General features: G+C 66.3%; 47 protein-coding genes (2 of these 47 only partly in view). 27 read left to right on the top strand and 20 right to left on the bottom strand.

The window, feature by feature from the left end:
* On the top strand, positions 1–1,149 hold the 3' portion of the coding sequence (locus MHZ91_RS13935; RefSeq protein WP_239214144.1) for a glycine betaine/L-proline ABC transporter ATP-binding protein. The gene continues 135 nt to the left of window position 1, outside the view; the window shows 1,149 of its 1,284 coding nt (coding positions 136–1,284); its start codon lies off the left edge, out of view; it ends in the stop codon at positions 1,147–1,149.
* A 125-nt stretch (positions 1,150–1,274) separates the two neighbouring features.
* Positions 1,275–1,649: a tautomerase family protein gene (locus MHZ91_RS13940; RefSeq protein WP_239214147.1), complete on the top strand. Its 375-nt coding sequence runs from the start codon at positions 1,275–1,277 to the stop codon at positions 1,647–1,649.
* An 86-nt stretch (positions 1,650–1,735) separates the two neighbouring features.
* Here MHZ91_RS13940 and MHZ91_RS13945 read toward each other — a convergent pair whose 3' ends face one another.
* The 3 genes from MHZ91_RS13945 to MHZ91_RS13955 all read right to left on the bottom strand — a co-directional run bounded on the left by MHZ91_RS13945 (position 1,736) and on the right by MHZ91_RS13955 (position 4,512).
* Positions 1,736–2,701, bottom strand: a complete 966-nt coding sequence (locus MHZ91_RS13945) for a tripartite tricarboxylate transporter substrate binding protein (RefSeq protein WP_175185795.1) — start codon at positions 2,699–2,701, stop codon at positions 1,736–1,738.
* An 87-nt stretch (positions 2,702–2,788) separates the two neighbouring features.
* Positions 2,789–3,268, bottom strand: a complete 480-nt coding sequence (locus tag MHZ91_RS13950; RefSeq protein ID WP_239214149.1) for a MaoC family dehydratase — start codon at positions 3,266–3,268, stop codon at positions 2,789–2,791.
* Positions 3,265–4,512, bottom strand: a complete 1,248-nt coding sequence (locus MHZ91_RS13955) for a CaiB/BaiF CoA-transferase family protein (protein ID WP_239214151.1) — start codon at positions 4,510–4,512, stop codon at positions 3,265–3,267. The genes MHZ91_RS13950 and MHZ91_RS13955 overlap by 4 nt, the downstream gene beginning before the upstream one ends.
* Positions 4,513–4,583: 71 nt before the next feature.
* On the opposite strand from MHZ91_RS13955, the gene MHZ91_RS13960 reads away from it, so the two are divergent.
* Positions 4,584–5,489: a LysR family transcriptional regulator gene (locus tag MHZ91_RS13960; RefSeq protein ID WP_239214154.1), complete on the top strand. Its 906-nt coding sequence runs from the start codon at positions 4,584–4,586 to the stop codon at positions 5,487–5,489.
* Positions 5,490–5,505: 16 nt separating this feature from the next.
* On the opposite strand, the gene MHZ91_RS13965 is transcribed toward MHZ91_RS13960, so the two are convergent.
* The 3 genes from MHZ91_RS13965 to MHZ91_RS13975 form a co-directional block, all read right to left on the bottom strand.
* A complete protein-coding gene (locus MHZ91_RS13965) occupies positions 5,506–6,642 on the bottom strand; it encodes an AAA family ATPase (RefSeq protein ID WP_239214157.1) in 1,137 nt (378 codons plus the stop codon).
* Positions 6,639–7,514 (bottom strand): RNA ligase family protein, encoded by an 876-nt coding sequence (locus tag MHZ91_RS13970; protein WP_239214160.1) that lies wholly within the window; start codon positions 7,512–7,514, stop codon positions 6,639–6,641. The genes MHZ91_RS13965 and MHZ91_RS13970 overlap by 4 nt, the downstream gene beginning before the upstream one ends.
* Before the next feature lie 309 nt (positions 7,515–7,823).
* Positions 7,824–8,957, bottom strand: a complete 1,134-nt coding sequence (locus tag MHZ91_RS13975) for a metallophosphoesterase (RefSeq protein WP_239214162.1) — start codon at positions 8,955–8,957, stop codon at positions 7,824–7,826.
* A 180-nt stretch (positions 8,958–9,137) separates the two neighbouring features.
* Between MHZ91_RS13975 and MHZ91_RS13980 the strand changes: the two genes are divergently transcribed.
* The 3 genes from MHZ91_RS13980 (at position 9,138) to MHZ91_RS13990 (ending at position 12,583) form a co-directional block, all read left to right on the top strand.
* Positions 9,138–9,659 (top strand): GNAT family N-acetyltransferase, encoded by a 522-nt coding sequence (locus tag MHZ91_RS13980; RefSeq protein WP_239214164.1) that lies wholly within the window; start codon positions 9,138–9,140, stop codon positions 9,657–9,659.
* Between the two features lie 189 nt (positions 9,660–9,848).
* The gene (locus MHZ91_RS13985) at positions 9,849–11,528 is read left to right on the top strand and encodes a diguanylate cyclase (protein ID WP_239214165.1); all 1,680 of its coding nucleotides are present in this window, start codon (positions 9,849–9,851) and stop codon (positions 11,526–11,528) included.
* 110 nt (positions 11,529–11,638) lie between these two features.
* A complete protein-coding gene (locus MHZ91_RS13990) occupies positions 11,639–12,583 on the top strand; it encodes a hypothetical protein (protein WP_313371503.1) in 945 nt (314 codons plus the stop codon).
* A 23-nt stretch (positions 12,584–12,606) separates the two neighbouring features.
* On the opposite strand, the gene MHZ91_RS13995 is transcribed toward MHZ91_RS13990, so the two are convergent.
* The 4 genes from MHZ91_RS13995 to MHZ91_RS14010 form a co-directional block, all read right to left on the bottom strand.
* On the bottom strand, positions 12,607–13,626 hold the full coding sequence (locus MHZ91_RS13995; RefSeq protein ID WP_239214166.1) for a histone deacetylase family protein: 1,020 nt from the start codon (positions 13,624–13,626) through the stop codon (positions 12,607–12,609).
* A gap of 145 nt (positions 13,627–13,771) precedes the next feature.
* Positions 13,772–14,767, bottom strand: a complete 996-nt coding sequence (locus MHZ91_RS14000; RefSeq protein WP_239214167.1) for a tripartite tricarboxylate transporter substrate binding protein — start codon at positions 14,765–14,767, stop codon at positions 13,772–13,774.
* A complete protein-coding gene (locus MHZ91_RS14005; RefSeq protein WP_239214169.1) occupies positions 14,707–15,780 on the bottom strand; it encodes an NADPH:quinone oxidoreductase family protein in 1,074 nt (357 codons plus the stop codon). Before MHZ91_RS14005 ends, MHZ91_RS14000 begins: the two co-directional genes overlap by 61 nt.
* On the bottom strand, positions 15,780–16,991 hold the full coding sequence (locus MHZ91_RS14010; protein ID WP_239214170.1) for a CaiB/BaiF CoA-transferase family protein: 1,212 nt from the start codon (positions 16,989–16,991) through the stop codon (positions 15,780–15,782). Before MHZ91_RS14010 ends, MHZ91_RS14005 begins: the two co-directional genes overlap by 1 nt.
* Before the next feature lie 104 nt (positions 16,992–17,095).
* On the opposite strand from MHZ91_RS14010, the gene MHZ91_RS14015 reads away from it, so the two are divergent.
* Positions 17,096–18,061 (top strand): LysR family transcriptional regulator, encoded by a 966-nt coding sequence (locus MHZ91_RS14015; RefSeq protein WP_239214171.1) that lies wholly within the window; start codon positions 17,096–17,098, stop codon positions 18,059–18,061.
* Here MHZ91_RS14015 and MHZ91_RS14020 read toward each other — a convergent pair.
* Positions 18,040–19,443 carry a 3-deoxy-D-arabino-heptulosonate 7-phosphate synthase gene (locus MHZ91_RS14020; RefSeq protein ID WP_239214172.1) on the bottom strand — a complete coding sequence of 468 codons (1,404 nt, stop codon included), beginning with the start codon at positions 19,441–19,443 and terminating at the stop codon, positions 18,040–18,042. The two genes, MHZ91_RS14015 and MHZ91_RS14020, sit on opposite strands and share 22 nt — an antisense overlap.
* A 299-nt stretch (positions 19,444–19,742) precedes the next feature.
* Between MHZ91_RS14020 and MHZ91_RS14025 the strand changes: the two genes are divergently transcribed.
* From MHZ91_RS14025 to MHZ91_RS14055, 7 genes are read left to right on the top strand one after another with little or no spacing between them, the layout of a single operon-like run.
* On the top strand, positions 19,743–20,747 hold the full coding sequence (locus tag MHZ91_RS14025) for a ligase-associated DNA damage response exonuclease (RefSeq protein ID WP_239214174.1): 1,005 nt from the start codon (positions 19,743–19,745) through the stop codon (positions 20,745–20,747).
* Between the two features lie 42 nt (positions 20,748–20,789).
* Positions 20,790–22,394, top strand: coding sequence for an ATP-dependent DNA ligase (locus MHZ91_RS14030; protein WP_239214176.1), 1,605 nt, complete (start codon positions 20,790–20,792; stop codon positions 22,392–22,394).
* Entirely contained in the window at positions 22,391–24,853 is a 2,463-nt protein-coding gene (locus tag MHZ91_RS14035) for a ligase-associated DNA damage response DEXH box helicase (protein WP_239214178.1), read from the top strand. The genes MHZ91_RS14030 and MHZ91_RS14035 overlap by 4 nt, the downstream gene beginning before the upstream one ends.
* Positions 24,837–25,508 carry a ligase-associated DNA damage response endonuclease PdeM gene (pdeM, locus tag MHZ91_RS14040; protein ID WP_239214181.1) on the top strand — a complete coding sequence of 224 codons (672 nt, stop codon included), beginning with the start codon at positions 24,837–24,839 and terminating at the stop codon, positions 25,506–25,508. The genes MHZ91_RS14035 and pdeM overlap by 17 nt, the downstream gene beginning before the upstream one ends.
* 57 nt (positions 25,509–25,565) lie before the next feature.
* The gene (locus MHZ91_RS14045; RefSeq protein ID WP_239214184.1) at positions 25,566–26,606 is read left to right on the top strand and encodes an acyl-CoA dehydrogenase; all 1,041 of its coding nucleotides are present in this window, start codon (positions 25,566–25,568) and stop codon (positions 26,604–26,606) included.
* A complete protein-coding gene (locus tag MHZ91_RS14050; RefSeq protein ID WP_239214186.1) occupies positions 26,594–27,199 on the top strand; it encodes a bifunctional 2-polyprenyl-6-hydroxyphenol methylase/3-demethylubiquinol 3-O-methyltransferase UbiG in 606 nt (201 codons plus the stop codon). The genes MHZ91_RS14045 and MHZ91_RS14050 overlap by 13 nt, the downstream gene beginning before the upstream one ends.
* Entirely contained in the window at positions 27,196–27,927 is a 732-nt protein-coding gene (locus MHZ91_RS14055) for a glycosyltransferase family 2 protein (RefSeq protein ID WP_239214189.1), read from the top strand. The genes MHZ91_RS14050 and MHZ91_RS14055 overlap by 4 nt, the downstream gene beginning before the upstream one ends.
* Here the strand turns inward: MHZ91_RS14055 and MHZ91_RS14060 are convergent.
* Entirely contained in the window at positions 27,876–28,400 is a 525-nt protein-coding gene (locus tag MHZ91_RS14060) for a CinA family protein (RefSeq protein ID WP_218344376.1), read from the bottom strand. The two genes, MHZ91_RS14055 and MHZ91_RS14060, sit on opposite strands and share 52 nt — an antisense overlap.
* A gap of 553 nt (positions 28,401–28,953) precedes the next feature.
* Between MHZ91_RS14060 and MHZ91_RS14065 the strand changes: the two genes are divergently transcribed.
* From MHZ91_RS14065 to MHZ91_RS14080, 4 genes are all read left to right on the top strand, one after another.
* Positions 28,954–29,775 carry a BON domain-containing protein gene (locus MHZ91_RS14065; RefSeq protein ID WP_239214192.1) on the top strand — a complete coding sequence of 274 codons (822 nt, stop codon included), beginning with the start codon at positions 28,954–28,956 and terminating at the stop codon, positions 29,773–29,775.
* Between the two features lie 48 nt (positions 29,776–29,823).
* A complete protein-coding gene (locus MHZ91_RS14070) occupies positions 29,824–30,021 on the top strand; it encodes a hypothetical protein (RefSeq protein WP_175125320.1) in 198 nt (65 codons plus the stop codon).
* 34 nt (positions 30,022–30,055) lie between these two features.
* Positions 30,056–30,295 carry a hypothetical protein gene (locus tag MHZ91_RS14075; protein WP_175125271.1) on the top strand — a complete coding sequence of 80 codons (240 nt, stop codon included), beginning with the start codon at positions 30,056–30,058 and terminating at the stop codon, positions 30,293–30,295.
* A gap of 227 nt (positions 30,296–30,522) precedes the next feature.
* Complete coding sequence (locus MHZ91_RS14080) at positions 30,523–31,914, top strand: FAD-binding oxidoreductase (protein WP_239214194.1); 1,392 nt, start codon at positions 30,523–30,525, stop codon at positions 31,912–31,914.
* 17 nt (positions 31,915–31,931) lie between these two features.
* Here MHZ91_RS14080 and MHZ91_RS14085 read toward each other — a convergent pair whose 3' ends face one another.
* The 4 genes from MHZ91_RS14085 to MHZ91_RS14100 form a co-directional block, all read right to left on the bottom strand.
* Positions 31,932–33,155, bottom strand: coding sequence for a PepSY domain-containing protein (locus MHZ91_RS14085; RefSeq protein ID WP_239214196.1), 1,224 nt, complete (start codon positions 33,153–33,155; stop codon positions 31,932–31,934).
* Between the two features lie 7 nt (positions 33,156–33,162).
* Positions 33,163–35,553: a TonB-dependent receptor gene (locus MHZ91_RS14090; RefSeq protein WP_239214198.1), complete on the bottom strand. Its 2,391-nt coding sequence runs from the start codon at positions 35,551–35,553 to the stop codon at positions 33,163–33,165.
* Between the two features lie 99 nt (positions 35,554–35,652).
* Positions 35,653–36,576, bottom strand: coding sequence for a DUF4880 domain-containing protein (locus tag MHZ91_RS14095; RefSeq protein WP_239214200.1), 924 nt, complete (start codon positions 36,574–36,576; stop codon positions 35,653–35,655).
* Positions 36,569–37,081, bottom strand: coding sequence for a sigma-70 family RNA polymerase sigma factor (locus MHZ91_RS14100; protein WP_239214202.1), 513 nt, complete (start codon positions 37,079–37,081; stop codon positions 36,569–36,571). The genes MHZ91_RS14095 and MHZ91_RS14100 overlap by 8 nt, the downstream gene beginning before the upstream one ends.
* Before the next feature lie 449 nt (positions 37,082–37,530).
* Here MHZ91_RS14100 and MHZ91_RS14105 point away from each other — a divergent pair, with 449 nt between their 5' ends.
* Complete coding sequence (locus MHZ91_RS14105; protein ID WP_239214206.1) at positions 37,531–45,045, top strand: autotransporter-associated beta strand repeat-containing protein; 7,515 nt, start codon at positions 37,531–37,533, stop codon at positions 45,043–45,045.
* A 94-nt stretch (positions 45,046–45,139) separates the two neighbouring features.
* Here MHZ91_RS14105 and MHZ91_RS14110 read toward each other — a convergent pair whose 3' ends face one another.
* Positions 45,140–45,583 (bottom strand): DUF695 domain-containing protein, encoded by a 444-nt coding sequence (locus MHZ91_RS14110; protein WP_239214208.1) that lies wholly within the window; start codon positions 45,581–45,583, stop codon positions 45,140–45,142.
* Between the two features lie 191 nt (positions 45,584–45,774).
* On the opposite strand from MHZ91_RS14110, the gene MHZ91_RS14115 reads away from it, so the two are divergent.
* A complete protein-coding gene (locus MHZ91_RS14115) occupies positions 45,775–47,262 on the top strand; it encodes a tetratricopeptide repeat protein (protein ID WP_239214209.1) in 1,488 nt (495 codons plus the stop codon).
* Positions 47,263–47,284: 22 nt separating this feature from the next.
* On the opposite strand, the gene MHZ91_RS28370 is transcribed toward MHZ91_RS14115, so the two are convergent.
* On the bottom strand, positions 47,285–50,596 hold the full coding sequence (locus tag MHZ91_RS28370; RefSeq protein WP_239214210.1) for an autotransporter outer membrane beta-barrel domain-containing protein: 3,312 nt from the start codon (positions 50,594–50,596) through the stop codon (positions 47,285–47,287).
* 408 nt (positions 50,597–51,004) lie between these two features.
* Complete coding sequence (locus MHZ91_RS28270) at positions 51,005–51,133, bottom strand: hypothetical protein (RefSeq protein ID WP_255595966.1); 129 nt, start codon at positions 51,131–51,133, stop codon at positions 51,005–51,007.
* A gap of 432 nt (positions 51,134–51,565) precedes the next feature.
* Between MHZ91_RS28270 and MHZ91_RS14125 the strand changes: the two genes are divergently transcribed.
* From MHZ91_RS14125 to MHZ91_RS14135, 3 genes are all read left to right on the top strand, one after another.
* Positions 51,566–52,036 carry a YMGG-like glycine zipper-containing protein gene (locus MHZ91_RS14125; RefSeq protein ID WP_239214211.1) on the top strand — a complete coding sequence of 157 codons (471 nt, stop codon included), beginning with the start codon at positions 51,566–51,568 and terminating at the stop codon, positions 52,034–52,036.
* Positions 52,037–52,104: 68 nt separating this feature from the next.
* On the top strand, positions 52,105–52,704 hold the full coding sequence (locus MHZ91_RS14130) for a YSC84-related protein (protein ID WP_175125286.1): 600 nt from the start codon (positions 52,105–52,107) through the stop codon (positions 52,702–52,704).
* A 174-nt stretch (positions 52,705–52,878) separates the two neighbouring features.
* Positions 52,879–53,616, top strand: coding sequence for a hypothetical protein (locus MHZ91_RS14135; protein ID WP_191578782.1), 738 nt, complete (start codon positions 52,879–52,881; stop codon positions 53,614–53,616).
* A gap of 42 nt (positions 53,617–53,658) precedes the next feature.
* Here the strand turns inward: MHZ91_RS14135 and ftrA are convergent, their stop codons facing one another.
* A complete protein-coding gene (ftrA, locus tag MHZ91_RS14140) occupies positions 53,659–54,618 on the bottom strand; it encodes a transcriptional regulator FtrA (protein WP_239214212.1) in 960 nt (319 codons plus the stop codon).
* A 124-nt stretch (positions 54,619–54,742) separates the two neighbouring features.
* Between ftrA and MHZ91_RS14145 the strand changes: the two genes are divergently transcribed.
* From MHZ91_RS14145 to MHZ91_RS14160, 4 genes are all read left to right on the top strand, one after another.
* Positions 54,743–55,180, top strand: coding sequence for a rhodanese-like domain-containing protein (locus tag MHZ91_RS14145; RefSeq protein ID WP_239214213.1), 438 nt, complete (start codon positions 54,743–54,745; stop codon positions 55,178–55,180).
* Positions 55,181–55,292: 112 nt separating this feature from the next.
* Complete coding sequence (locus MHZ91_RS14150) at positions 55,293–55,982, top strand: lysozyme inhibitor LprI family protein (protein WP_218344385.1); 690 nt, start codon at positions 55,293–55,295, stop codon at positions 55,980–55,982.
* 280 nt (positions 55,983–56,262) lie between these two features.
* A complete protein-coding gene (locus MHZ91_RS14155; RefSeq protein WP_175139312.1) occupies positions 56,263–56,784 on the top strand; it encodes a sigma-70 family RNA polymerase sigma factor in 522 nt (173 codons plus the stop codon).
* Positions 56,772–56,832, top strand: partial view of a FecR domain-containing protein gene (locus MHZ91_RS14160; RefSeq protein ID WP_239214215.1) — the 5' end (the start) only. It continues 932 nt past the right edge of the window; the window shows 61 of its 993 coding nt (coding positions 1–61); the start codon lies at positions 56,772–56,774; its stop codon lies off the right edge, out of view. Before MHZ91_RS14155 ends, MHZ91_RS14160 begins: the two co-directional genes overlap by 13 nt.

A 56,832-nucleotide genomic window follows, 5' to 3' on the forward strand; every position in this document is an offset into this window, starting at 1 on the left:
ATCAGCCTGTCCATCGAAGAAGGCAGCATCTACGTCATCATGGGCCTGTCCGGTTCGGGCAAGTCGACGCTGATCCGTCACTTCAACCGCCTGATCGAGCCCAGCGCGGGCCACATCCTGGTCGATGGCGTGGACGTGGTCAGCCTGAACAAGCGCGATCTGGAAGTCTTCCGCCAAAAGAAGATGAGCATGGTCTTCCAGCGCTTTGGCCTGTTTCCGCACCGCACGGTGCTGGACAACGCCGCGTACGGCCTGACCGTGCAAGGCGTGGGCAAGGCCGAGCGTGAGCAGCGCGCCCGCGAATGGCTGGAACAGGTGGGCCTGTCGGGCTTCGAGAATCAGTACCCGCATCAGCTTTCCGGCGGCATGCAGCAGCGTGTCGGCCTGGCGCGCGCGCTGGCTACCGACGCCGAAATCCTGCTGATGGACGAGGCGTTCTCCGCGCTGGATCCGCTGATCCGCCGCGAAATGCAGGATCAGCTGCTGCAACTGCAGGCCAAGCTCAACAAGACCATCGTCTTCATCACGCACGATCTGGACGAAGCGCTGCGCCTGGGCAACCGCATTGCCATCCTGAAGGACGGCGAACTGGTGCAGGAAGGCACGCCGGAAGACATTTTGCTGAACCCGGCCAACGATTACGTGCAGTCGTTCCTGCAGGACGTGAACCGCACCAAGGTGCTCAACGCCACGCACGCCGTGAATCCGGCGCGCCTGACGCTGACCATGCGCTCGCGCCCCGCGCATGCGGTGGACCGCATGAGTGCGCTGAACTACGAGTACGCGCCGGTGCTGGACGGCAAGCGCCTCGCCGGCGTGCTGACCGCCGAGGCAGCCGCGAAGGCCATGCAGGAAGGCGCGCGCGATGTGTCCCGCTTTGTCGAGGACCTGGCGTCGGTGCCTGCCACGGCGGGCCTGGGCGAAGTGCTCGCGCAACTGGTGCACAGCGATCAGCCGGTCGCCGTGACGGGCGAGGACGACGAGTTCCTGGGCATGCTGTCCCGCAAAAAGGTCGTGGAGCTGGTGACGCCGGCCCTGACCGAGACGCCGGTGTCGGCTGAAACCCTGACGGATACCCCGGCTACGGCGGATGCAGACGCGTCGAACGTCCAACCGGAACTGGAACGCGAAGGCAAGGCCGCCGCCTGATTCCGGCGTTCCCCGCATGACCCCTTGCGCCCGCGTGCAGTTGCTTGCACGCGGGCGCAGTCACGATATGATGGCTTGCCGGTCGGCTTGACCGGTTTTCCTTTTATCGGAACATCGGAATCGTCATGCCCCTCTTGAACGTCCAGATCATGCAAGGCCACACGGCCGCCCAGAAAGCCGACCTGCTCAAAGGCGCGTCCAACGCGGTGGTCGAAAGCATCGCGGCGCCGCTGTCCAGCGTGCGCGCCGTGCTGCACGAAGTCCCGGCAGAACACGTGATCGTCGCGGGGGAAATCGGCAAGCGCATGGCGCGCGTGGACGTGGATCTGATCGAAGGCCGCGACGAAGCCAAGAAGGCCGCCCTGATCGCGGCGCTGAACCAGGCCGTGTGCGCCAGTCTCGACATCTCTGGCGAAGACGTCCGCGTGATCCTGCGCGACGTGCCCAAGACCGATATGGGCGTGGCAAATGGCCTGAGCGCCAAGGCCGCGGGACGTTAAGTCGCCCGGCTTACCAAAGCAGTATTGAAAACGCCCGCTTCACGCGGGCGTTTGTCTTGGCGAGTGACGCGTATGCGCAATTGCGTTCAATCCAGCTTCACGTTCGCCGCCTTCACCACCTCGCCCCATCGCGCGATCTCGCTCTTGATGTAGGCGGCATATTCTTGCGGCGTCGACCCCAGCGCCTGCGCGCCTTGCACCTTCAGCTGCTTTTGCATCTCCGGAGATTTCAGCGCGCGCAGGATCTCGGCATTGAGCTTGTCGATCACAGGCGCGGGCGTGCCGGCCGGCACCACCACGCCTTGCCAAGCCCCCATCCCAAAACCCGGCGCCACGGTTTCCGCCACCGTCGGCACGTTGGGCAGTTGGTCGCTGCGCGTCTCGCTGGTCACCGCGAGCGCACGCAGCTTGCCTTCGCGGATGAAGCCCAGCGAATCGTTCAGCGTATTGGTCATCACCTGGACCTGTCCGCCGACGAGATCCGTCATGGCCGGGGCGCTGCCGCGATAGGGCACGTGGACCGCATCGATATCCAGCGACCGCAAAAGCAGGAGCGCGCCCAGATGCGTGACGTTGCCGGCGCCGGCAGAGCCGTACGACAGCTTGCCGGGATGCTTGCGCGCATAATCCACGAAGGCGGGCGCAGTGTCGGCGGGCACCGACGGATGCACAAGCAGGACGAGCGGAATGACGGCCGTGGTGGACACCGGCGCAAAGTCCTTGACCGGGTCGAAGGCCAGCGAGCGATACAGGTTGGGGCTGAGCGCGATGGACGAGGTGTTGTACAGCACCGTGTAGCCGTCGGGCTTGGCCGCGGCCGCGTACTGCATGCCGATGTTGCCGTTGGCGCCGCCCTTGTTTTCGACGACGACGGTCTGGCCCAGCTGGTCCGTCAACTGCTTGGCCAGCACGCGCGCCACCAGATCAGTCGGACCGCCGGGCGGGAAGGGCACCACCATCGTGATCGGGCGGTCGGGCCACGCGGCCTGGGCGCTGGCGGCGCCACCCAGCGCCAGAAGGGCCAGCGTGGTCGCCAGCAGTGCTTTTTTCATGGGTTGTCTCCTTGGGCTGTTATGGGTACTGCGGATGGGCGGCGGCGTCCTCTGCGGGATGCCTGCCGCTGATAGCGGTCAGCCTGGTCAGCGCGGCCTGCCGGCCAGCATGCGCACTGCCGTGTAGGCCATCACCGGCTTGCCGTGCTGGTTGCGCACGTCGATGGCGGACGTGACGACCGCGCGGTTGTGCTGCGAGGTCGGGCGCACGCCGGTCACTTCGATCTCGGCCCAGATGGTGTCGCCGGCCACCACCGGCGCAATCATCTTCTTGTGAATCTCCAGCAGCGCCAGGCCCGTTCCCTGCACCATGCCCTGCATGATCAGGCCTTCGATCAGGCCATAGGTCAGCGCGCCCGGCGCGGGCCGGCCCTGGATGGCGCCGTGGGTGTAGGTGGCGTCGATGAAGATGGTCTCCAGCATGCCGGTGACGCTGATGAAGTTGACGATGTCGGTCTCGGTCACCGTGCGGCGAAATGTCTGGAAGCGCTGGCCCACCGTCAGGTCCTGCCAGTAAAAACCTTGGCCGAGTTGGATGGCGGGAGAGGTGTCGCGGTCTTGGGTCATGCGGGGTCCTTGGCGTTTTCAGAAAGGAGGGTGTTGGCTTGGCAGGCGGCGCCGGTGGCCAGCAGCGCGTCAACGGCGGCCGGCGCGATGCCCGCTTCGGCCAGCACGTTGCGCGTGTGCTCGCCCAGGTGCGGCGGCATGGCGGGCGGCACGTGGGAATGCTGCAAACGCACGGGGTTACGCGGAAAGCGGTAGTGACTGCCGGACGCGCTTTCCAGCGGCACGAAGAAGTCCACGCTGGCCAGATGCGGATCGGTCTCCAGATCTTCCAGCCGGTTCACGGGTGCGGCCGGGATCTGCAGCCGCTCGCACAGCGCCAGCCAGTACGCCGTGTCATGGGCCGCGACGAGGCCGGCCTGCAATTCGTACAGGGTCTCGATGTGGCGCGTGCGCGCCGAGATGTCGGCAAAGCGCGGATCCTGCGCCAGATCGGGGCGGCCGGCCGCGTTGAAGAAGTCGCGCCAATGCGCGTCGGTATAGGGCATCAGGCAGACGTGCCCGTCTGCGGTCTGGCAGGGCCGGCGCCAGGGCGTGAGCACGCGCGGATAACCGGCGTCGCCGGGCTCGTCCGCCAGATGCCGGCCGTAGTAGTGCTCGACCAGCGCAAAGGACGCCATGCTTTCGAACATGGGCACTTCCAGCTGCTGGCCCTGTCCGGTACGCGCGCGCTGGAACAGCGCCGCAAGAATGGCGTGCGCGGCGACCAGACCGCACGTCTTGTCGGCGGCGACGGTGGGCAGGTAGCGCGGCGCGCCGGTCTGGCGGCCGACAAGATCCGCGAACCCCGACAGGCCTTGAATGATGTCGTCGTAGGCTGGGCGGCCGTCGTACGCGCCGCCTTCACCGAAGCCATACAGGCCGGCGTAGACCAGCCGCGTGTTGCGCGCGCACAGCGTGGCGGGGTCCAGCCCCAGCGCCGCCATCTTGGCCGGCCGCATGCTGTGCATCAGCACGTCGGCCTGGTCCACCAGCGTCAGCAGCGCCTCGCGCGCCGCGGGCTGCTTCAGGTCCAGCACGATGCTGCGCTTGTTGCGGTTCAGACCCAGGAAGATCGCGGAAAGGCCGGGCTCCTGCGCGGGGCCGGTTTGCCGGGTGGAGTCGCCGCCGGGCGCTTCGACCTTGATGACGTCCGCGCCGTAGTCGGCCAGGATCTGCGAGGCGTAAGGGCCGAATACGACGGAAGTCAGGTCCAGGACGCGGATGCCGTCCAGCGCCGGGCCGTTTGAGAGGGGAGTTGTCGTCATGGCGGAAATCCTATCGGCGCCGCACATACGCGTCTAATATGGCTTCGGTATTGCTTGATACGGAATCTGTTATGGCTATAGATTTGCGCCAGCTTCGGCAGTTCGTCACGATCGCCGAGCTGGGGAGTTACCGTCGCGCCGCCGATGCGCTGCACATCGCCCAACCCGCGCTGTCGGTGTCGATCCAGAAGTTGGAGCACGCGGTGGGCGTGCCGCTGCTGGTGCGGGGCGCCAAGGGCGTCACCACGACACCCGCGGGCGACGCCCTGATGGCCGATGCGCGCCGCGCGCTGTTCCATACCGATCAGGCGCGCCAGGCGGCACGCCGGGTGGCGTTGGGGGAATGGGGGACGCTGCGCCTGGGCTTTGTGGGCTCGGCCACGTACATGCTGCTGCCGCGCTGCCTGCCGGCCTTCCGCGCGCAGTACCCGGATGTGCAACTGGACCTGCGCGAAGACAGCACGGTCGGATTGGTGGCGATGCTGCGCGCTAACGAGATCGACGCGGGTTTGGTGCGCGGTCCGTTGGCCGAAGACAGCGAACTGGATTCTTGGGTGGTCGAGCGCGACGACCTGATCCTGGCAGTGCCTGCCCGCCATCCTCTGGCCGACATTGGCCCGATTGCGCTCGAGCGCATGCGGTCCGAAAACTTCGTGCTGTATTCGCCGGCCAAGGTGCCGGGGCTGAACGGCGTGACGCTGGCGCTGTGTCACAAGGCGGGGTTTTCGCCCCGCATCAGCCAGGAAGCCATTCAGGTGCAGACGCTGGTCAGCCTGGTCGCCAGCGGCCTGGGTGTGGCGCTGGTGCCTGGCGTGACCCGCGCGTATTCGACGCCGCACGTGGCGTTTGTGCCGCTGACCGACCCGGATGCGCAGGGCGCGCTGTCGCTGTCGCTGGTGACGCATCGCGACACCTCATGCGCATCCGTGCTGCGCTTGCGCGACAGCATGCTGACGCCGGCGCTTGTGCCTGCCTGACCCGCGCTACACCGCGCTACACCGCATAAACCACCCGGTGTGCCTCCGTGGGCAGCGGCAGGTCCCAGCGGTGCAGCATGCCGGTCAGCGTCTTGTTGGACAGCGACGTATCGCGCCGCGCATTGCGGCGCAGCAGCTCGGCACGCGGCTTTTCCAGATACACCAGCTCCACGTCCGCGTGATAGGCAAAGAGCAGATCCAGTGTCTTCTTGCGCATCAGCTCGCTGAGGTTGGTGGCGTTCCACACAAACGGCGCGCGGGCGCGCAGCAGTGCCTTTGCACGGTCAATGGCCAGGTGCGCGACCATGCCCTCGTTCTTGCCGTGGCGCAGGCCCAGTTCTTCGCGCGCGTCGTCGAACGACACCACCGGCAGGTCCGGATGATGCGCCGCCACCCACGTGTTCTTGCCGGACGCCGGCAACCCCGACATGACGATGACCCGCGAGCCCGGCTCCTGGAACAACGCATAGTCGGGATGCACGTCGGCGCCGCGGAAATAGCTGACGGCGGTGTGCGCATCGGCAAAGGCACGGGGCTGGCCGAAGCACTGCTCGTCGCGCGCCAGCTCGCAGAAGAGGGCGATGTTGTCCAGCACGCGTGCAGAGTCAGCGCATATCCGGCCGCGCATGTCGGCTTCGGCCAGCATGGCGAGCAATGGAAGGGACACGTGCCAGGACAACTCGCGCACGATGAACTCCGGCGAGCGGCCGCGGCGCGAGCCTTCCAGCGCGAAGAACGGCACCTGATGCGTGGCGATCAGCCGGCATATCGCTTCGCGCACCGCGAACGGCACGCCCGCGTCCCACAATGCGATGCGCGCGTCGATGGCGCCCTTGCGCGAGTGGCCAGGCTGGCCGATGGCGCCGGTGACCGGGTCGATCACCGTGGTGCTGTGCTTGGCCACGTCGTGCAGCAGCGCGGCCAGGAACACGATCTCCTGGTCGGCGCGGGACGCGGCCTGGTACTGCGGCAGCGCGAGCAGCGCGTCCACCACCATCTGCGTATGCGTCCATACATCGCCCTCGCCGTGATAACGGGGGTCCTGCGGCGTGGTCTTGGCCAGCTCCAGCGCGGGGAAGGCGGCCAGGCAGGCCGTATAGTCCGCGCCGCGCCCCGGCTGGGGCACGAGGGCCCGGATCTGTTCGTGATTCATGATGTCTCTCCCGTGCGGGCGTCGCGCAACGTGTCCCAGTCGACTGCAAGGCGCGGCGCGTACAGGTCGACGCCGTCGGCGAGCTGGTTGGGGATGAAAGGCTGCTCCGAATGGTGCATGTCCGAATCTAGAATGGCCTGTACGAAGTCGCGGCGCACCCACTTGTAGCGGGCGATGGTCTTGCCGTCCGCTTCGGCCTTGATATACAGGCCTTCCGACAGATCCGACTTGTCGCACTGCTTCCACGCGCGAGCCAGGTCCAGGCCTTCGCGCAGCACGGTGGCCTCGAAGGCATCGCGCCAGCCAGCCGTCTTGGCGAGCGACGGCTTGAGCATGGCCTTCAGTTCGGCCAGCCGCGCGGGCGCCGGCCCTTCGTACAACACGGGCACGGACAGCACCGGACCATCGGCCAGCAACGCGCGGCGCGCGCCGGTCGACAGGAACTCGCCGGTGCGCCGGTCCAGCACGTCGAATTCAAAGAAGTGATGCGGCAGGGCGTCGTAGAACACGGAGTGCTTCTTCGACAGCGTTTCGCCGTACATCACATAGCGATCTTCCAGCCGCTCCAGCAGCCAGTCCGCGTGCGCGGCGGCCCAGGCCTTGACGAAGCTGAACTGCCGCTCGCGGCCGCCGCCCACCAGGTAGTGGCCGCGGGATTGCAGCAGCAGTTCGCCCGACGGGCTGAAGCTGATGCCGGTGTTGGCGCCGTCCAGCTTTTCTTCGACGACGAGCGTCTGGCCGGCCAGCGTGCGATAGGGCACGTGGTCATGGCCTTCGTCCCCGTCCTGCAGGCGCGAGCCTTCAAGGTGGGGCGTTCGGGGATATCGGAACAGGTCTAGCGATTGCGCGTAGGCGCAGAAATCCAGCGTCATGGGTCTTCTCCAGCAAATGGGAAAAGCCGACGACACAGTCTTTACGGGAGGGGAAGCGGGGATGGGAGGTGTTGCGCTTCCTGGATCCGCGCCTGCCGGGCGGGGGTGTGCTCATTACATGGCGTCGAGCAGCGAATGCGGGCAGGCTGACCGCGGTACCAGGACGGTACTCGTCGGCGTTCAGGCGAATTGACGAATGGCAGACACGGTTGCACCCAAGAAGCGAAAGGCGTTGAAAAAGCAGGGCCGAATGCTAAGTCAGCGCGGCGGCGCTTGTCAATGCGCCGCCGCGTGTGTGGCAGGACCGCGTCAGGCGGGCGGCGCGGCGCGCAGCACGATCTGCGTGATCTCCGACGGCCGGCCAAGCCGGATCGGAAAGCCCGGCCACAGGCCCGCGCCGTTGCTCACGTAGAGCTGCATGTTGCCGACCTGGTACATGCCCGACACGTAGCCTTCGTTGGCCAGTTGGGTGATGAAATGCGGACCCAGAATCTGGCCGCCGTGCGTGTGGCCCGACAGCTGCAGGCCGGCGCCGGCTTGCGCGTGGCGCTTGGCGCCCACCGGCCGATGGCTCAAGAGGATCACCGCCGACGACGGCGGCACGCCCTTCATGGCCGCGTCGATGTCAGGCAGCGGCTGGTTCACGCGCGCCGCCACGCTGTCGGTGATGCCCGCCAGGACCAGCGGCTGGCCGTCGCGTTCAATTGTCATGTGTTCATTGAGCAGCATGCGCAGGCCGAGTTTCCTGAAGGCCTCGATCCAGCCCAGGTACTCGGCGTAATACTCGTGGTTGCCCGGAATCGCCACCACGCCATATTGCGCGCGCAGATCGGCCAGCGGTTGCACGTCGGCGGCGCGCGCCGCAGGCGTGCCGTCGACCAGATCGCCGGTGATGAGCGTCAGGTCCGGCTTGAGCGCATTGGTGCGCGCCACGACGGCCTGCATCCAGTCGCCCTGCAGCAGGCGGCTGGCGTGCAGGTCGGTCAGGTGCACGATGCGAAAGCCGTCATACGCTTGCGGCAGGTTGGGCAAGGCGACCTCGATCGTCTTGACCTCCGGCACGCGCACGGCCTGCCAGACGCCAACGGCGGACAGCGCAAGCGCGGCCACGGCGGACCCAGCGCGCAGACGCGTGCAGCCCAGCAGCGCGCGTCCGCGTCCGCGCGAGAACAGCGACACGATGATCCCGGCCACATCCGTAATGAAGAGAAAACTGGCCAGCAGAATGAGCGCGCCAAATGCCCAGCCCAGCGTCATCAGCACGGCGGCGGGCACCTCGGGCGACGCCATGGTGCCGAAGAAGTTGCGGGTGATGAGATGGTGCTCGGCGGCCAGCACGACCAATATCGACAGCAGCACTCGGCTGGAAGCGGGCCACTTCAATTGCCAGACGAAGCGCCAGATGACGTAGAGCGCGATAAGCCCTGTGATGACATGAAACACGTGCGAAATCCTGAATCTTGTTGTTGGAATCGCCCGGCCCGGCGTCTCGCTGCCGCCCGGACGAAATTTCCCGCGAGGGAGCGCCGATTAAAACACTGGATTCTGCGCGGCGGCTGAAACATGGCGCGCGTTGATGGCGGGTCGTAGAATCGCATGCGCCTGCCGCAATCTGGAGTTGCCTTGTCCACGCTTATCCGCCCCGCCCGTCCCGAGGATGCTGCGCTGCTGCCCGCGATCGAACGATCTGCGGGCGTGTTGTTTCGCGCCGCGTCCGGTTTGGAATGGATCGCGGACGACGCGGTGATGTCTGAGGCCGACCATCTGCGCCTGATCGCGCAGGGCACGTCATGGGTGGCGCAAGCGTCGGATCAACTGTGCGGATTCCTTTGCGCCGAGCGCTTCGAAGACGCGTTGCACCTGCGGGAGCTTGCGGTCGATGCCGGTCATCAGCGCATGGGAATTGGCCGCGCTCTCGTGCAGGCCGCATGCGGCCATGCCTGGGCAGCGGGCCTGGCTGTGGTCACCCTGACGACCTTTCGCGACCTGGCATGGAATGCGCCCTGGTATGCGCGGCTCGGATTTCGCGAAGTGCAGGCAATGCCCGGCTCACGGCTGCATGCGGTGCTGGCGGCCGAGGCCAGCCACGGGCTGCCGGTTGAGCGGCGCGTGGCGATGCGCCTGCAGCAGGCACCGGACGCATAGCCCAAGCGCCGCGTTGGGCGTGCCGAACTGCGGTTGACGACCGCTGGATTACCCAAAAATAGTTCGGTATTCTGCGTTATCCCGGTGCGCCAGCCCGCGCCGGTGACTGCGCTGTCGTCCTCCGTGGCGCGCGCATCCGGCAGCTACGCCGATCCGGGCGATTCGCGGTGCTCTCCCCTCAGGAGCGACATGGCAAGAGAACGCAGGGTGCGCTTGTTGACCGTGCTTATTGCGCTGGCGGTGCTCAGCGTGGCGGTCGGCTTTTTCAATGCCATGTACGCGGGCTACCAGGCGCAGAAGACGCAGGTCGTGAAGAACACGCTCGACGCCAATCTGGCCTACGCGCAGAAGCTGGCGGACATCATCAACCTGTATATCCAGACGGGCGACCGGCAGCTTTCCGCCGGCGCGAACCGCATTCCGCGGCTGGCCGACGCGCCCGCCGCGCTGCAAGGTGAACTGTCGGATCTGGCCGGCACGATCGAGGGCGTGACGGCGGTGCTGCTGGCCGACCCCGGCGGCCGGATCATCAACCGGTCCAAGGATAGTCCGACGCCGCTGGCCGCCATCAAGACACTTGACGAACTGGGTGTGCGGGAGCTGCGCGCGGGGCAATGGGCGCGGCCATGCTGCCTGCCGGGCGCGCGCTTTGCGACGTTGACACTGGTGGAACCTGTGCCGGGTCCGCAGAACGCGGTTTCAGGCTATCTCGCCGCCATCGTTGTGCTGGAGCATGGCGGCGGCCTGGACCGGCTCGTCGGCCAGCATGCGTATGCGGACGGCACCTCCGTGTATCTGGTCAACGGCGAGGGTCAGATGCTGTACCGGCATGGCGCGGACGCGGACATTGCGAGCGCGGTCCAGGCGCGCCTGTCGCCCGCCACGGGGCCGGGCGTCGAGCAAGTCATGGACGCTTCCGGCGCGGCGGTGATCGCGGGATACGCGCCGCTGGTCAAGGGCAACTGGGCGGTCGTGGTGCAGCGTCCGCTCGACAGCGCGCTGTCGCCCCTCAAGGACCTGTTGGGCGCGTCGCTGCAGTTCGCCGTGCCGGCTGTGGTGCTGACCTTGTTGCTCGTCAGCGCATGCGCCTACGCGATCGCGCGGCCGCTCGCACGCCTGGCTGACGCCTTCGCCAGCGACGAGCCGGTTGGTCCGACGGCCTTGCGCGCCACCACGCTGAAGACCTGGTATTTCGAGGCCGAAAAGCTGCGGCAGGCGTTGGCCGCCGCGCAAGCGCGCCATCGGGACGAAGTCGGCCGCTTGAACACGGAATCGCTGACCGATCCCATGACCGGGCTGATGAATCGCCGCGCCCTGCGCGCGCGGATCGACGAGCTGGTCGCCGCCGCGTCGCCGTTTGCGGTCATCGCGTTTGATCTCGACCACTTCAAGCAGATCAATGATGTGTATGGCCATCCGACGGGCGATAAGGTCCTGGTGGCGCTGGCGCGGACCCTGCAGGAGAACGTGCGCGCCGGCGATCAGGCCTTTCGCATCGGCGGCGAGGAATTCGTGATGATCCTGCCTCAGCGGGGCGGGAAGGACGAAGCGCAGGACGACACGCAGGACACGGCGCACGAAACGACGCAGAACACGACGCAGAACACGACGCAGGACACGGCGCAGGACGCCATGCGGTCCGCGGCACGGACTGCAGCCCAGGCGGCCGAACGGATCCGGGCGGCCGTGGCGGCGCGCCCGATGCCCGACGGCGTGCGTCCGGTGACCGTGTCCGTAGGCGTGGCGCTGTGGCCGCGGGACGGCGCATCGCCGCAGGCCGTCATCAAATGCGCCGATCAGGCGCTGTACCAATCAAAGCAGTCGGGGCGGGATCGGGTGACGATTTGGGAAGCGGCGGCGCAGGCTTGAACACGGCCAGCCGCCCTGGGAATCACGCTTGCGCATGACGCGGGAAACGCGTCGGAAACGTGGGGAATGGCATGTCGAATCGAATGCAGACGGCCAGGCGGCTGGCCGGTATGACGTCGGCAAGGCTGATCGCGGCGTGCGCGTGCGCAGCGGCGTCGGGCGCGGCGGCGCAGCCAACCGTGCGCTTATCGCAAGACGATCTGCAAAAGCGCGCGAACGGCGTGCTGGCGTTGATGTCTTTTTCCATCGTGCCCGACATCACGACAAGCTCCCTGTCCATCAGCGGCGGCGGGGGATCCACGTCGGGATCCACCGGCTTCTACATGACCCAGCTCGGCGGCGGCGACACGGTGTCCAAGTCGGTGCCCATCTATCTGGAGGGCGTCATTGCGGGCAGCCGCTACGACCCGACCTTCGTCGCCACGCAGGGCGCGGAGACGCGCAGCATCCCGACCAAGTGGAACAGCGTGTCGGCCACGGGCGGCATCGGGTGGGACTTCAAGCTGACCGACGAACTGAAGCTGCGGCCCATCTTCAACTTCGCGCTGGGCAACGTCACCAGCGACCTGCGTGCCGCAAGCTGGTATGTCGGGCAGCGCACGGGCAGGGAGGTGGACTTCCTGGACCGAGGCTCATTGAACGCCTACGGATTGGGCGGATCGCTGATGCTGGATTACGAGCATTACCGGCCGGGCTACGAAGTGGACGTGGAGCTGCGCTATTCCGACATCCGGCTCAAGAGCTTCGACAGCTCGTCCGCCGTGCAGGGCAATGCGGTGGCGCAGTCCGCCAACCTGTGGGCGCGCTACCGGGCGCCCACCGGGTTCATGCTGTTGCAGCGCCCGTTGCGGTATGTGCTTGAGCTGACGCACTCGGAATTCCTGGGCGACCAGCGCGGGGCGCTCGGCTTCGACCGTTTGACCGCGTTGGGGGCGGGGCTGGAACTGGACTCCAGCGCGTACGACGTGATCATCACGCGCACGCGGCTGGTGGGACGCTATGTCTTCGGCAACAACGTGTCGGGCTTTTCGGTGGGACTGGCGGTCAGCTTCTGACGGCCAGCTTGCCCGCCGTCGGATCAGGCGCCGGCCAGACCCGCGAAGAACCGCTTCGCGTTCGATTCCAGGCCTTCGATGTAGTAGCCACCTTCCTGCACGATCAGCGTGGGCAGATTCAGTCCGCCCACCTCGCGGCCCAATCGCTCGAAGCCGTCTTCGGTCACGCTGACCATGGCCTGCGGATCCTTTTCGAAGATGTCGAATCCCAGCGACAGCACCAGCGCATCGGGCTGAAACAACGTGATCGCGCGGCGCGCCTGCGCCAACCGGTCGAAGAACACGGATTCGGGCGAGCCGTGCGGCATGGGCAGGTTGATGTTGTAGCCGTATCCTTCGCCCGCCCCGCGCTCGTCTTCAAAGCCCGCCACCACCGGATAGAAGTTCTCGGGGTCGCCGTGAATGGACACGTACAGCACGTCGCTGCGTTCGTAGAAGATCTCCTGGATGCCTTGGCCGTGGTGCATGTCCGTGTCCAGGATGGCCACGCGGGGAAATCCCGACGTCAGCCGCTCTGCGGCGATAGCGGCGTTGTTCAGGTAACAGAAGCCGCCCGCGGCATCGCGCCGCGCGTGGTGACCGGGCGGGCGGCAGATCGCGTAGGCGCTGCGGTCTCCGGCCAGCAGGGCATCGGCGCCCGCGATGGCGCATTGCGCCGACCAATACGCCGACTGCCACGTCTTCGGGCCGACCGGACAACTGCCGTCGGCCAGGTAACGTCCGGCCTTGGCCAGCACGCCGCGCAGCGCGTTGCGTTCTCGCACGAAGACGTTCGACACCACTTCGCCGCCCCAGTCGCCGGGCAGCTTCATCCAGTCCTCATGCGCGTCCTGCAGGAAGCGCAGGTAATCCAGGCTATGGACCGCCGCGATCGCACCCGCCCCGTCGTCGGCGGGCGCCTGGACGTCGAATCCCAGCTTGCGCGCCGCCTGCACCAGGCCGTCCAGCCGCGACGGCACCTCCTGCGGCGTGCGCATCTTGCCGCGCGAAAAATAGGTCTGCGGATGGTGAAGCTTTTGATCGTCGTGGAAGAACGCCTTCATGCCTGGGACCTCGGGGTTGGTTGGCGCGCGATGCGCGCGGCGGCCGCGGATAGGAAACCATGAATTCTTATCCAGCGGCGTGGCGCTGCTTATGGGGGATTACCCGCGCCGCCCGGGTCGAGGTCAGTCTGAGCCGCCTTTTCCACTATTGCGGCGTGATCTGCGCCGCCTTGACGATGTCCCGCCACTTTTCGCCCTCGGACACATTGAAATGGGCAAACGTGGCGGGATCAGATCCCACCGGCTTGGCGCCCAGGCCGGCGTACTGCGTCACGACATTGGGCTGCTTGAGCGCCCGCGCCGCGTGCTCGGACAGCTTGGCCACAATGGCCGACGGCGTGCCCTTGGGCGCCCACAGACCGTACCACGTGCTGATGTCAAAGCCCGGGAAACCGGATTCGGCCATGGTGGGCACGTCGGGCAGTTCATCGACGCGGCGGCTGGTTGTCACCGCCACCGCCCGCAGCTTGCCCGACTTGATGAACGGCATCGCCGACGGCATGGAATCGAACATCAACTGAATCTGTCCGCCCACCAGATCCGTCAGCGCGGGCGCGCTGCCCTTGTAAGGCACGTGTTGCATCGGCAGGCCGGAACGCACCTTGAACGATTCGCCCGCAAGCTGTTGCGCGGAGGCCGAGCCCGCCGACCCGAAGTTCAACGGCTGGGCCTTGCCCTGCGCCACAAGGTCCTGCACCGTGCGCACCTTCGACGTTTCAGGCACGACCAGCACGAGCGGCACGTCCGCAAGCTGCGTGATGGGCGCGAAGTCCTTGAAGGCGTCGTAACGCATCGACGCGTAGATGTACGGGTTGATGACGTGCAGCGACGCGTTGGCCAGGAACGTGTAGCCGTCGGGCGCGGCGCGTGCCACGAGGTCCGCGCCGATCATGCCGCTGGCGCCGGGCTTGTTGTCGACGACGATGTTCTGGCCGATGGTCTTGGACATCTCGGCGGCCACCAGCCGCGCCACGATGTCGGTCGGCCCGCCGGGCGGGTAGGGCACGACCATCGTGATGGGTTTGCTGGGATAGGCGTCGGCCGCCAACACGGCGACGGGCAGGCTGACGCAGCCGGCGGCTAGCGCCGCGGCGGCAAGGTGGCGTGGCCGGGCGGCGCGCCGGAAGTCGTTGGTACGCATGGGGTTGTCTCCGTCGTTATCGTGATCGCCACCTTGCCGACGACTTGTCGGCTTTCCAGGGCGGCGAGTGCTGCGGCAAGACCGGTGATCGGATAGATCGCCGTTACAGCCGGCCGGATCCGCTGGCGGCGGGCCCAGTCGAACAGGGTGGACATGGTCCGCTGCATGGCAGGGGCGTGGACGATGCGTTCGTCCGCGGGCGTCCAGCCGATGTAGCGGCCAAAGAAAAACCCATGCAGGGCAATGTTCTTCACAAGCAGCAGGTTCAGCGGCACATCCGGGATGCGGCCGCTGGCGAAACCCACCGACACCATGCGGGCATTGGCCGCCGCGGCGCGCACGCTGCGTTCGAAGGCGTCGCCGCCCACCGCGTCCAGCACCACGTCAGCGCCGCGCCCGTCGCTGGCCGCCTTGACGGCCTGCGGCATGGACTCGTCAGCGGCGAACGCCTGCCCCGCGCCCGCGTCCAGCGCGGCCTGGCGCTTGGCCGGTGTGCTGGCGCAGGCCAGCACCGTCGCGCCCAGCGCCGACGCTATCTCCACGGCCGCCAGTCCCACGCCCGAGCCCGCGCCCAGCACCAGCACCGTGTCGCCGGGCTGCATCGCGGCGCGCCACAACAACGCGCCCCATGCCGTGCCGTACGAGATGGGAATGGGCAGCGCGGTCAGAAGCGGCAGATCCTCGGGCACGGGATAGACGGTGTATTCCGGCAAGGTCAGTCGTTCGGCATAGCAGCCCCAGCGCGCCAGCGCCACCACCTTGTCGCCGGGCTTGAACCGCGTGACCTTGGCGCCGCACGCGATGACGCGGCCCGCGGCCTCCGTGCCGGGCGCAAACGGCAGCGGCGGACGGCTTTGATAGCGTCCCTCGATGAGCAGCTTGGTTGCGTGGCTGACGCTGGCATGCTCGACGGCGATGGTGACTTCGTCGGGCGCGGGCGCCGGCGCCTCGGGAAGCTCGCCGGGCAACACGTCTTCAACCGGACCATGGCGATGGCAGACCAGGGCGCGCATCAGCGGGCCTCCTTGCCGCATGCGGCCTGGCGCAGCACGCCGGCATGCAGCATGGCCTGGATGTCGGCGGGCGCGACGCCCCACTCGGTCAACACATCCACGGTGTGCTCGCCAACCGCCGGCGCCGCGGTGAGCGGCCGGCGTGACAAGGCCCCGGCCGCGCGCGCATAGGGCAGGGGCTGGCCGCCGGGCTGCGCCAGCGGTTCCAGCAGCCCCAGATGCGCCGCCTGCGGATGCGCCGCCAGGCCGTCGTAGTCCCGCACGTACGCGTGCAGCACGTCCTCGCGCGCCAGGCGCTCCACCCAGTGCGCGGCAGGGCGCCGCGCCAACTGTTCCGCCATTTCCCGATGCAGTCGCTCGCGCTGCGCCATGCGGCCTGCGTTGGTGGACAGGGCGGGGTCCGCCAGCCAGTCGGTTCGTTCGAGCGCGCGGCACAAGCGCGCGAACTGGTCGTTGTTCAACGCCAGCACGGACAGGCGCGCATCCGCGGTATCGAAGACGCCGTTGGGGGCGCTGACCGCCACGGCCTCCCGCTGTCCCGCAATGCCGTACGCAAGGATGTCGTTCACCTGCAAGGCCGCGCAGGCCTGCAGCAGATTCAACTGCACATGCTGGCCGCGGCCGCTGCGCGCCTGCTGATAGAGCGCGGCGCTGGCCGCCTGCACGGCGTACAGCGCGGTGGCGATGTCCGCCATCAGAAGGCCGATGCGGCGCGGCTCGCCGGCGGGTGTCTGGTTGGCGAACATCAGGCCGCTATCCGCCTGCATCACCGAGTCGGAGGCGGGCGCGTTGGCGTAGGGGCCGTCCGGTCCGTAGCCGCTGATGGACACGTAGACCAGGCCCGGGCAACGTGCGGCCAGGCTGTCGTAGCCCACCCCCATGCGTTCGGCGACGCCGGGGCGGAAATTCTGGATCACGAGGTCCGCGCGCCGCGCCATGTCCGCCAGCAGCACTTTGCCTTGCGGCTGGCGCGCGTCCACGCACACACCGCGTTTGCCGGCGTTGTAGGCGATGGATAGCGCGCTCTGGTCGTCGCGAAGCACACCGACGTGCCGGCCCCAGTCGCCGTCTGGCGGTTCCACCTTTACGACGTCGGCGCCTTGCTGCCACAGCATCTGCGCGCAGTACGGGCCCGCGATGCCCTGGCTGAGGTCCAGCACACGCAGTCCGGAATAGGGTCCGCTGGAAGCGTCGGTCAACGGGGTGGGCATGGGTGGATGTCGGTCCGGAGCAAGGGTTCGAAGGCGATGAAGACGATGCTAGACTCGACCGACGCATTGGACAATCCACCGGTTTGTGCCGGGAATGGTGAACCATGATCGACAATAAGCCGGACCTGAACCTCGTCAGACTGTTTGTCGCGATGGTCGAGTCGCGCAACCTCAGCGCGGCCGCGCAGCGTTGCGGCATGACGCGGTCGAACATGTCGCACCGCCTGAAGCGGCTGGAACTCGATCTGGGCGCCCAGCTATTCCGGCGCACCACCCGGCATGTCGAGCTGACGCAGGCCGGCCAGTTGCTGTACCAGCACGGCATCCGATTATTGGACGAGATGCGCGCGGCGCAGGCGGCCATCGACAGCCTGGACGGGACCGTGCGCGGCGATGTGCGCATCCGGCTGCCCACCGGCCTGGGCCACCTTTATCTTGCCCCCGTGCTGCTGGATTTTGCGCGCGCGCATCCCGACATTGCGCTGCGTGTGCACATCAACGACGGGATCGGCGACCTGATCTCCGCCGAAGTCGACATCGCCCTCAAGATCACCTCGTCTCCGCCCGAAGATCACGTGGCGCGGCGGCTGTGCGACATTCAGTGGTGCCTGTGTGCGTCGCCGGATTTCCTGGCGCGCAACGGGCCGGTGCAACGCATGGAGCAGTTGGGCCGCTGCGACCTGATCGCGCCGCAATCGCTGGGCCGGCGCTTCGACCTGCGGCTCAAGCAGGCGCATGGCGACCCGCTGATCCTGCGCGTCGCGCCGCGGCTGCAGTCGGGCGACTATCCGTTTCTGCGCGATGCGGTGCTGGCGGGCTTGGGTGTGGCGCTGCTGCCCCGCTATGCCGTGTGGGAATTGCTGCGTGACGAGACGCTGGTGCAGGTGCTGCCCGCGTACGAGCCCGAAGGGGTGGGCGATGCCATCTACCTGCTGACCGCGCCCAACCGGTTCCCGTCCATGGCTACGCGCGTGCTGGCGGATTTCATCCGCGCGCACATCGAGCGGCATGCGCCGGATTGGAGCGGAGCGGCCGCGGGCGACTGCGCTTATGCGCCGGCGCGATCCTGACCCAAGCGCGTGATGGCAGCGTGCACGTCATCCACATGCACCATCAGTTCTCGCACCTGCCGCAACAGCGCGAACTGGTTCAGCACGGCGCTCCAGCGAGGCGCAACCAGCAACTGTTGCCACACCGGCGAAAGCGCCGACGCATCCGGCGCCTCGCCTGCGGCCATCGCGCTGGCGAAGTCCAGGCTTTCCTGCGCTGACAACAGCTGCATCCGGCCAGCGGCATTCAGCAGCCGCGGCACGGTATCCGCCGGCGCGTCGGAAAAGTAGAGAATCGTCCCGGCAAGATCAGCGTCGTCCGCCGACAGCGCCGCCAACGCCGCACCGCGCAGCCGCACCGGCCCCTGGTGGCTCTCGAACACATAAATGGTCTGTGCGTCTGCGTGCGCAAGCAACCGCAGACCGCGCAGCAACCGGGGCAGATCCGTCGTCGCCGCGTCCGTTGACGCCTTGGCCTCGACCAGCAGGCACACATCCCAGACCGGCGCCGCAGCGTCGCCGGCCGACTGGCGCAGCAGCGCCACGTCCCATTCGGTCTTGGCGCGGTTTGCGTTGCCCGGGATAGACGCCGGGACGTGCATTGACGTGACCACCCGATAACTTTCGCCCGTCCTTTGCGCAAGCTGCGTGGCCATCGCGGTAATGGCGCCTTCGGCCAACGCTTCAACGGCGATGCCGCGGCGGCGCGCGTCCAGCCCCTGCGCGGCGGCCTGCGGCGTGCCGGGGCGGGGACCTTGCCGTTGCCAAAGATGTTGATAGCGTTGCACCAGCGGATCCGTGGACAACGTCTTCATGCGGCGCAGACGCGCCAAGGCGGGGTCGTCCAGCAACCGTTCCAGCGGCGCGGAAATCGCCGGGCTTGTCGCGGCGTCCGAGGGCTGCGCCGCAAGCAGGCGCTCGGCGCCTTGCGTCAATGCGGCCCAGTCCTCGGCTGCCGCCGCCGCATGCAACGACGCCAGCGCGTCCGCCAACGGCCCGGCCGGCATCCCGCGGCGCTTGCCGGGATGCGCAAACGCATCGACCGCAGTACGTACCGCGCGCCGGTCCGCCTGGGCGTGCGCCGACAACGAAGCGTATTCGCGCACCAGCGGGGATTGATGCCGCAGCACCATGGCCTGAAACGCGGAATCTCCGCCGCTTTCGCGCAGTGCGTCCCGAATCAGTTGCGAGAGCGCGTCTAAGAACAGGCGTTCACTGGCGGATGATGGCGCTGCGTCTGCACTGAGCGCAACGCGGGCCTGTTCGATGGCGATGGCAAGCGCCATCGCCGGGTCGGAAACTTCAAGCCCGCTGCCGGCCGCGGGCAGCGGGCCCACGCGATAGCGACGCGGGATGGCGCGCAGCGTCAGGTCCAGCAGGGAATGCGGCAAAGCAGAGGGCATGAAGGTTCCGTGTCATGTCCGGCCTCGCTGCCAAGGAATTACCAGGGAACGACCGACAGGGCGATCGAAGCGACGACGACCACAACAATAATCGTGAGGATGTGATTGGTACGCATATTCTCTCCTTTAAGCCACCGCTCCACACTACCGGCTTACGCTCCCCCCGTCTGCAACTGAACTTTTAATTTCTCATCGGATGTTAGCGGTGCGTTTTCAGCGCACTTTTTCTGCGTCCTCGCGGGGTATAACCAAAGACATGCGGCCGCGAAACCGTCGCGCCGCGCCGATCGGGAGGTCCCATGCGCGACATCGTGCAACTGCGTCCGGAAGGCCTGTATTGCCCAGCCGGCGGCTTTCATATCGATCCGTGGCGGCCCGTCGAGGTCGCCGTGCTGACGCATGGTCATGGCGATCATGCACGTTCCGGCATGGGGCGCTACCACACCAGCGCCGAAGGCTTGCCTATCCTGCAATGGCGGCTGGGCGACCAGGACTATCGGGTCCATGCCTATGGCGAAGTCTTCACGTTGGGTAACGCGCGCGTGTCGTTGCATCCGGCGGGCCACGTGTTGGGATCGGCGCAGGTGCGCATCGAAGTCGATGGCGAAGTCTGGGTCGTGTCCGGCGACTACAAGCGCCAGCCCGATCCGACGTGCAGCCTGTTTGAAGTCGTGCCTTGCGACACCTTCATCACCGAGGCCACCTTTGGCCTGCCTATTTACCGTTGGCCCAGCGCCTCGGACGTGGCGCGCGACATCGTGCAATGGCGCGACCACTGCGCCGCGCGCGGCGAGGCCGCCATCCTCTATTGCTACGCCCTGGGCAAGGCGCAGCGCGTGCTGGCTGAATTGATCCCCTTTGCGGACCGGCCCGTCTACCTGCACGGCGCGATCGCCGCGGGGGTGGACGTCTATCGCAAGGCCGGTGTTCCGCTGTCCGACACGCGTCTGGTCATCGACGCGGACGGCCCTTCCGCGGCCTCGGGAACGGGATTTGCTGGAGAGCTGATCCTGGCGCCGCCGTCGGCGGCGGGCAGCGCGTGGCTGCGGCGCTTCCGCAAGGCGCAGCATGGCTTTGCGTCGGGCTGGATGCGGCTGCGCGGCAACCGCCGGCGCCGCAACATGGACCGCGGCTTTGTCGTGTCGGACCATGCCGATTGGCCCGACCTGCTGCGCACTATCCACGACACCGGCGCCAAGCGGGTCATCGCCACGCATGGCGACACCGAGGCGCTGGTGCGTACGTTGAATGAATCCGGCATCGCCGCCGAGACGCTTGTGACGCAGTATGGCGAAGACGATTAGAGCGGCCATCGAACGAAGATCGACAGGGGAACGGACGCAGGCATGAAGCGATTCGCGGCGTTGTATCAGGAGCTTGACCGCAGTACCGCCACCTTGGATAAGCGCGCGGCGCTGGTGGCGTACTTCCGCGATGCCCCGCCGCGCGACGCGGTCTGGGCGTTGTATCTGCTGGCCGGCGGCAAGATCACCAGCACACGTAAGAAGATCGCGGGGGTTGGCGAGTTGCGGGCCTGGGCGGCCGACGCTTCCAGCACTGCGCCCTGGCTGCTGGACGCCTGCTATGACCAGGTCGGCGACCTGGCCGAAACCCTGGCGCTGCTCGTCCCGGATCCGGAAGCGGCCGCGCCGGATCGTGGCCTGGCTGACTGGATCGAAGAGATTCTCTTGCCCGTCGCGAACCGCGACGAGATCGAGCGGCGCGAGGTGGTCGTCTCGGCCTGGCTGGGCTTGCCCTATGCAGAACGCCTGGTCTTCAACAAGCTGCTGACCGGCGCGCTGCGCGTCGGCGTGTCTCAGCGCATGGTGCAGCAGGCGCTGGCCGAAATGTCGGGCGTGCCCATCGCCCGCATTGCGCAGCGCATGCTGGGCGCGTGGTCGCCCAGTCCGGCGTTCCTGCGCGATCTGCTCAGCGCCGAGGAACTGCCAGGCGACCGCCAGCAACCGTATCCGTTTTTCCTGGCGTCGCCGCTCGAAGGCGATCCCGCCGTGCTTGGACCCATCGAAGAATGGCTGCTGGAATGGAAGTGGGACGGCATCCGCGCGCAGCTCATCCGGCGGCGTGGCGAGGTGTCCATCTGGTCCCGTGGCGAAGAGCGCCTGGACGGCCGCTTTCCGGAAGTTGAAGCGGCGGCCGCCGCGCTGGACGTGGACTGCGTCATCGACGGGGAACTGCTGGCCTGGCAGGACGGCAACACGGACCCCATGCCGTTCTCGGCCCTGCAGACCCGCATCCAGCGCCTGAAGCCCGGTCCCAAGTGGCTGGCCGAAGCGCCGGTGCAGTTGCTGGCGTATGACCTGCTCGAACTTGAAGGCGAGGACCTGCGCGAATTGCCGCAGGCCGAGCGCCGCGAGCGCCTGGAGGCGCTGCTGCGCCGCCATCCCGACCCACGGCTGCGGATGTCGCCGGCCGTCGCGCCGGCAAGCTGGGACGAGGCCCACGCGCTGCGCGGGGAATCGCGCGAGCGCGGCGTCGAAGGCTTCATGCTCAAGCGGCGCAGCGCGCCGTACCAAAGCGGGCGGCGGCGCGGCGACTGGTGGAAGTGGAAGATCGACCCGCTCACCATCGACGCCGTGCTGCTGTACGCGCAGTCCGGCCACGGCCGCCGCAGCACGCTCTACACCGACTACACCTTCGGGCTGTGGGAGGGCGACGCGCTGGTGCCCATTGCCAAGGCCTACTCGGGCCTGGACGATAAAGAGATCCTGGAACTGGACCGCTGGCTGCGGGCACACACGCGCGAGCGCTTCGGGCCGGTGCGCTCGGTCGAACCGGTGCAGGTGTTTGAACTGGGCTTCGAAGGCGTGAACATCTCCAAGCGTCACAAATCCGGAATCGCCGTGCGCTTTCCGCGCATCCTGCGCTGGCGGCACGACAAGCCGGCGGATCAGGCCGATCAGCTGGACACGCTGAAGGCGCTGGCGCGATGAGCGGCACGGCCCGGGGCAGGGATGCGCCGCTGGTCGCGTGGTTTGCGGCGCGCGGCTGGAAAGCCGCGCCATTTCAACGCGAGACGTGGCGCCGCTATCTGGATGGCGGGTCGGGCCTGTTGCACACGCCCACGGGCAGCGGCAAGACGCTGGCGGCATTTGGCGGCCCGCTCCTTGAAGCGCTCTCGGAAGACATGCCGGCAAAGGCGGCCACCGGCGAAGGTCCGCGCGTCTTGTGGGTGACGCCGCTGCGCGCGTTGGCTGCGGACACGACGCGGGCATTGACGCAGACGGCGGCCGAACTGGGCATCGACTGGACCGTCGCGTTGCGCACGGGCGACGCCAGCGCGCGCGACAAGCGGCTGGCGCGGCAGGGCAAGGCGCACGTGCTGGTGATCACGCCCGAATCGCTGGCGCTGCTGCTGTCCTACGCCGACGCGTCGACGCGCTTTCGCGCCTTGCGCTGCATCGTGGTCGACGAATGGCATGAACTGCTGGGCAACAAACGCGGCGTGCTGCTGCAGCTGTGCCTGGCGCGGGTCCGCAAGCTGTCGCCGGCGGCTCGAACGTGGGGGTTGTCCGCCACGCTGGGCAACCTGGATGAGGCCCGCGCCGTGCTGCTGCCGCAGGCGCCCGACAGCGCGCTGGTGGCCGGCGCCAGGCCGCGCAAGATCCAGATCTCCACCTTGCTGCCGGAACGCAGCCGCGCGCTGCCGTGGGCGGGCCATCTGGGGTTGTCGCAGCTGGAACGCGTCTTCAAGCGACTGTTCGATGTGCGCGCGACGCTGCTCTTTACCAACACGCGGGCGCAGGCCGAGCTGTGGCACCGCGCGCTGGAGTCGATCTGGCCGGAGGATCCGCGCACGCTGGCGCTGCATCACGGCTCGCTGGACCCCAAACTGCGCGCGACGGTCGAGCAAGGGCTGCGCGACGGCACGGTGCGCTGCGTCGTGGCCACGTCCAGCCTGGATCTGGGCGTGGACTTTCCGGCGGTGGATCAGGTGCTGCAGATCGGCAGCCCCAAGGGCGTCGCGCGGCTGTTGCAACGCGCCGGCCGCGCCAAGCACCGGCCCGGCGAGTCCGGCAACGTGGTCTGCGTGCCCGCGCAGGCGCTCGAACTGATCGAGTATGCCGCGGCCCGTCAGGCGATCGCGCGCGGCGAGATCGAGTCCCGCGTGCCGCCCATCGGCAGCCTGGATGTGCTGGCGCAGCACGCTGTGACGCTGGCGCTGGGTGGCGGCTTCGAAGCTGGCGATCTGTTTGAGGAGGTGCGCGGCACGCATGCCTACGCCACGCTCGATGCCGCGACCTGGCAGGCCGTGCTGGATTTCATCGTGCAGGGCGGACGCGCGCTCGCGAAGTATCCGGACTATCACCGCGTCGTGCGCGATGAAGATGGCTGCTACCGCGTGCATGACCGGCGCATCGCGTTCCGGCATCGGCTGTCCATCGGCACCATCACGTCCGACGGCGCGGTGGCGGTGAAGTATCTGCGAGGCGGCGGCCTGGGATCGGTCGAGGAGGGCTTTCTGGCGCGCTTGCGGCGCGGCGACCGGTTTCAGTTCGCCGGGCGCACGCTGGAACTGGTGCGGCTGGAGGGCATGGTGGCCTACGTACGGCGGGCAAAGGGCGGAGACGGACCCGTCGCGACCTGGCAGGGCGGGCGCATGCCCTTGTCCACGCAATTGGCGAGCGAGGTCGAGAGCCTGTACTCCCATCCCGGCGAGCACCCGGAAATGCGCGCCGTTGCCCCGCTGCTCCGCATCCAGGAACAGGCCAGCGCACTGCCCGACCACGGCCGTCTGGTGGCCGAACTGATCAAGACGCGGCGCGGCTCGCATCTGTTCCTGTTTCCATTTGCAGGCCGCGCCGTGCATGAAGGCATCGCTGCGATGGTCGCCCTGCGCTGGGGCCGGCGGCAGGCCAACACCATCTCCTACACCGTCAACGATTACGGCCTGATGCTGACGCTGGCCGAACCCGCAGCCCTGGACGACACGCTGCTGCGCGCATTGCTCAGCCCGGACAACATGGCCGATGACCTGCGCGAAGGCGTCAATCTGGGCGAAATGGCGCGCCGTCAGTTTCGAGAGATCGCGCGTGTCGCGGGGTTGTTGACGCCATCGCTGCCGGGGCAGGCGGCGCGTTCGCTGCGGCAGGTGCAGGCCTCCAGCGGGCTGCTCTACGACGTGCTGCGCCGTTACGATCCCGATCACCTGCTGCTGGCGCAGGCCGAGCGCGAAGTCTTTGAACTGCAACTGGAGGCACCGCGGCTCCTGGGGGCGCTGCAGGACTGCCAGCGGCGCGAGCTGGCCTTGCGCGAACCGCGCGCGCTCACGCCGCTGTCGTTTCCGCTGTGGACGGAAAGCCTGCGCGGGCAGCTCAGCACCGAAACCTGGCAGGCACGAGTCAAGCGCGCCGCCGAGCAACTGGAGAAGCGGTATGCGCGAATCGCCTGAGGCCAAACTTGCGATGGCGCTGGCAGGCGAGCCTGTCGTCCTGCTGGGGGCGCGCGCGTTGCACTGGCCTGCGCGGTCCCGGCTGGTGATCGCGGACCTGCATCTGGGCAAGAGCCACGTCTTTCGGCAAGCGGGCATCGCCGTGCCGCGCGGGGCGACGATGGACGACCTGCGGCGCCTGTCGGCCCTGATCGCCGCGACGGGCGCCACCGAGCTTTTGATTGTCGGCGACGTCCTGCACGGGCCCGCCGCGCAGGCCGCGTGGCGCGATGCGTGGATTGCGTGGCGCGAGGCGAATCCGTACGTGGACGTGGCGGTGCTGGCCGGCAACCATGACCGCGCGCTGGACGCCCCGGCGCTGGGCATGCGCCAGCTCGGCGAGGCGTGGGCCGACGGCCCGTTCCTGTTCCGCCACCTGCCGACACCAGACACGCAGGGCCGGCACGTGATCGCCGGCCACGTGCACCCGAAAACGCGTGTGCCGGGCGTCCCGCGCAGCTGGCCCGCGTTCTGGCTGCGTGAAGGCATCACCGTGCTGCCGGCGTTTTCCGATTTCACCGGCGGCCATGCGGTGCAGGGCGGGCAGGGGGCTTCGTTGGTCGCTTGCGTGGAAGGCGACGCGTTGCCCTTGGGTTGGACGCCGCGCGCGCGGTGATGGGCACGGCGCTTGCTGTCCGGGGACATAACCCCAACGCCGCACCAACGCATCGCCATGACCGAACGTCCCGACCCGTCACCTCCCCGGCAGTCCGCGCACCAACGATTGAATGAGGTCCTATCCGACGCCCATGCGCCGTTGGATCCCGGCCGTTGGCTGCGCGTCCTGGTGGAACAGGGATGCGATCAACTGCCCTTGCCGGGGTCGGGCCAAACGCTGGATCGGTGGCGCGCACTGGCCCGCGTGGCCGAGGCGGACCTGAGCCTGGTCAAACTCTACGAAGGGCACACCGATGCGCTCGCCATCCTGGCGGAACTCCAGGCGCCTGTCCCGCCGGCGAATAGCCGCTGGGCGGTGTGGTGCGCGGAGCCCCCGGATCATCGCGTGCAAATCACCCCGCAGCCCGACGGCACGGCAGTGCTGCAAGGCGTCAAGGCGTGGTGCTCCGGCGCGGCTGCCGTCACGCACGCGCTCGTCAGCGGCTGGAATCCCGCGGGCGAGGCGTGTCTGGCCGCGGTGGCAATGGATCAGGACGGCGTGCAGGTGACCGATGCCGGCTGGCATGCCGTGGGCATGCGCGCGTCGGCAAGCGTGGACGTGGTCTTTCGGGACGCGCGCTGCGCGCTGGTGGATGATCCTGGCGCGTACGTGCATCGGCCTGGCTTTCTTCACGGCGGCGCCGGTATTGCAGCGTGCTGGTACGGCGGATTGCTGCATATCGCACAGACTTTGCACCGGGCCTTGCCCAGGCATTCCGCCGACCCGCATCGGCTGGCGCATCTGGGCGCCATCGACGTGGCCCTGGCGCAGGCCCGGGCGGTGTTGCGCGAAACCGCCGCCGAGATCGACGCGCATCCGCGGCAGGCGTGCGCGTTGGCCTGCGCCCGCGCGCGGCTGGCCGTGGAAGCGGCTGCGTCGGTGGTGGTGGAACGGGCCGCGCGGGCGCTGGGCGCGGGCCCCTTGTGCCGCGACGCGCACTTTGCGCAGGTAATGGCCGATCTGCCCGTGTTTATCCGGCAGAGCCATGCGGAGCGTGATCAGGCCGCGCATGGGCAGGCGGTGCTCAACGACGGAGGCACGCCATGGGCTCTGTAGCCGTGGACCATTTTGAACGTCTCTACCAGGCGGATCCCGATCCGTGGCGCGTGGCCAGCGCGTGGTACGAACGCCGCAAACGCGGCCTGTTGCTGGCGGCGCTGGGGCGCGAGTGTTATCGCCATGCCCTCGAGCCGGGTTGCGGCACGGGCGAGCTGACGCGGAGCCTTGCGCTGCGCTGCGCGCGCGTCTGTGCGGTGGACGCCGCGCCGGCCGCAACGGCGCGTTGCAGCGCCCGCGTGGCCGGCGAAGGCATGGACCATGTCCAGGTCTTGACGCTGGACCTGCCGCGGCAGTGGCCCGAGACGCCCGCCGCTGGCTTTGACCTCATCGTGCTGTCGGAAGTCGCGTACTACCTGGACGGCGCCGCGCTGTGCAGGTTTCTGAGCGCCGTCGATGCATCCCTTGCGCCGGACGGCGAGATCGTTGCCTGCCATTGGCGGCCGGATTTCGATGACCGTCTTCAGAACACGGACGCGCTGCACGCGGCGATCGGCGCGTTGCCCGGCCTGTCGCGCAGCGTGCATCACGTGGAAGACGAGTTCCGCCTGGATGCCTGGCGCAGACACCCCCAATCAGGAAGCCATTCATGATCGGCGTATGCATTCCAGCGCACAACGAGGAGCGCCACATCGAAGACTGCCTGCGTGCCGTCATGCGCGCATCCCGCCATCCGCGTCTTGGCCGGGAATCCGTGCGTATCGTCGTGGTGCTGGATCACTGCGAGGATGAGACCGCGCGCCGGGCGGCAGGCTGGCCGGTGGAGCTTCTGATGGTCCAGGCGCGCAACGTCGGCATGGCGCGCGCGGCGGGCGCTCAACATCTGCTCAATGCCGGCGCGCGCTGGCTGGCTTTCACCGACGCCGACACCTGTGTGTCGCCCGGGTGGCTGGCCGACCAGCTTTCCCTGAATGCGGAGGTGGTTTGCGGCACCGTATCGGTCACCGGATGGGATGCGCATGGCGAGTTCGCGCAGCGCGCACGCCGGGCGTTCGCCACGCACTACCACGATCGCGACGGTCACCGGCATGTGCATGGTGCGAACCTGGGCATCGCGGCGCACACGTACCGCCGCATCGGCGGCTTTGCGGCGCTGACGTGCAGCGAGGACCAGGCCCTGGTCGACAAGCTGGAAGCCGGCGGGGCGCACATCGCATGGTCGTGCCTGCCGCGCGTCAGCACAAGCGCTCGGCCGTACTCGCGCGTCGAAGGCGGATTCGCCGCCGCACTGCGGATGGGGTGGGAGGCCGAGCCGGACGGCGCTGGTGCTCAGGCTGATCGGGACGAGGAGGGGCGGGCGCCGTCCAGCCACTGCTTGTGATAGGCGATCAGCTGCGCCAGGGCGTGTTCGGCGCTGGCGCGGCGGATGGCATTACGATCGCCCTCGAAGCGCGCAGTCTCGGTATAGATCGCCGGCGAGACGTCGGCCGGACCCGACTTGAACACCCACGCGTAGCACTGCGTGCCGGCGGGAATCTCCGGGTCGGTATCGTCGGTGACGCCCGTGTTTGAGATCGCTACATTCGCCGGGCTGTTTCGCGCCGCGCCCAGCGCCATTTCCCGTGCCACGGCTTCGCTCGTGAGGTTGTGGCGTTGCAGCGTGCGCGCGGCCACGCCCAGACATTTCTGCTTGGCCTGCGGCGAGTAGGCGACGAACGCGCAATCCAGCAGCGCGCCCGCGCCCGGTATGTCCGCAAGCGTGGCCGCAATCAGCCCCGCCGTGCAGGACTCGGCCGTCACCAGTTTCAGCGAATGCTCGTGCATGTAAGCGGCGACCCGTTCGATGGCATTCATTACGATCCTCCTGCGTGAATGCCCGGGCCCAGCAAGCTCCGTGCCGTCCGCCCTCCCGTCATCTTTCTGGCGGTTTGTGCGCAACGGCCACGCCTACCGACCCGCACGGTAAGCGATATTTACCGCCTCCCAACCACGTTACGGGTTCGCCAGAAGGCAAGGTGCAGACATAGATGGGAACGCTGGAGGCCTCCTGGGTTCTCTTTGCGATCAAACGCCGTTCTACGCGGCATGTGGAGCGATCGGGGAGTTTTACGATTACGTCGGACAGCCTGGATCCTGAAGCCATATTCATCTCCTGAATGTCGAGTGTCGTGTTGCCGGATGCGGTTGTTTGGCCTTGCCACGGCGTTCTGACCGCATGACCCTTTCTTAGCATCGCGGCCGCCTTTGGCCTATCGGCCATAAAGCGTGGACCCTGCCCCCGCTTGCGCAATCGGCACCCGGCACAGCACTTGCTGCCTACACCAAGCGGGCGGGCGAGGGCGCGCGTTTCAACGTTTGAGCGCGAGTCCGGCCTGCTTGTTTCGCAACTTGCAACGGGAGAGACGATATGAGTAGAGACCCGAGGAACACGTCGAACTATCGCGGCGACCGGGAACCGTGGCAGGACCCCGCGCCGTCATACGGTTACCAGGGCGAAGGCACGCGACAAGGCGGCACGCGCGAGACCCGGGAACCGGTGCGCAGCCGCAGTGCCGATCCCGGCCAAAGCAGCTATGGCGGGTTTTCGAATGAAGATCCCTCGTTCCAGCGTCAACAGGTCTATGAGGGTCAGGGCCGCGGCCGTGGCGGTGTTGATCGCGGATACGACCCGCAAGGAAATAGATATGGCGATCAAGGCCGCGGGGCCGGCGGCCAGGGACGCTTCCAGAGCGGCCGCGACCGTGCCTATGGCGGCCGGGATCAGGCCTACGACGGTCCCACGTCGTTCGGCGATGACGAAGGCGGCTACTACGGCGACCGCCCCGCGTGGCGCGAGGAATCCATGTCGTTCGAAACCGCTGAGCGCGGCGGCTACAACCGCGGTCCGACCGCGTGGCGGGATCGCGCATCGCGCCGGACCGATCCCAAGGGCTACATCCGTTCGGACGATCGCATCCGCGAGAACGTTTGCGAAGCGCTGGCCCATAGCGGCCTGGACGTGAGTGACGTCTCGGTCGCGGTCCTGGACGGCCATGTCGTGCTGGAGGGCACTGTTCCCAACCGGCGCACCAAACACTACGTCGAGGATTGCACGGTCGAGTGCGCGGGCGTGAACGATGTCGAGAACCGGATCCGCGTTGGAGCCGCGGGAGGCTTGAATCCAGGCGCGAGCAGCTCGGGCGCCGGCAGCACCGGCAGTGTCGATGATGTCGGCACCACGAAGGAATGACTGGTCCCCCAGTACGTACCACGTTGACCCTGATGAAAGGAGCACACGATGACCAAACACAAGGACAGCACGCACGAAACGGACGCGCCCGACCGCAGCCAGGACGACACGCCCCGCGAGTCGCAGGCCAGTCACGGCGACACGCAGAACCGCACGAAGAAGGAGGGCCATACCACGCAGATCGGCACTGGCCAGGACCAGCAGAGCCAGCGCAACCGCGGTCAGGGCGCCCGGTCCAAGCCGTGATCCCGGTGCGCAGGTTGTACAGGGACCGTAGCCGATGACGCTTGACGCGTTGTGGGACTTTCTGCAGTGGCCAGCCATGGCGGCGTCGCTAGCCGCCGCCTGGCTGGTCGCGTCGCGTAGCGCCGGGCGCCGCCACGCGGGCTTCTGGGTCTTTCTCGCCAGCAACGTGCTGTGGGTGGCGTGGGGACTGCACGATGACGCGTGGGCGCTTATTGCACTGCAACTGGGATTGGCCGTCATGAACGTGCGCGGGGTTCTGAAAAACGATTCGTAGGACTCCTGTCCGCGCGGGCAAAGGCCTATACTTTTCCCCATCACGCACGCTCCGGCGCACGGCACAGGGCGTCTGCCGCCTTCCCCCCGCGCGGCGTTCGCCGGGCATTCATGTGCACAGGGTCATGGCCCCTTTTTCAAGGAGGCAACTCCCATGTCGCGCCCCAGCAGATAGACGGCTTGCTTTAGACGCTGTTTGTAAATGCATCGCCTTCGAGGAGATGTGTGATGAACAAACTGTCCAGCAGCACCTTGGAAGATCTGCGCGCCGCGGTCCGGGGCCAGATCCTGTCCGCCGGCGATGCCGGCTACGACGATGCCCGCAAGATCTGGAACGCCACGGTGGACCGGCGGCCCGCCGTCATTGCGCGATGCGCGGGCCCCGCCGACGTGCGCCGCGCCGTGGATTACGCGCGAGAGAATCAGTTGGTGGTTTCCGTGCGCGGCGGCGGCCACAACATCGCGGGCACCGCCGTCTGCGATGACGGCATGATGATCGATCTGTCACCCATGAAATCGGTACGCATCGACCCCGTGCGTGCTCGGGCCTTCGTGGAACCCGGCGCCACCTTGTCCGACCTCGATCACGAAGCGCAGGCATTCGGCCTCGCCGTTCCCCTGGGCATCAACTCTACGACCGGCGTAGCCGGCTTGACGTTGGGAGGCGGTTTCGGGTGGCTGACGCGCCGGTTCGGCATGACCGTCGACAATCTGGTGTCTGCCGACGTCGTCACGGCCGACGGCCAATTGCTGCACGCCAGCGACTCGGAAAACCCGGACCTGTTCTGGGCGCTTCGCGGCGGCGGCGGTAATTTTGGCGTGGTTACGATGTTCGAGTTTCAGCTTCATCCGGTGGGGCCGGAGGTCTACGGCGGACTGGTGGTGATCCCGCTCGAACAGGCGCGCGACGCGCTGGCGCGATACCGCGATGCGTTGCCGTCCATGCCTCAGGAGCTGACCGTTTGGGCGGTGCTGCGCCAGGCGCCGCCGCTGCCGTTCCTGCCGGCATCCGTGCACGGCAAGCCCATCATCGCCTTTGCGTCGTGCTACACGGGCGGCGTGGACAAGGGGCCGGATGTCCTGCAAGTGGTGCGTGGTCTGGGCGAACCCTACGGCGAACACCTTGGGCCGATGCCTTACGCGGCCTGGCAGAAGGCGTTCGATCCATTGCTGACGCCCGGCGCGCGCAACTACTGGAAGTCTCACAACATCGGGGAGCTGGAAGACGGCCTGATCGACGCCGTCGTGTCGGCGGTACAGAACGTGCCGTCGCCGCAATGCGAGATCTTCTTTGGCCACATTGCCGGCGTGGCGATGCAGGTGCCGGTGTCAGCCACCGCGTATCCGCACCGGGCAGCGCAATTCGCCATGAACGTGCACGGACGTTGGGACGATCCACAGGATGATGCGCGGTGCATCGCCTGGGCGCGGGACATCTTCAAGGCGACTGAGCCCTGGTCGCAAGGCGGCGTGTATGTGAACTTCCTGACGCAGGACGAAACCGCACGGGTGGGAGCGGCCTATGGCGAGAACTTCGACCGGCTGGTGCAGGTGAAGACCCGCTACGATCCGCACAACCTCTTCCGGCATAACCAGAACATCAAACCGGCCGCGCCCTGATGTCGTGGAGCGACGCGTCAGCCAGGCCGGCGGGATGCCGCATGGGACCGGCCCCGCTGCTTGCGCCGCCAGATCAGGACGCCGGTTACGGACAGCATGACCACGACCAGCCCGAGCACGCACGCAAAGATCCGATAGGGCAATCCGAACACGTGCGCCATGTGCAGCGCACCCAGCCAATTACTGAACGTGTCTCCCCACGCGCCCCGCGTGGGGAGATACATGCCACGTCGGTCGCCCGTGTTGGCGTCGATCAGGATGGCGGTGTTGCCCACGTGGCGGCGCAGGTCGGCATCGCTGTGGACCAGGTACGCGTACACGCCACGCCGCCGGTCCAGCATCAAAGATTCTTCGCTGTCCACCGTAAAGCCGCGCTCTCGCGCCAGTTCATCCATTGCACGGCGTGCGGCCTGCAGGGCGTTGGGACCGTTCAGGGCCGGTGAGTCGAGGGGCCGCGGCAGGACGGCGGCGCCGCGCCAGGACGTGTCGAAGGGCATGATGATCGACATGACCGGCTGGTAGACCTGAGCCCGCAGGTTGAACATGACGCTGGACCACGCGTATATCAGCAGCATTGCCCACAACCAGAGACTGAACGCGCGGTGCAGGTCCAGCGTGTATCGCGTCGCCGAGGCGCCTTGCTTGATCAGCCAGGCTGGCCGCCACGCGCGCCAGAATCCGTTGCGTCTGGCTCCGTTGGCGGGCAGGGTCAGGTAGAAGCCGACGAAGCAGTCCAGCGTCCAGATGAGGGCGATCACGCCATACAGCAGCCGGCCCCAGATGCCGGGCAACGTCAGATCCAGGTGCAGGCGGTAGATGAAGGGCAGCAGGTTCTCACGCGCGAGCGATACCGTGCCCTCATTACGCCAGCCCAACACTTTGCCGCTGTACGGATCGGCGAATGCATGCGTGGCAGGCAGCGGCAGCGCGCGGCCGGTGGCGGCATCCATCCGCGGCGCCAGCCGGAACACCACGGCCCGGTCCGATTCGCGCCGCAGCGGCACCTGTTGAACACTGGCCCACGGCAACTGCGCGGCAACGGCGTCGCGCAGTACAAAGGGATCCAGCGGGACGCGTCCCTCTGCAGGAGCGAGGAACAGATGCGGGTTCAGCCAGGCATCCAGGTCTTCCTTGAATGCCAGGATGCTGCCCGTCAGGCCGGCCACGCACAGGAACAGGGCCGTGGCCAGCCCCGCCCACCGGTGCAAGCGGACCCAGAATGGGCGCGCAGCGCTCGCCATGGTGCGCTCAGTATTTGGCGCGCAGCGTCAGCAGGAAGGCCTGCGGTTCGCCAAAGATGTTCTGCGAACGCGGCGAGCTGATGGTCGCGTAGTACTTGCGGTCGAACAGGTTGGTGACGTTGAGCGCCAGATCCACGTGGCGGTTGATCTCGTAGCCGATCTTCATGTCCACCGTCGCGTAGCCGCCTTGCTGCAGGCGTGCGCCGTTGTACTGCGGAAAGGCCACATAGGTGCCGCTCTGCACGTTGACGCCGCCGCCGATGGTCCAGCGATTCGCATCGCCGGGCAGCCGGTAATCGGTCCAGACCCGCAGCAGGTGGCGCGGCGCCACCGCAGTCACGTTGGAGTCGTACGAAGCGCTTTGATCCACCCGCGTCTGCAGCCACGTGTAGCCGGCATAGATGTTCCAGCCAGGCTGGACCTCGCCGTTGACCTGCAGCTCGAAGCCGCGGTTGCGGGTCTTGCCGTTGGCCGTATAGACGGTGGTGGAATCCGGCGAGAGCGTGGCGCGGTTCTCATCGCGGATCTCAAAGACCGCAAACGAGGCATTGAGCGCGCCGTCCAGGTATTCGCCCTTGATGCCGGCCTCGATCTGCTTGCCTTCCAGCGGCTTGAGCATGCTGCCGTCCGCCGTGGTGAAGCCATTCTGCGGCAGGAAGATCTCGGAGTAGCTGGTGTAGACCGAATACGTGTCGTTCAGGTCGTAGATCAACCCCACGTTGGGCGTGAACTTACCGTCGAACTTGGCGTCCTGCGACTTTTCGCCGGCCAGGGTGCGCTGGGTGGAGTTCAGGTCCCACCAACTGAAGCGGCCGCCAGCCACCAACGTGAGCGGATCGGCCAGCCGCAGGCGCAGGTTGCTGTACAAGCCCCATTGCCTGGTGCGCGCGTGATTGCCGTTGTTGAAGGCGTAGTCCAGGCGGTCGAAGTCCGAGCGCGGGTTTGTGATGTCGATCAGCGGCGCCCAGTTCGGCGTCGGGTAGTTCCATTCATTGTCAAAGCGCGAGTCGGTGTAGTTGGCGCCCAGCGTCAGGTTGTGCTGGCGGCCAAACAACTGGAACGGGCCGTCGGCGTAGGCATCGTAGGACGTCTGCGTCTGGCGTGTGGGACCCTTGGCCGACAGCAGCTGGATCAGGTTGTTCGACGTGTTGGCCGGGCCCCATCCATACGCCTGCTCACGATCGAGCTTGTTCTCTGCATAGCGGCCGGACAGCTTCGCCGTCCAGCCGTTGTCCAGACGGTGCTCCACATCGGCGAACGCTTCGGTGGATGTGAACTGGTCGCGGTTCCAGTCGGCGCCGATGAAGGTCGAGCGCTTGATGTCGGCCAGGGAAAAATGGGGCTGACCGCCGGGGACGGCGGTCATGGTGGCTGGAAGCGACCACATCGACGCATGGATGTCGCGCTCCTGTCGCCCGCCGCCCACCGTCAGCGTGGTGCGCGGCGTGAAATCATAGGCCAGCGCGCCATACAGCACGGAATGCTGCTCGTTGGTCTTGTCATAGAAGAAGCGGCGGTCCTGGTACACGCCCACCAGCCGCCCGCGCAGCGAGCCGTCTTCATTCAGGCCGCCGGTCAGGTCGACCTGCGATCGGTAGTTGTCCCACGACCCCGCCGAGACGCTGCCTTCGAAGCCGAAGTCCTTTTGCGGGCGCTTGTGCACCAGGTTGATCGCACCGCCCAGTCCGCCCGCGCCGTTGTACAGCCCGGCCGGTCCTTTCAGGACTTCGACGCGATCGTAGATGGCCAGATCGGTGGACGACAACATGCGCCAGTCGTACTGCGTGGGAATGCCGTCGACCTGGTACGACGTCATGTCAAAGCCGCGCGAATGGAAGATCGAGCGGCTGTTGTCGCGCCGTTCCACCGTGACGCCTGCCGTGTTGCGCATCGCGTCGTCCAGGGTCTGCATGGCCTGCTGCCGCATGCGTTCCTGGGTGACCACGCTGATCGACTGCGGAATCTGGCGCTGCGTGAGTGGCGTTTTTGAACCCACGGTCGTGGGCGGGTTATAGCGCTCGGCGGCCGATTCGCCCGTCACCGTCACCGGCGCCAGTGTGCTGACTGACGGGGCGGCCGGGCGGATGACGAAATGGCGTTCGCCGGTCTGTTCCGCGATCAGGCCGCTGCCGGCGAGCAACGCCGCAAAGCCTTCTCCCGCGGCATAGTTTCCGCGCAACGCGGGCGCCTGGCGGCCCGCCGTGAAGGCGGGATCGAACGACAGCGTGACGCGCTGCGAGGCGGCGTACTGGTTCAACGCGGACTCGAGCGGCGCGGCGGCCTGTTCGACCGTCATTCGGGCGGATTGGGCATGCGCGGCGGGGGCAAGCGCCAGCGCGGCGCACAGCGGCAGCAGACGGAAAAAGCGTGGGGGCGTGACGCGGGCAGGGCGGGACATGACGTAGGCGATCCTGGTTCAAACGATGGGTGTCATTCCCTATGTCGAACGAGGAAGCCAAAACCCGTAAAGCGGGAGCCCAAAAACTTGTAACGGCATTCAGACGGGCAGCACGCGGGTCCAGACGCCGCCGTAACGCTGGATCCGCGTGGGCAGCGCGCGGGCCAGCGTGTCCAGCGCGCCCGGCACGTCATCCAGCAGGAATACGCCCGAGACGCGCAGGTCGGCCACGGCGGGGTCACAGCTGATCCAGCCGCGTTGATAGCGGGACAACTCCTGCAGAAAGTCCGCCAAGCGCATGCCGCGCACCGTCAGCACGCCGTCTGCCCAGCCGCCGGCGTCGAACGACGCCGCAGGTTCGCGCCGTGCGTCGCGCTCGCTCACGCGATAGCGGCCGCCGGGTTCGGCCAGCGTGTCGGGGCCGCGCACCGGTGCAATGCGCAGATTCCCGCGTTGCAGGTCCAGCAGCGTTGCGTCCTCGATCTGGCGCAGCAGGAAGCGCGCCTGTGTCGCGGTAAAGCATGCCTGGCGTGTGCGCACTTCCCAAGGCGCGTCCGTCGTTCCGGTGTCCATGCGCAATTCACCGGCCAGCAGGGTCAGGCGTCGCCCGCCGGGGTCGGTCCGCACCGCGCTGCCGGTGTTCAACCACAATTCGGCGCCGCCGGCCAGCGCAAAGCGCCGCTGCTCACCGATGCCGCTGCGGAAATCGGCGGTCATGCGCTCCCAGGCGCCGTCGCGCCATGCCAGGGTTGCGCCGGCGCCTACCGTGCCCAAGGCCAGCATCGCGAGCACGCGGCGGCGGCCTCTGGATGGCGCCGCGCGCAAGGCCGACGCCGCAGCGGACCCGGACACCGCGCGCAGATCCGTCTCGATCGCCTGCAATTGGCGCCAGACGCGTTCGTGCTCGGCATCGGCCTCGCGCCAGCGGCGGCAGGCCTCGTGCTCGGCCGCGTCGGCGTGGCCGGAGTTCAGGCGCACGGCAAAGGAAATGGCGCGTTCCAGCACCACCGCGCGATCAGCCATAGCGCAGCTCGTAGCAATGTCGGATGGCGGCGGCCATGTATTTTTCGACCGAACTGAGCGACACGCGCAGCGTCGCCGCGATGTCGGGATAGCTCATGCCGTCCAGCCGCGACATCAGGAATGCGGCCTTCGCCTTGGCATTCAGGCCGTCGAGCATCCGGTCGATGCGCACGAGGGTCTCGAGCAGCAGCGCGCGGGTTTCGGGAGAGGGCGCCTGCGCTTCAGGCAGGAGGGCGAGTTCGTCGAGATAGGCGCGCTCCAGCTTGCGCCGGCGGATGTGGTCGACGGCCAGGCCGTGCGCCAGCGTCGTCAGGTAGGCGCGCGGTTCCTGCAGTCCGCGGGCGCGCTCCGGCGCTGCCAGCAGGCGATGGAAGGTGTCCTGCGCGATATCGGCGGCGTCAAAGCCGCAGCCCAGTTTTCTGCGCAGCCAGTTCACCAGCCAGCGGTGGTGGTCCACATAAAGTGCGCGCACATGATGGTGATCCCGCGCCAGGCAGCGAGTCATGGAAGGCGGAGAAAGGGGAGACGTTGAAATCCCGGCCCGAGAAAGTCGAGATTGAGAATGGTTCTTATTGTATCAGCGGAGGCGCTTTGGCGGCGAATGGCACTCCGACGGTTCGGCCGGCTTTCTTTTTCGTTGAAACGATCGATCAAGCCCGAAAACGGCGGGTTTATTCGGCTTTACGAAGGCATACCGTCCCTATAATTTAAAAGTTACTAGAATTTTCAAAGTGGGCGTTTATTGCCGTTTATGTCGCAAATTATTGCAATAAACCCGATCAAATCGCCGTGAACGCGTCTGTTTGCTCAACCCCTGAACTTGTGCCGGCGTTGTTACACGCGGCGTGAAGGAAGGGGTACACCGGCGCCCCTCGTACGTCCCACGCATTTCCATTTTCAGTAATCGGCTTGGCCTGTCGCTGTCCATGCGGTCCTGCCCTCCAAGAGATCCTCATGAATCACCTGTATCGCGTCGTGTTCAACGCTGCCACCGGAGTGTGGCAGGCCGTCAGTGAAATCGCTCGTGGACCTGCCAAGAGCAGCAGTCCCGCTCGACGCGCGCGCCGCGCGGCCTACGCCGTAAGCGCTGTGCTGGCGTTACCGGCGGGCGCGTATGCGCAGCAGCAGTGGGATGGCGGCAGCACGGTGGCCAATGGCGTGGTCGACGGCGGGGCGGGTGTGTGGGACGTGCAGGCCAGCAACTGGACGACGGTGGATGGGTCCGCCAATCAGATCTGGAATAGCGGCACGGCCGTTTTTTCCGGACCCGCGGGGGTGGTAGCGGTCAACGGCAACATCGGCGTCTCGGGCCTCGATATCAAGACGGATGGCTATCGCCTGGTGGGCGGGCCGGGCAGTCGGCTGACGCTGGTGAACAGTCTGGACGGCTACACGGCCATTCACACCGGCAGCGGCGTCTCCGCCGCATTGGACGTGGAACTGAGCGGCGCCGGCCAGCTGAACAAACAGGGCAGCGGCACGCTGGTGCTTGGAGGCGTCAACAGCTACACCGGCGGCACCGCGTTGTCCGCCGGCACGTTGATCGTGGATAACGACGCGGCGATCGGCTCGGGCGACCTCACGTTGCAGGGCAATACCCAGCTGGATTCGACGCGAAGTGTCACGCTATACAACGGCGTTCATCTGCAAGGTCAATCGATCGTGGCGTCGACAGGCGACCTGACCTTGGCCGGCACGGTGAATGGCGCAGGTTCGCTGATCAAGAACGGCAGCGGCCGATTGACGCTATATGGCGCCAACAGCTACGCGGGCGGAACCACGTTGAATGGCGGTACGTTGCGCGTGGGTCACGGCAGCGCGTTGGGCTTCGACGCCCTGACCGTTGCTGGGTCGGGGACGATCGAGGCGATGCCGGGCGGCGTCACCTTGTCCAACGCCGTGGCGCTAAACGGTGCGCTGACGGTTGCCGGCGCCGACTCCCTTCGGTTGAACGGGGAGGTCTCCGGCGCGGGCAACCTGATCAAGACCGGTAGCGGCACGCTGACGCTGAACGGCGCTAACGGCACCTTCTCCGGCGGAACAACACTTCAGCAAGGCGCGTTGGTATTGGGATCCGGTGGATCGCTCGGCACCGGTCAACTGCTGGTGGACGGCAAGGGCTCTTTGCTACTCCCCAATGGTGCGACCCTGTCCAACGCTTTGCGAATCGATGGCGAACTCACACTGCAGACGGATCACACTACCCTCTTGATCGGACCTGTCACCGGCAATGGCAAGCTGGTCAAGACGGGCGTTGATGAGTTGATCACAATGGGGAGCAAAACCTTTACTGGCGAACTGGAGATCGCTGGGGGCATTGTGACCACGCTGGTCCCCGACGCATTGGGCAATCCGTCCAACGTGACGGTAGGGGCTGGGACGACGCTCAACATCAATGGCAATTCGTACTTCGGCGGACTTACCGGCGCGGGGACCACCAACATAGGCATACACAGCACGCTTTCGGTGGGCAATAACGAAACCTATGGTGAGTACAGCGGTGGTGTGACGGGCCAAGGCATGCTGAACAAGGTCGGCACCGGTACGCTCAGACTGTCCGGAACGAGGACCAGCGACGGCACAACGATCGTCAGCGGCGGGACGCTGCTCGTGGACGGCAGCATCACCTCCACCGGCGGCGTGTCGGTTGAAACCGGCGCAACCCTTGGTGGGACTGGAAACATATCCGGGTTGACCACGGTCAGCAACAACGCGCACCTGGCCGGCGCCAGCGGGCAGACTCTCACATTCAACCAGTTGACGTTCAGCCAGGATTCGAACATCGACGTCAAGCTGGGCTCGCCGTTCACGGGCAATGTTCCGTTGTTCAAGGTCGACGGCAACCTGATTCTGGATGGAAAACTGAACGTCGTGGATGGCGGCGCGATGGGCAACGGCGTCTATCGCCTGTTCGACTACGCCAGCAGTCTGGTCAACAACATCGCCGAGTTCGGCACGTTGCCCCTGAACACGTCGCCGACCGACTTGACGATACAGACTGCATTCCCGGGCCAAGTCAACCTGGTGGTCAGTTCGCCCAATCTCACCCTGCAGTTCTGGGATGGCGTGGATCAGATTGCAAACGGCGTTGTGGAAGGCGGTACTGGCGTTTGGACCCATGCGTCGACCAATTGGACTGACTTCAGTGGCACCACGAATACGGGTTGGCAGCAGCAGTTCGCGGTGTTCATGGGAAGTGCTGGCACGGTGATGTTGGTAGGCGCCCACACCGTCGAGGGCATGCAGTTCATGACGGACGGCTATCAACTGATCCCTTATGGCGGCGCTTCGCTGAACGCTGTCAATGGCAGCACCGGAACGTTTGCCGTACGCGTCGATCCCAACGTCACTGCAACGTTGGATCTGCCTATCGACGGGACCGCCACGCTGCAGAAACTCGATTTCGGCACGTTGGTGCTGAACGGCGCCAACGCCTACACGGGCGGCACGAAGCTTACCGGTGGCACGCTGGTGCTGGGCAATGACACAGCGCTGGGCATGGGTGAATTGCGCGTTGCCGCCGGCACGGTGCTGGATAGCAACCAGGCTGTCGCGCCGGCGAACGACATCATCCTGGATGGCCAGCTTACGCTGCCCGGTTCCAACGACATGTCGCTGACCGGCAACATCAGCGGCAGCGGCGGACTGCTCAAGGGCGGCGCCTCGACGCTGACGCTGGCAGGCGTGAACAGTTTCACCGGCCCGGTGGCGCTCAATGCGGGCACCTTGCAACTCGCCTCGGCGAGCGCGTTGGGCAGCAGCGCGGTCAGCGCCGCCAATGGCACGCGTCTCACCGTCACGCACGCAATGACGCTGGGCAACCAGATCTCGATCGACGGCTTTTTCGACGTGGCCGGCGCCGGTCCGCTGACCTTGAACGGCGGGATTCAGGGGGCGGGCATGCTCATCAAGCGCGACGCGGCAGACGTGACCCTGAACGGCGTAAATACGTACTCGGGCGGCACGTTGCTGAACGCCGGCAAGCTCGTGTTGGGCAATGATGCGGCACTGGGCTCGGGGACGTTGACGGTTGCGCAAGCGCCCGGCATTCTCTCGACCGGGTCTGCCGTGACCCTTGCCAATCGCGTGGCGTTGAATGCGCCGCTTACGGTGGACAGCCCCAACGACCTCACGCTGAATGGCGAAGTCAGCGGCACGGCGGGCCTCGTCAAGCAGGGGGCGGGCACGCTGACCTTGAACAGCTTCAACACCACGTATACCGGCCCGGTCACGCTCGCCGGCGGCAGTCTGGCGTTGAGCAACCCCTATGCAATGGGCACCGGATCCCTCACCGCGCTGGGCGCGTCGCAACTGATTGCATCGCGGCTGCTCACGCTGGGCAATACGGTCGACGTCATCGGCGAGCTTTCTGTCGCGGGCGCCGATGCGCTGACGCTGACGGGTGAAGTGAAGGGCGCCGGGACGCTGAACAAGACGGGCGCTGGCACGCTGACGCTGAGCGGCGACAACACCTTCGGTGGCCAGATCAACGTACAGCAGGGAACGCTTGTCGGCTTTGGCGATGCGTCGCTGGGGCAAGGCGCGGCAAGCCTGTCGCTGTCCGCGGGCGCCAATGCCGTCCTGAGTGGCTCTGCTGCCCTGACCGGCCTGCACGGCGCGGGTAGCCTGACGCTCGGCGCGGGCAACACCCTGAACGTGGGCGGCAGCGGCTTGAACAACGTCTTCGCGGGCCAATTGAGCGGCGCCGGCGCGCTTGCCAAGTCGGGCGCCGGCAACCTGACCCTGTCGGGCGCAAACACCCTGAGCGGCGCGGCCACGGTGGACGCCGGCAGCCTGACCGTGGATGGCGCTCTGGCCAGCACGACCGTTCAGGTCAAAAACGGCGCAACGTTGGCCGGCAATGGCAGCCTTGCCGGCCAGGTGACGGTGGCCAATGGCGGCCATCTGGCGCTGGCAAGCGGCCAAACGCTGACGATGGGGGGGCTTACGCTGCAGAACGGGTCGAACCTCGACGTGGCCCTGGGGGCGGCGGTTCAGAACGCGAATGCGGTGCTTCAGGTCAACGGCGACCTGACGCTTGCCGGCACGCTGAACGTCAGCGATATCGGCGGCTTCGGCTCCGGTCTCTATCGACTGATCAATTACACGGGAATGTTGACCAACAATGGTCTGCTCATCGGAACGACGCCGGTTGGCACGGACGCGCTGACCTTGCAGTTTGCGCAGGGTAATCAAGTCAACGCGGTGGTGGCCGCGCCGGGCACCCGCGTGCAGTTCTGGGACGGCGCGCAAGCCGCGCCCAACGGAATCGTCGACGGCGGCAGCGGGACGTGGGCAAGCGCCACCAACTGGACCGACGGCAGCGGCGCTGCCAACGGGGCCTGGACCCAGGGCTTTGCCGTGTTCCAGGGCACCCCCGGCACGGTCACCGTGCAAGGGACGCAGAACCTGACCGGCATGCAGTTCGTGTCCGACGGCTACCAGCTGACCGGTTCCACGGGCGCGCTCAACCTCGTCAACGGCGCGTCGGGCGAGGCGTCGTTCCGGGTCGATCCCAACGTGACCGCAACGCTGGATGTCGCGCTGACCGGCAGCGGGACGCTGGGCAAGATCGACAGCGGCACCCTGGTCCTGAATGGCGCCAACAGCTATACCGGCGGCACCGCGCTCAATGGCGGCACCCTTGTCGTGGGCAACGATCTGGCGCTGGGCACGGGTGCGCTGATCGCTGCGGACGGCGTCACGCTGGACAGCAACACCGCCGTGATGTTGAACAATGGCGTCGTCCTGAATGGCGCCCTGCAGGTTGCGGGCACCAATGCGCTGACGCTCAACGGCGCGATCTCCGGTGCGGGCAGTCTGATCAAGTCCGGGCCGGCCACGCTGAGCCTGAACCATGCCAACGACTACAGCGGCGGCACGCTGCTGCAGGCGGGTGGATTGAATGTCGGAAGCGGTACGGCCCTGGGCAGCGGCACGCTGCAGGTCGCGGGAACGGGCACGCTTGAAGCGAGCCAGCCGCTGGCGTTGGGCAACCAGATCCTGCTCGATGCGGGCTTGACGGTGCAGGGCAGCAACGCCCTGACGCTCAATGGAAACATCACCGGGGTTGGCAGCCTGAACAAGAGTGGTGCCGGCACGCTGACGCTGAACGGCGTCAACAGCCATACGGGCGGCACGCAGGTCTCTGCCGGCACGCTCGCGCTGGGCGCGAACGGCAGCTTCAGCGGGGCGGGCGGCGTCAACATCGCCAGCGGCGCAACCTTGGACCTGTCCGCCGCCACGGGTACGCAGGTGCTGGGCCGGCTTGCGGGCAGCGGCGCGCTGAAGCTGGGCGCCGGCGTGACACAGGTGGGCGACGCTACCGACAGCAACTTTGCCGGATCCATCAGCGGCGCCGGCATGTTCGTCAAGCAGGGCGCCGGCACCACCACCCTGTCGGGCAGCAACAGCTATACCGGCGGCACGCTGGTGGCGGCCGGCACGCTGCAGATGGGCGCCGCGTCGGCCGTCGTGCAGAACACCGCCTATGAGGTGCTGTCAGGTGCGACGCTGGACCTGAACGGATACGCCTTGCAAGCAAGCAGCCTGACGGGCCTGGGCAACGTCGCGCTGGGCAACTCCAACCTGACCATCAACACGGCAGCGGGCACGATCTCCAGCTATGCAGGATCCGTGGCGGGCAGTGGGGACCTCATCAAGACCGGCACGGGCACCCTGGCCCTCAATGCCGCCAGCACCCTGACCGGTGACGTCCAGTTGAAGGAAGGCCGTATCGATCTGGGGCACGCGTTGGGGCTGGGCACTGGAACGCTGGTCATGGATGACGGCACGCTGCTCGGCCTGACCGCCAACGGCATGACGGTGGCCAACAACCTGCACATGTCGGGCACCAATGACCCGGTCCTGGACACCGGCGCCAACAATACGACGTGGGCGGGCGCGATCACGGGCGCGGGCTTGCTTACCAAAGCCGGCACGGGCACCCTCACGCTGACCAGCACCGCCAACACCTACACCGGCAACACGGATGTGGCCCAAGGCACGCTGAAGGCGGGCGGGGCAGGGGTGCTCAGCAGCGCATCGGCCTACAACGTCGCCACCGGCGCGGCGCTGGACGCGGCGGGCTACAGCCAGACTGTCGGCGCACTGACCAATAGCGGCACCGTCAGTCTGAGCGGCAGCACCCCTGGCGCGGTGCTCAAGGTCACGGGTCCGTACGTCGGCAGCAGCGGCACGCTGGCCGTATCCACCGTGCTGGGCGCGGACGGCAGCGTCACCGACAAGCTGCTCCTGAGCGGCCCGGCGGCGGTGGCCAGCGGCACCACGCAGGTCGCCATCACCAACGCGGGCGGCCTCGGTGCGCAGACCGGCGCGAGCGGCATCGAAGTCGTCGGCACCGAAAACGGCGCCAGCCTCCAATCCGGCAGCTTCACGCTGGCCGGCGGTCATGTGGATGCGGGCGCCTACGAGTACCGCCTGATCCAGACGGCGCAAGGGGCGGCACTGCACTCCGCCGCTCCGGCGCAAGAGCCGCAGCAGCCTCAACAACCGCAGCAGCCGGCCTATCGCGACGAAGTGCCGCTCCTGTCGGCGCTGCCCGAGCAATTGCGCGTGGCCGACATGGCGATGCTGGGCGACATGCGCCGCCGAGCGGGCGATGGCAGCGTGGACGACGGCCATCGCGCCTGGGGCCGTGTGCTGCGCATTGCGCCGACGATTTCGCAGCAGGGCACCGTCAATCCCGAAAGCACCGGCCACCTGACCGGCTTCCAGGCCGGCGTGGACGTTTACGCCCAGCGCAACTTCAATGCGGGCCTGTACGTGGGTCAGCTCGAGGGCGAGATGGACGTGCGCGGCTTTGCCAGTGGCATGGATCGCAAGTACGCGGGCTACAACAAGCTGCGCAATCGCTACCTGGGCATCTATGGCACCTGGCAGCACGATTCGGGCTTCTACGCCGACGCGGTGCTTCAGGGGGCGGACTACCGCAACAACCTGCGCACGGGCGACACCGGCGCCGGCGCGCGCACCAAGGGCCATGGCTGGCTCGCGTCACTGGAAGTCGGCAAGTCCTTCGATCTGGGCAATGACTGGAAGCTGGAGCCGCAGGCGCAGCTCACCTATCACAAGCTCAACCTCGACGACACCGACCTGAGCCTGGCCACGGTCAACAATGATGCGGACGATCAGTGGACCCTGCGGCTGGGCGCGCGCGTCCAAGGCAGCTTCATCGTCGGCGGCAGCGTGGTGCAGCCGTTTGGTCGCGTGAATCTCTATACGTCGTCCGGCACGACGGACGTCGCGCAATTTGCGACGTCCAGCGCGTCCACCGACATCCGTGCCAAGGGCGGTTCCACCTCCACCGAACTGGCCACCGGCGCCCAGGTGCAATTGACCAAGCGCACCAGCCTGTACGGTGAAGTCGGCAAGTTGTGGGCCAATGGCGGGGACAGCCGTATCAAGAGCGGCGTGCAGGGATCGGTCGGCGTGCAGGTGCGCTGGTAATGGCTTCAAGCGCCGCGGCAGGTGCCGCGGCGCTTGACCGGCCTCAGCGAGTCCCGACGCCGTCCGCCCGGTTGGCGCCGCCGCCGGGTGTCCTTCAATGCAACTGATCCGCCCCCTTCGGCTGCAATCCCGCCAAGGCATTCCAGTCCGGATCCTTGAACATGCGCAGCTCGACCGGATAGACCGGATGCCCCGCAAGGCATGCGTTGAACGCATCCAGGAACGCTTCGACATTCGGCGTGTAGTACCGCCACTCCTTCTGATGATTGCCCGTCAGGCAAGCCACCTGCACACCGGCGTCCGAATGCTCGAAGCCCTCTTCGATGGCTTCTTCAAACGCATTGGTGCGCTGCTTGTCTTCGTCGTTCGGCATGCCCGTCTCGATGCCCTGATACGCCCAGGTGATGATGATCAGGTTTTCATTGACCTGACGATCGGACTCGGACGGCAGACCGGTGCGAAAGCGAACGACGACCGGCAGACCGTTGATCTGGGCTTCGCCCACTGCCCACATGTCGCCTGGAAATAGGCTGCTCATTTCGTGTAACTCCTGCTGATTCAAATGCCGAACAAGCCGGGAGTCTATCGCAACGCATCGCGCGGTCAGGTGGTGTGCGGGATCAATGCGTTCGTCTCGATCTGCGTGGAACCGCGCTGCCACATGGCGCAGATACAATCGCCCGGTCGTTTGCACCGCAGCGACAGCCGTTGTTCACAGGGAAGCAGTAGATGTACACGTATTTGAAGCTCGCCGCCGCCGCGGTGCTGGTGGGATCCGCCTTTTCGGCCTTCGCCGGGCCAGACCACCAGGCCGAACGCCTCTATGACCGCGCCGTCCAGCAAGACGCCGGGGCGCTGAAGGCGCTTCAGGATCTCGCGAAGGACAACGATCCCGAAGCGCTCATGGCGCTGGGTTTCATGTATGAGCACGGCGTGGGCGTCAGCCGCGACGTCAAATTGGCCATCGCCAACTACGCGCTGGCGTGCCATCAGGGCGGTCAATACGGGTGTGCCAACGCCGCCTACTTCTTCGAGTACGGCATTGGTGTCGATAAAGACGCCAGCATCGCTGAGCGCTACATCGGGCACATCGCCAAGGACGACATCGACAACATCGACGACATGAAAGAGCTGGAGCGCCAGCGCCACATCGTTTACGAGGGCAAGGCCGCAGCCGAGACGGACGTCGAAATGCGGCTGCCGGTCATCGAATACCTTGAACGTCACGTCGGGTCGGCGTCCTCTGATGCCCGCGCGATGATGGCGCGAATCGGCTTCACCAAGCTGGACACCCTGCGGTTGGCGCGCGTCTGGGCAGAGCGGGACAAAGAACCCGAGATGCTGTTCCGTGTTGGCAGCTTCTACAACTTTGGCTACTCGCACGTCGAGAAGAAGGACGCCGAGGCCTTCAAGTGGTGGCAACGCGCGGCAGAAGCCGGCGAGCCGCAGTCGCAGAACCTGCTGGGCCTTGCCTACTTGCAAGGCAAGTGGGGCGTGGATCAGGACCCGCCCGTCGCCGTATCATGGTTCGAGCGCGCGGCCGCGCAAAGCGACCGGGATGCGTTGGTCAATCTGGGCGAAATCTACTACCTGGGCGAGATCGTTCCAGTTGATTACGCCCGGGCGCGTTCCCTGTTTGAAGAGGCGATTGAGCAGGGCTCCGCCCGTGCACCAAGATTCCTGAGCTGGATCTACTACAACGGCCAGTCGGTAAAGACCGATTGCCAAAAGGCCCTGCAATACCGCCAGGAGCGGCGCAACCATCAACCGGATCCGCAGGACGATGCCAAGTTCCTGGGCCAATGCAAAAGCGATCTGGACCAGCGCAAACAGGCGGGCAAAGCGGCACCCACGCTGCGCCTGCAGCACAAGTCGACGTACCACGGCGGCAACGGCGGTGCCTTGGCCTGCGAACCGCATTTTGTCGTCACCACCGACAAGCTGGGTGAAATCGCCAATCTGCGGGTGACTGTGGAATTGAAGAATGACCAGGGCGCGACGACGCAGCGCACCCTGGCGTTCAGTCCGTTTGGCATGAACACGATGAACGAAGGCCTAGATGGCCGGGCATGGGATTCGTTCAGTTCAAGCACCTTGTTGCCGATGAAGACCCCGGAATTCTGCGATTTTCAGGCCGATTACCGGATCACGGAAGCGACTGCGCTCGTGAATGGCCGGCAAGCGGATCTGGTCGCGGAAGGGATGTTCAAGAAGTAGAGCGGGCATTCGTCCGCCGCCTTCACCAGCGCATCCGAAAGCCCATGGTCCCCGACAACGAGCGATTGCCGCCTGAGTGCGCCAAGCTGGTGTTCAGCAACCCCTCGGCATAGATCGAATACATGTCCTTGCCCCAGTTGTAGGACGCGCCGGCGCCGATGCCGCCCCAAAGTCGATCCGGCCGCGACTTGAATGCCGTCCCGCCCACATCCACCTGGCTGCCATTCAGAAACTCGTAGTACAGGTTGGCGACACCATAGACATGCGAGCGGTCCATCCCATCCTTGCCGCCGCGCGTCTCACGGTCCAACGTCACGCCCAGCCGGCTCTGCAGGCTGCCGCCCCGGCTTGAGCGCACCGTCGCGCCGAACGCATCGTCGAAGCGATCAAAGTGCACGCCCGAATAGGTCAACTGCGCCTGCGGCGTCAGCGACCATACGCCGTTCAGCGCGATGCGCTTGCCGCTTTCGACGGACAGGGCGTAACCGGTGCCATCGTTGTCTTTGACCAGACGGCGGCCAGCCAGTCGCGAACTCAGGTCCGAGTTGAACCACATGACCTGCGCCAAGCCATCCACGTAGAGGCCGTCGTTGCCGTACCACGTCAACGTGCCGCCCAGGCCGTAGCCGTCGGTGGCGATGTCGCCATTGCCATATACGGAGCGCGTCGACGTGTTGCCGTGTACGTATTGGAAGTATCCGCCGCCCACCAGCGCGCCATTCTCGCGGCGGGACAACAGAACGTCCGAGCCCGCCTGCACCTTCGAGTAGTTCAGCGTGAAGTCGGTGCCGCTGGTCGACGTGCTGGGCTCGACCCGGCGGTTGCCGCCTTCGATACGTGCCCACGCGCCGGTGCCGTCGAGGTGAGCGCCGGCGTCCTGCGTGCCACCCGCGCGGGCATCGCTGCCTGCTCCTTGCTCGCCACCCGCGCCCGACCAATAGCGGTTCCCGACACGGCGCTGCAGCGTTGACACTCCGTTCAACGCCAGCAACGCCTGTGGGTAGGCCTCGTAGGCCGATACGCCGGCCTGATACAGCGGTTGCGGCGCGGGGTTCACGCCCGGCGCGGACGGTGCGTCGTCCGTCCGTTCAGACCTCAGATACCAGTTGCCCAGTTCCGTGCCGGACGCGTTGCCCTGGTAAAGCTGATAGGCGTACGAGCCCGCCACGACTGCGGGCTTGCCATTCACTTGATAATCGCCGGCCAGCGAGAAGGCGCCGTTCGAGGCGCCGCCCACCGACACCAGCATGATGCCTTCCGTGGTTGCGGCCCCCGCGCCGCCCGCGTTGGTTACCTTCAACACCGAGGTGCCGGCCGTATCGCCGCTGACCACCACCTTGTCGGTGATCGACGCGTCGTTGCCCAGTACGGTGTTCAAGGCGATGACGCCGGCGCTGCCCACGTAGCTGCCGCCGATGGTCAGCACGTTGCCGGGCGCGGCCCCGCCCAGCGTGATGGTTCCCGCGTTGGTGACGGTGCCGCTGATGGTGGAGGTGCCGCCGCTGATGGCCGGTCCGAACAGGGCCGTGCCCGCAGCCAGGGACAAATTGCCGTTCAGGACGAAACCGCTCTGCTGAACCGTCAGCGACGATCCGTCACGCAGGAACACACCGGTCGTCGTGTCGGCGGGTGTGCCCACTGCCAATCCGGCATCCGTCAAGGTTAGACCACTGCTGGCCAAGTTGAAGACGCTCCAATTGCGGATGTCGCTGCCGGCGCGCGTCGCGTCCACGGCATCGGACACGTTGAGGGTGTCAACGCCGCCACCGCCGCCGTCCAGCGCGGTGATGCCGGAGAACCCGCCGTACAGGTCCACCGTATCGTTGCCCGCGCCGAGGTTGATGGTGCCGTTGACGACGGCGCCGTTGCGGACGATGACATGGCTGTTCCCGCCATTGTTCGAAATAGCAATGCCGGAGGTCGATTCGACAAGGGCAGCCGGCCTGACGTCGACGGTGCTCATGCCGCCGGCATTCGAGGCTGTAGAGATCGCGGCGCCGGAACCTCCCGCCACGTGTCCCAGCACGACGACGTTGGTGCTATTGGCGGTCGGCGAGGCGCCAGCGCCATTCACGGCATACACGCCACTGCGTCCGCCCTGGGCGTTATTGACGGTGATGTCCAGCGCCGACCCAAGGCCGCGGGTTTCGGCATACACGCCATCCATGCCGGCGCCCGTCGAGGTGTCCGTGCTTGTGATGCTGACATCGCCCGTGTCGGTCGTCACCAGGTAAATGCCATACAGTCCGCCGTTCGTGACCCTTCCGGTAACGGCAACGTCTCCGGCCCCCGCATTTGCAACCGAGATCCCCGACGACGTCGTGCCAGTGGCGGTACCGGTCGACCTGACCGAAATGGCGCCGCCGTTGCCGGAGACCGCAATGCCGAATTCACCGTGGGTATCCACGGCGTCGATAGTCGTGTCCACCCCGGAATAGGTGAACGCCGCGATGCCGCTGAAGCCGCCGGTCGCCGTGCCCGTGGAGTCGATCTGCACCGCGCCGGATCCGCTATGGTCGACCAGAATTCCCATGTTGCTGGCGCCATTGCTGTTCACCGCGCGGACCGTGGTGCTGGTGCCGGTCGCGTTCGTGACGGCAATGCCATCGCTGGCGCCATTCGCCGTGCCGGTCGAGCTGACCTGGACGGCGCCGGTGCCGGCGTTGTTGTTGACGATGATGGCCGCGCCACTCAGGCCTGCCGTGTCCGCCGCGGTGACGGTCGTATCGGTGCCGCCTGCGATCTGCACGCCGATGCCGTCGATGGACCCGGTGGCCGTGCCAGTGGACGTGACGCGGACAGCGCCCGTACCGCTGTTCGACACATAGATGCCGTTGCCGTTGCCACCGTAGGTGTCGCTTGCGGTAAGCGTGATAGCACCGTTTTGCCCGTAAAGCCCGATGCCCGTGCCGTTCGACGCGGTGGCCAGGCCCGACGAGGTCACCGTCAGTGCGCCGGTTCCGGTCATGGCGACGATGCCATTCTCGTGGCCCTGCGTGTGATTCGCCTCTATCGTCAGATCGGTACCGCCGACCATGTTGGCGTAGATGCCTGCCTTGCTCACGCCCGTGGCCGTCCCCGTCGAGACAACCCGAACCGACCCGCTGCCGTAGCCGTTGGCGCCGATGCCGTTTTCCCCGCCCTGGGTGTCATTGGCGATGATCAGCATGTTTGCACCATAGCTGTCGCCTCGAATCCCTTCGCCCGACGGGCCCGTCGCAGTGACGGCGCCGGTGGAGGTGATGTTGAGGTCGCCGCTGACGTCGTTCAAGCCATAGATGCCGAAACTGCCTGCCGTGCTGATACTCGACTGATGGTCGTCGACGAACGACACCCCGCCTATACCCTGAAGATCGATCCCGTTATCTGCCACGGATACGGACAGGCCGAATCCGGGTTGGGTGGTGACAGAGATGGGAGCCCCCGCATTGATGGCCTGCGGGACGTCCGTAACGGCAGCCGGGCCAGCGCAAACGGAGGTGGGGCTTACGGTGCAGTCCCCGGCGAGGGCGGTTTGCCCGATATAGGCGCTGGACGCGAGGTTCAACAGGGGGACGGCGACAAAGCCCGTCAGGCGGCGCGGGGTTCTCTGATTGGTAAGACGCTTCAAGGGAAACCTCGGCATGTCGCACTCCTCCATTGGTCGATGTGCGCCGTAGCGCCGATTCGAGCTCTTTCTGGTACTACGGCATGGAGCGAATGAACTTAACCTCGCGCGACGAGCGCCAGAGAGGACGACTGCTCAGCTGGTCATGGGATTGATGCTTGGGCTGTCGGGATGGAATGAAATCACCTGATCTGGACCCGCCATGGCGTCTTCCGTCACTGTAAAAACGATGATGCTGTTTTTATTTCGCAGCAGTATATTCATCCGCAGAATCAGCATCTTTGGGATGATTGAGACGGTCGCAGGCGTCGGGTAGATTTCGCATCAAGCATGGTGCGATGCGCCTGGCGCCCGACCAGAACAAGTCCCAAGTGACAAATCGCATTCCGGAACTTGCCGCGCTTTTGGCGCCGCGCAAGACGTATTTTCATTGACCGTTGTTCTATGCATCGGAGGCCGCAATGAATATCCGCGATACGTCTCATCCAGCCCGCCCCTTCCCGTGTGAATCCGTATCGGGCTACGCAATGTGCCCGCGAAACACGCGGTTCGTCCACGCCTGATCGAACGAGCACCCCCGCACCGCATGACACCGATCTCTGCGTCTTTGGATGCATGGGTGGCGGGCCGGCGCTGGTGTCCGCCAATCGGGACACCAGCGCTGGCGATTCCAACGATGCGGACCTGGAGATTTTCATGAACAAGTCGATTTTCCCTTGCATGGCGATCGTGCTCTCAGGCGTCTGCCTGTCGACGGCCGCCCAGACCGTTACGCCGCTCAAAGGCCAGACTCCCGAATTGACCCAGCAGGACATCGCCGCGTGCCAGGCGCAGTCGGCCAACACGTCGAGCGCGGCGGCCGCCGACACGCCTTCGGCTGGCGGACGAGCCCGTGGCGCAGCAGCCGGCGCCACGGCGGGCGCTGTCGTCGCAGGCGCGCGTGGGCGCCAGCACGAAGAGGTGTATGACCGTATGGATGACGACACCAAGCAGGCGTACCGGCAGAACCAGGCGAAGGACGCCGCCGCGGCGGGCATGGTGGTGGGCGGGTCGCGCCAACGACAGGACCGGCGTCAGGATCGTGCGAACCAGGCGCAGCAGAGTGCGAACGCTTCGTCGGCTTATGCCGCTTGCATGCAGCAGCGCGGCTATCAGGTCGGGCCGTAAACGCGCAGGGCGTTTTTTTTCATGCGTTACCCAGTTTCCCGTGCGACACACCACAAAAGGAGTACGTCATGTCTCATAAATATTCCGCAGTCTGCCGGACCGGTATGGCCCTCTTCACCATCATTGCGGCTGGCTTTCTGTTTGGGGGCTGTACCACGACACCGCCGTCCAAACCGTCTGCTGCGCCCAAGACCGATACGCGGGCTGCTTTGGACGACGCGGCCAATGCGACCTTATCCAAGCTTTACGAAGCCGCGCCGTCATCCCGTGAGCTGGTCGCTCGCGCCAGGGGCGTGCTGGTGTTCCCGGATGTGCTCAGCGGGAGCTTCATCGTCGGCGCCGAGCATGGCAAAGGTGTGCTGCGCGTAGGGCAGTCGGCGGTAGGCTACTACCGCACTACGTCGGGGTCGATCGGCTTTCAGGCGGGCGCGCAATCAAAGGCGATGGTCCTGCTGTTCATGACGGATGACGCCTTGAACAAGTTTCGCAACAGCAGCGGCTGGACGGTCGGCGCCGATGCCACGGTGGCGATCGTCAATATCGGCGCCAACGGACGCATCGACACGAACACAGCGAAGCAGCCGATTGTTGGCTTCGTGATGAACAACGGAGGCCTGATGGCTGGCGTCTCGCTCGAGGGAACGAAGATCTCGAAATACGAGCCGTGATGGCCGAAGTGGACCGCCCGCAGAGTCAGCGTCAGGACGACGGTGACTCTTGCGGGTCTGTGGCTTCGATGGCAGATGCCCTGGGCCGGCAATCGCGTGAGGTTGCCTCCCGGGGCTCGCAGGCCCCTTGCGCTGCGCGGTATTATCGCGAGTCCACCAGCCGCAAGGAAGGGAATGAATCAGCAGCAGCGCACGATCAAACGCCGCCGGATTCCGCGCAAGGCCTGGGCCTTGGGTCTGGCCATCGCCGCAGCCGTGGGGTTTTATGCCTGGAAGGAATCCCCGTTGGGTCCAGGCCTGACCGAAAGCAAGATACATAAGATCCTGGTCGCCGCCATGGAAACGCCCACCAATGCCCCAGGCAGCGCCTGCGTCAATGTGGTGGGTGTGCGGCCCTTGCCGACCGATGTCTACACGGTCTTCCTGGAAGAACAGGACAAGGTCGTGCAGGGGCTGATCAAACACGGACTCATCACGGTCAAGCGCGTCAGTGCTGACGGCGATGGTTCACCTCCAAAACCGGATGAGGATCCCGACGACGCCACCAGCCACATGGCGCTGACCGAAAAGGGCCGTGCGTACTACACCGATGGCGAGGTCCGCCTCGCTTCCAAGCTGGTCTATACCGCGAAGTTCTGCGCCCCTGGCCTGCAGGTCGGCAAGATCCTGGACTACTCCAAGCCGGGCAAGAATCCTTTCGACGACAACCCCAACGCGGTGTCGGCGGTGAAGTTCGAATGGCGGCTGGATCGCGCCACGGCGGATTGGGCAGCGGACCCCGCGTTCTATCCCCAGATAAGCGGCTTTGCTTCGAGGGATCAGCCTGACGAGTGGCAGACCCGGCACATCATGCTGGAACGGAAAAACGGTGTATGGGGGTTGGGGGACGATCCGTATAAGATCCGCTGGTGAGGCGGACGGCTGCCACGACTTGAGCGGGTCTCGTCAAAACGCCTACGCGCCGTTGCCGAACTTATCGCGGTAAGCGGCCGGACTCGTCATCACGATGCGCCGGAAGTGCCTGCGCATGGACTCCTCGGAGCCGAACCCGGCGAGTTCGGCGATGCGGCCAATCGGCAACGGCGTTCTGGCCTCCAGCATGTCACGCGCCGCGGCCACGCGTTCGCGGACCAGCCATTCATACGGCGCCATGCCCGTGGCGTCTTGAAACTGCCGTTGCAACGTGCGCGGGCTCATGGCTGCACGCTCTGCCAGTGATCGCAGGGTGTGTGGCAAAGCAGGATGCAGGCGCATCCAGTCCATCAGCTTGGCCAGTCGCCCGCTTTCATCGTGCGGCATGGGGCGCGGCACAAATTGCGCCTGCCCGCCTTCCCGGTGCGGAGCCACCACGAGCCGTTGCGCCACCCGATTTGCCACGGATCCCCCGTAATCGCGGCGCACCAGGTGAAGCAACATATCCAGACCCGCTGCCGAGCCCGCCGACGTGATGATCTGTCCTTCATCGACATACAGCGCGTCCGGCTGAACGCGCACTTTTGGGTAACGCTGCTGCAGCTTGGCGGCGTATCGCCAGTGCGTGGTGACGGTCTTTTCATCAAGGACGCCTGCCGCCGCCAGCACGAACACACCGGAACAAATCGAACAGAGCCGCGCGCCGCGCTGGTAAGCCATCCGGAGCTTTTTCAGCAAGGGCGCAGGCGGCAACTCGTCCGCATCGCGCCAGCCAGGCACCACGATCGTATCCGCCCGATCGATCAGCTTGAGCGAGTAGGGCGCCGCCACGGTGATGCCGCCTGCCGCGCGCAGCGGGCCGGGCTCGACTGCGCAGACCGCGAAGCGATACCAATCGACGCCGAGCTCGGGACGCTCGAGCGCAAACAGCTCGGTCACACAGCCGAATTCGAAAGTACACAGCCGGTCATAAGCCAGCGCGACGACAAGGTGTTTTTCCATGGCGTGATGTTACCGGTAATTGTCATTTACGCCACTTATCCGGCTCGCGGTCCGCCGTCAGAATGAGGCTCCTGGATCGATCTTCCAGCATCGCTTCTTTGGCCCTTTCACACAGAGTTCAACCATGCCGACCCCCAACCCCGTCACCGCCATCCCCGCCGCCGACAGCGCATCCGCGCTCGCCCACTTTCGCGCAGAACTGCAATTCGAGACCGATTGTTCAGATGTCGCCGGCGCGTTCGCCAGCGGCTCACCCGGTTTCGTGCTGCTGGACGTGCGTAGTCCCACGCTGTTCGCGCAGGGCCATGTGCCGGGCGCGGTGAATCTGCCGCACGGAAAGCTAGTCGAGTCGAAATTGGCGAGCTATCCCGTGGACACGCTGTTCGTGACGTACTGCGCAGGTCCGCATTGCAATGGCGCGACACGGGGCGCGATACGGCTAGCTCAGTTGGGGCGGCTGGTAAAGGTGATGCGCGGCGGGATCACGGGATGGCTCGACGAGCGTTTGCCGCTTGCGGGAATTGATGACGGGCAGGGCGATGAAGGATCTGAGCGCAAATAGCCTTGAAATCCCGCTCCTTTCGTGGGGGGGCGGAGGTATCGTTTCGCGCCAGTCAGGGCAAGGATCATTTTGACCCTACGCCTCCTGAATTCTCGCTATCATCCACGGCACCATGCCGACAAAAAACTTGCTCCCCGCCGCCTGCGCCGCTGCGCTGTGCGCACTCTCCCTGACCGCCACGGCGGCGCCGCAGGCTTCGCCTTCGTTCGACTGCGCCAAGGCGCGCACGGGCGCAGAAAAGGCCATCTGCGCGAATCCGCAACTCGCGGCGCTTGATGCGAGCATCGCCAAGCGCTACAACGAGGCGCGTAAATCCCTGGACGCCGTCACGGCCGAAGCGCTGTTGCGCGACCAGCGCGATTTCACCAAGGTGCGCGACGATGCCTTCGAGCAGCCGTTCGACAAAGACAAGCCAGTCGAGGAGATCGCGACCCGCATGAAACACCGGGACGCGTTCCTTGCCTCGCTGGATTTGGCTGAACGCAAGGGCTTTACCGGCAGATGGCGCAACATCTCGGGCGAGATCTCGCTCTGGAAGAAGCCCGATGGCGACATCCTGTATGAAGGATCCGCCGAAAAGCCGCGCACCGGAAGCTGGTCGTGCAACGTGGAGGCTTCCGGCAAGGCCAAGGGCGAACGGCTGCAGGTCAAGAGCGTCGACACGAAGGGCTGGGTACTGAACCTGAAGCGCCAGGGCGATGCCTTGGTCGTGGAGGAACAGCCGCCCGGCGCGGGTGCATCGGGTCCGCCTTATTGCGGCGCGAATGGAACCTTGGCCGGCACGTTCTTCCCGATACGCTGAGCGATAGCCGAAATGCATGTCTGCGGGTCGAGGCGCAAGCGCCATACCCGCACAAGATTATCGCCAACACGCGGCGCCTTCCGAGGCGGACATCGGCTGCGATGTCTTCGTCGCCACGGGCCTCCTGCCTTCCTGAGCGCAGAAACCTCAACTTCATCTCACGCACCAGCCGGAAATAGAAGCCATTTCAGGGTAAGATTTATCAAGAATGGCTCTTATTTACATTACGATTTGGCCGGGGCTCCTCTGTTCCGGCGCGGAATGATCCCCGCTTGCTCTGATGACGTCCTCCGTTTCCTCGCCCCTGACCGCCCCGCACGGTTCGCTTCTAGCGTCCTTGTACCGAGACCATCAGCCCTGGCTTTTGGGCCGTTTGTGTGCGCGCCTGCGCAACCGTGCCGACGCGGAAGACGTCGCGGCCGAGACATTCGTGCAGTTGGCGGAGTCGGGTGACGCGCCGCATCTACGCGAACCGCGTGCGTTTCTCTCCACGATCGCCAAGCGCGTGCTGTTTCATCTATGGCGGCGGCAGGATCTGGAGCGCGCCTATCTGCAATCCCTGATGGCAGTGCCTGAGGCCGTGGCGCTCTCCGCCGAGCAGCGCGCCCTGTTGCTTGAAGCGATCGAGCGCATAGATCGGGCGCTTGATCAACTGCCGGTTCCTGTCAAGACGGCATTCCTGTACAGCAGGCTCGATGGCATGCGCTATCCCGAGATTGCGCAGGCGTTGGGGGTGTCGCTCGCCACCGTCGAGCGCTATATGAAGCGCGCGCTGCTGCAGTGCCTGGCATGCGAACCCTGACGGATGACGAGCGCCAGCCCGACTCGACGATTTTGGAGGCGGCGGTCG

This window comes from Achromobacter sp. ACRQX (assembly GCF_022346505.1).
Taxonomy (GTDB): Bacteria; Pseudomonadota; Gammaproteobacteria; order Burkholderiales; family Burkholderiaceae_B; genus Achromobacter; species Achromobacter animicus.

What these genes read in the sequence shown, in the direction of transcription:
- MHZ91_RS13940 (WP_239214147.1), top strand. Translation starts at nt 1,275, where the DNA reads ATGCCCCTCTTGAACGTCCAGATCATGCAAGGCCACACGGCCGCCCAG.
- MHZ91_RS13945 (WP_175185795.1), bottom strand. Translation starts at nt 2,701, where the DNA reads ATGAAAAAAGCACTGCTGGCGACCACGCTGGCCCTTCTGGCGCTGGGT.
- MHZ91_RS13950 (WP_239214149.1), bottom strand. Translation starts at nt 3,268, where the DNA reads ATGACCCAAGACCGCGACACCTCTCCCGCCATCCAACTCGGCCAAGGT.
- MHZ91_RS13955 (WP_239214151.1), bottom strand. Translation starts at nt 4,512, where the DNA reads ATGACGACAACTCCCCTCTCAAACGGCCCGGCGCTGGACGGCATCCGC.
- MHZ91_RS13960 (WP_239214154.1), top strand. Translation starts at nt 4,584, where the DNA reads ATGGCTATAGATTTGCGCCAGCTTCGGCAGTTCGTCACGATCGCCGAG.
- MHZ91_RS13965 (WP_239214157.1), bottom strand. Translation starts at nt 6,642, where the DNA reads ATGAATCACGAACAGATCCGGGCCCTCGTGCCCCAGCCGGGGCGCGGC.
- MHZ91_RS13970 (WP_239214160.1), bottom strand. Translation starts at nt 7,514, where the DNA reads ATGACGCTGGATTTCTGCGCCTACGCGCAATCGCTAGACCTGTTCCGA.
- MHZ91_RS13985 (WP_239214165.1), top strand. Translation starts at nt 9,849, where the DNA reads ATGGCAAGAGAACGCAGGGTGCGCTTGTTGACCGTGCTTATTGCGCTG.
- MHZ91_RS13990 (WP_313371503.1), top strand. Translation starts at nt 11,639, where the DNA reads ATGACGTCGGCAAGGCTGATCGCGGCGTGCGCGTGCGCAGCGGCGTCG.
- MHZ91_RS13995 (WP_239214166.1), bottom strand. Translation starts at nt 13,626, where the DNA reads ATGAAGGCGTTCTTCCACGACGATCAAAAGCTTCACCATCCGCAGACC.
- MHZ91_RS14000 (WP_239214167.1), bottom strand. Translation starts at nt 14,767, where the DNA reads ATGCGTACCAACGACTTCCGGCGCGCCGCCCGGCCACGCCACCTTGCC.
- MHZ91_RS14005 (WP_239214169.1), bottom strand. Translation starts at nt 15,780, where the DNA reads ATGCGCGCCCTGGTCTGCCATCGCCATGGTCCGGTTGAAGACGTGTTG.
- MHZ91_RS14010 (WP_239214170.1), bottom strand. Translation starts at nt 16,991, where the DNA reads ATGCCCACCCCGTTGACCGACGCTTCCAGCGGACCCTATTCCGGACTG.
- MHZ91_RS14015 (WP_239214171.1), top strand. Translation starts at nt 17,096, where the DNA reads ATGATCGACAATAAGCCGGACCTGAACCTCGTCAGACTGTTTGTCGCG.
- MHZ91_RS14020 (WP_239214172.1), bottom strand. Translation starts at nt 19,443, where the DNA reads ATGCCCTCTGCTTTGCCGCATTCCCTGCTGGACCTGACGCTGCGCGCC.
- MHZ91_RS14025 (WP_239214174.1), top strand. Translation starts at nt 19,743, where the DNA reads ATGCGCGACATCGTGCAACTGCGTCCGGAAGGCCTGTATTGCCCAGCC.
- MHZ91_RS14030 (WP_239214176.1), top strand. Translation starts at nt 20,790, where the DNA reads ATGAAGCGATTCGCGGCGTTGTATCAGGAGCTTGACCGCAGTACCGCC.
- MHZ91_RS14035 (WP_239214178.1), top strand. Translation starts at nt 22,391, where the DNA reads ATGAGCGGCACGGCCCGGGGCAGGGATGCGCCGCTGGTCGCGTGGTTT.
- pdeM (WP_239214181.1), top strand. Translation starts at nt 24,837, where the DNA reads ATGCGCGAATCGCCTGAGGCCAAACTTGCGATGGCGCTGGCAGGCGAG.
- MHZ91_RS14045 (WP_239214184.1), top strand. Translation starts at nt 25,566, where the DNA reads ATGACCGAACGTCCCGACCCGTCACCTCCCCGGCAGTCCGCGCACCAA.
- MHZ91_RS14050 (WP_239214186.1), top strand. Translation starts at nt 26,594, where the DNA reads ATGGGCTCTGTAGCCGTGGACCATTTTGAACGTCTCTACCAGGCGGAT.
- MHZ91_RS14055 (WP_239214189.1), top strand. Translation starts at nt 27,196, where the DNA reads ATGATCGGCGTATGCATTCCAGCGCACAACGAGGAGCGCCACATCGAA.
- MHZ91_RS14060 (WP_218344376.1), bottom strand. Translation starts at nt 28,400, where the DNA reads ATGAATGCCATCGAACGGGTCGCCGCTTACATGCACGAGCATTCGCTG.
- MHZ91_RS14065 (WP_239214192.1), top strand. Translation starts at nt 28,954, where the DNA reads ATGAGTAGAGACCCGAGGAACACGTCGAACTATCGCGGCGACCGGGAA.
- MHZ91_RS14070 (WP_175125320.1), top strand. Translation starts at nt 29,824, where the DNA reads ATGACCAAACACAAGGACAGCACGCACGAAACGGACGCGCCCGACCGC.
- MHZ91_RS14075 (WP_175125271.1), top strand. Translation starts at nt 30,056, where the DNA reads ATGACGCTTGACGCGTTGTGGGACTTTCTGCAGTGGCCAGCCATGGCG.
- MHZ91_RS14080 (WP_239214194.1), top strand. Translation starts at nt 30,523, where the DNA reads ATGAACAAACTGTCCAGCAGCACCTTGGAAGATCTGCGCGCCGCGGTC.
- MHZ91_RS14085 (WP_239214196.1), bottom strand. Translation starts at nt 33,155, where the DNA reads ATGGCGAGCGCTGCGCGCCCATTCTGGGTCCGCTTGCACCGGTGGGCG.
- MHZ91_RS14090 (WP_239214198.1), bottom strand. Translation starts at nt 35,553, where the DNA reads ATGTCCCGCCCTGCCCGCGTCACGCCCCCACGCTTTTTCCGTCTGCTG.
- MHZ91_RS14095 (WP_239214200.1), bottom strand. Translation starts at nt 36,576, where the DNA reads ATGGCTGATCGCGCGGTGGTGCTGGAACGCGCCATTTCCTTTGCCGTG.
- MHZ91_RS14100 (WP_239214202.1), bottom strand. Translation starts at nt 37,081, where the DNA reads ATGACTCGCTGCCTGGCGCGGGATCACCATCATGTGCGCGCACTTTAT.
- MHZ91_RS14105 (WP_239214206.1), top strand. Translation starts at nt 37,531, where the DNA reads ATGAATCACCTGTATCGCGTCGTGTTCAACGCTGCCACCGGAGTGTGG.
- MHZ91_RS14110 (WP_239214208.1), bottom strand. Translation starts at nt 45,583, where the DNA reads ATGAGCAGCCTATTTCCAGGCGACATGTGGGCAGTGGGCGAAGCCCAG.
- MHZ91_RS14115 (WP_239214209.1), top strand. Translation starts at nt 45,775, where the DNA reads ATGTACACGTATTTGAAGCTCGCCGCCGCCGCGGTGCTGGTGGGATCC.
- MHZ91_RS28270 (WP_255595966.1), bottom strand. Translation starts at nt 51,133, where the DNA reads ATGAATATACTGCTGCGAAATAAAAACAGCATCATCGTTTTTACAGTG.
- MHZ91_RS14125 (WP_239214211.1), top strand. Translation starts at nt 51,566, where the DNA reads ATGAACAAGTCGATTTTCCCTTGCATGGCGATCGTGCTCTCAGGCGTC.
- MHZ91_RS14130 (WP_175125286.1), top strand. Translation starts at nt 52,105, where the DNA reads ATGTCTCATAAATATTCCGCAGTCTGCCGGACCGGTATGGCCCTCTTC.
- MHZ91_RS14135 (WP_191578782.1), top strand. Translation starts at nt 52,879, where the DNA reads ATGAATCAGCAGCAGCGCACGATCAAACGCCGCCGGATTCCGCGCAAG.
- ftrA (WP_239214212.1), bottom strand. Translation starts at nt 54,618, where the DNA reads ATGGAAAAACACCTTGTCGTCGCGCTGGCTTATGACCGGCTGTGTACT.
- MHZ91_RS14145 (WP_239214213.1), top strand. Translation starts at nt 54,743, where the DNA reads ATGCCGACCCCCAACCCCGTCACCGCCATCCCCGCCGCCGACAGCGCA.
- MHZ91_RS14150 (WP_218344385.1), top strand. Translation starts at nt 55,293, where the DNA reads ATGCCGACAAAAAACTTGCTCCCCGCCGCCTGCGCCGCTGCGCTGTGC.
- MHZ91_RS14155 (WP_175139312.1), top strand. Translation starts at nt 56,263, where the DNA reads ATGACGTCCTCCGTTTCCTCGCCCCTGACCGCCCCGCACGGTTCGCTT.